The sequence below is a fragment of the Stenotrophomonas maltophilia genome (assembly GCF_900186865.1).
Classification (GTDB): Bacteria; Pseudomonadota; Gammaproteobacteria; order Xanthomonadales; family Xanthomonadaceae; genus Stenotrophomonas; species Stenotrophomonas maltophilia.
The window spans coordinates 3328080-3385012 of sequence record NZ_LT906480.1 but is presented as its reverse complement, the minus strand read 5'-3'; the positions used below and the strand labels follow the sequence as shown (position 1 = coordinate 3385012).

Sequence of the window (56933 nt, the reverse complement as noted above, 5' to 3'; positions counted from 1 at the left end):
GGGGCGTTGGGAGACTCGGGCACGGGGTCGAAGCCGCCGGGATGGAACGGGTGGCAGCGACCGAGCCGGCGTGCAGCCAGCCAGCTGCCGCGCAGCGGGCCGTGCCGCGAGATGGCTTCCATCGCGTATTCAGAACAGCTCGGCACGAAACGGCAGCGTGGCCCCAGCAAGGGGCTGATGAAGCGCTTGTAGAAGCGCAGCAGGGCAATGAGCAGGCGCGAGATCACCCAGTCATCTTATGCCAGTTGGCATGAAGGCCGCATTTGTGCAGGATGGGCCGTTGGTCGCATGTCGCCGATGGCCTGCGACCGGTACCAGCACCTGCGGGTGCTGGCCAGGTTCCGTACCGCGCAAGGCGGTCCGTGTTCGTCGGACTGCCTCCAAGGGCGCCTTGACTCCAGGACTGAATGGAGCAGGGTGCCGAGGTTGCTGCTGCGGGTCGGGTAGGCTATAAAGGCCCGCTTTCCCGGGCCCCGGGGAATCCAAGGAAGAGCGTTTCGTGGCTGCTAAAAAAACTGCAAAGAAGGCCGCAACGGCCGCCAAGAAAACCGCCAAGCCTGTTGTGAAGAAGTTGGCGGCAAAGCCCGTTGCCAGGAAACCGGCCAGCAAGCCGGCGACCAAGGCAGCGTCCTCGCAACCGGCGGCCAGGAAGGCCACCGCAAAGAAAACGCCGGTCAAGGCAACCAAGCCGGTGGCCAAGAAGGCTGCTGCGCCCGCCAAGGCCAAGCCTGCCGCTGCCAGCAAGAAGGCGCCGGTGGTGAAGAAGGCCGCCAGCAAGGCCGCGCCGGTGAAGAAGGCTGCCGCCAAGCCAGTGGCGAAGAAGGCAGCAACCAAGCCGGCGCCGAAGGCGGTGGTGAAGAAGGCTGCAGCCAAGCCGGTCGCCAAGCCCGCAGCAAAGAAGGTCGCTGCGGCCAAGCCGGTCGCCACGCCTGCCGCTGTAAAGAAGGTTGCCAAGAATGTTGCCGCGCCGGCCGTAAAGCCGACCCCGGCCCCAGTAGTGAAGTCCGCACCGAAGCCTGCTGCCAAGCCGGCTCCGGCCAAGCCTGTCCCGGCCAAGACCGTGGCAGTGGCAGCAGCCCAACCGGCCTCCAAGCCGGCCCCGGCCGCCGCTCCTGCCGCCTCGAAGGCCCCGCAATCCAAGAATCCCGTGCCCGTTTCGAAATCGCCTGCCAAAACCGCCGTGAAATCCGATTCCGCCCCGAAGACCGTGTCGCGCCCTGTCGGCAAGGTTGCCGTGGCCGTCGCCGCCCGCTCGGCGGCACCGGCCCCGCGCAGCAAGTACAAGGTGGTCGAGTACAAGACCGACGAGGCCACCGGCCGCCCGATCCTGCCGGCTGGCTACAAGCCGTCCTCGGAAGAGGAATACATGAGCCCGCTGCAGCAGGAGTACTTCCGCCAGCGCCTGCAGAACTGGCGCGCGGACCTGGTGGAAGAGTCCAAGCAGACCATCGAGAACCTGCGCGAGGAAGTGCGTGATATCGGCGACGAAGCCGAGCGTGCGACCCGCGAGACCGAGAACTCGCTGGAACTGCGTACCCGCGACCGCTATCGCAAGCTGATCGGCAAGATCGACAGCACCCTGAAGCGCCTGGAAGCGGGCGACTACGGTTACTGCGTCGACACCGGCGAGGAAATCGGCCTGGAGCGCCTGGAAGCGCGCCTCACCGCCGAACGCACCATCGACGCCCAGGAGCGTTGGGAGCACCTGCAGAAGCAGCAGGGCGACTGATTCCCGCTCGTTGTATGGTCATGCAGAAAACCCGGCTTCGGCTGGGTTTTTTGTTGGGGGATCGTTGGTAAGCGACCGTGGCTGGCACGGGCAGTTGTGGCCGTTGACTTGGGTCCGCCTTGTAGCGAGCCGAGCACCGCAGGGGAATCGGGGGCGAAGAGGCGCCGCTGTTTGAGCGCAGCGAGTTCGGCGCCGTCCCCTGATTCACCGAGGAGCGCAGGGCACTGGTGCGCAGCACCGGCTCGCGGATGGCGGCGCGTTTCTTTGGTTACTTTCTTTGCGCGCGCAAAGAAAGTGACAAACCCATTCATCGAGGGAAAGTGACGTGGCCAGTCAAACGCCCGGCGCCGCCGAACGCGCTCTCCGCAGGGTCACTGCAGATCACGCAAATTCAGTTTCCGCAGCGTCGGGTTCTTCCACGCGGTGATCCCGGCCACGCTCAGCACCGCAAACCCACCCAGCACCACTGCAGGCACCAGCCCCAGCAGACGGGCCATCGTGCCGGCATAGAACGCGCCCAGCTCGTTGGACGAACTGATGAAGATGCCGTTGATCGACGACACCCGTCCGCGCATTTCTTCCGGCGTGGCCAACTGCAGGATGGTCGAGCGGATCACCACCGAGACGCCATCGAAGGCCCCATAGAATAGCAGGATCAGCGCCGACAGCCAGAAGTGCTGCGACAGGCCGAAGCCGATCACGCACAGGCCGAACCCCGCCACCGCGAACAGCAACACGCGGCCGGCATTGCGGTGCAGCGGGTGGCGGGCCAGCCACAGGCCCACGCACACCGAACCGAGCGCCGGCATCGCGCGCAGGATGCCCAGGCCTTCCGGACCGTGGTGCAGGATTTCGTGCAGGAAGGCCGGCAGCATCGCCACCACGCCGCCCAGCAGCACCGAGAACATGTCCAGCGCCATCGCGCCGACCATGATCCGGTTGCCGACCACGAATCGCGCGCCTTCGGCGATGCTCTTGAAGATCGGCGCGGCCGGACCGGTGTGCACCGGCTCCTCCACTTTCAGCGTGGCCAGGCAGGCCATCGCCACCAGTGCAAAGGCCGTAGCCACCGCGTAGGACAGGCCCTTGCCGCCGAAGCCAACCAGCACGCCGCCCAGCGCCGGGCCGGCCACCATGCCGGCCTGGAACACCACCGCGCCGAGGCCGGCGCCGCGCGCGAACTGATCGCGGGCCAGCACGCGGGCGAACAGTGCGTTGTAGATGGGCGAAAGAAACGCACGGACCATGCCGGTCAGGGCGATGGCCGCGTAGATGGGCCACACGCCCTCGAACGGCAGCCAACCCGTCGCAACGCCGGTCAGCACCAGCGCCGTGGCGATCAGCCCGGAACAGGCGACCATGCCCAGCCGACGGCGCGGCAGGTGGTCGACCAGATAGCCGGCGAACGGCGCCACGCAGAAGAACGGCAGCACCTCGGCCAGGCCGACCAGGCCCAGCGAGAACGGATTGCGGGTGACTTCGTAGATGTGCCAGCCGACGGTGACCGCCACCACCTGCTAGGACAGCATCGCGAAGATGCGGTAGGCCAGCAGCTTGGCGAAACCGGGCCGGGACAGCAGGCCCAGCGCGGTGTCTTCGGCTGTGGCAGGCTCGCTCACGACGGGTCGCGCTGCAGCTGGGCCTGCGCGGTCTCGCGGATGAAGGCCAGCATCGCCGCCACGCCGTTGCTGCGGGTGGGGGAGAGGTGACGGGCCAGGCCGATGTCCTGGATGTAGCTGGGCTCGGTGTCCAGGATTTCCTGTGCCGAGCGCCCGGAGTACACGCGCAGGGCCAGGAAGATCAGGCCGGAAACGATGGCCGAATCACTGATGGCATGGAAGCGCAGCGACTGCGCGTTGCCTTCCGGCACGATCCAGACCATCGACTGGCAGCCGAGCAGGCGGTGCTCTTCGGTCTTCCATTCGTCCGGGAAGGCGGGCAGCTTGCGGCCGAGGTCGATCAGGTACTGGTAGCGCTCGGACCAGTCGCCGAAGAAGCCGAATTCCTCGGCGATGGCGGTCTGGGCCTCGGCGGCGGTAGGTTCAAGCGGGAACGGGGAGTCGGTCACAACAGTCTCTACAGTGGGGGCGTGGCCGGCGGGCCGGCCACGGGGCAGGGCAGGTCAGCCGCGCTTGCGCGACCAGCGCACGCCCTGCGGGGTGTCTTCCAGCACGATGCCTTCGGCGGCCAGCTGGTCGCGGATGGCATCGGAACGGGCGAAATCACGCGCCTTCTTGGCCGCAGCACGCTCGTCGATCAGGCCCTGGATGCGGGCATCGTCGCCGCCGTCGCCCGCAGCGGTACCGAACCACTGCGCCGGATCGGCCTGCAGCAGGCCCAGCGCCAGGCCGGCGCCGAGCAGCTCGCCCTTCAGCCGTGCCTGTTCGGCCGGGTCGGTGGCGCGGCGTGCATCGGCGGCGATGCGGGCCACTTCGGCCAGTGCCTGCGGGGTGTTCAGGTCGTCATCCAGGGTCGCCTCGACGCTGGCCGGGATCACCGCGCTGGCTTCGATCGACGCCAGCTCGCGCAGCGTGCCGTACAGGCGGTCCAGGGTGCGCACCGACTGCTCGATCAGGCCATCGGACCAGTCCAGCGGCTGCCGGTAATGGGCCGACAGCAGGGCCAGGCGCAGCGCTTCCGGCGGATGCTGGCGCACCAGGTCGTGTACGCGCTCGATGTTGCCCAGCGACTTGCTCATCTTGGCGCCGCCGAAGTTGAGCATGCCGTTGTGCAGCCAGTAGCGGGCAAAGATCCTGCCGCCATGCGCGCATTCGCTCTGCGCGATCTCGTTCTCGTGGTGCGGGAACTGCAGGTCGACACCGCCGGCATGGATGTCGATGGTCTCGCCCAGATGGGCGGCCGCCATCGCCGAGCATTCGATGTGCCAGCCCGGGCGGCCGCGGCCCCAGGGCGATTCCCAGCCGGGCAGGTCGTCGCTGGACGGCTTCCACAGCACGAAATCGCCCGGATCACGCTTGTAGGGTGCGACATCGACGCGGGCGCCGGCCAGCATCTCTTCCGGATCGCGTCGCGAGAGCTTGCCGTAGCCGTCGAAGCTGGCCACCGCGAACAGCACGTGGCCTTCGGCGGCATAGGCATGACCATTGGCGATCAGCTGCTCGATCATGGTGATGATCTGCGGCATGTGCGCAGTCACTTCCGGCTCGATGTCCGGCGGCACCACGCCCAGCGCGGCCATGTCTTCACGGTAGGCGGCGGCGAACCTGTCGGTGATGGTGCTGATCGGCACCCCCTGCTCGCGTGCAGCGGTGTTGATCTTGTCGTCCACGTCGGTGATGTTGCGCGCGTAGCGCAGGCCACCGAAACGCCGCCGCAGCAGATCGGCCAGCACCCCGAACACCACCGGGCCACGGGCGTTGCCGATGTGCACGTAGTTGTAGACCGTGGGGCCGCACACATACAGGGTCGGACAGGCCGGATCGAGCGGGGTGAACGGTTCGAGCTGGCGAGTCAGGTTGTTGTGCAGGCGCAGGGTCATGGGGCTGTGGCTGGGGTACAAGCCTGTGATTTTAGAACGTGTCGGCCCGCTTTGGGGCGCCGATTGCCACCGGTGGACGCCGGCTCTACCCAAGGTGGGGTGGGCAGGAGCGGCGTGGACGGGTAATGTTCAGCCCCTTGCGCTCGTCACTGCCTACACTATTGCCGTGTCCTTGCTCCCGTCGCCATTGAAATCCACCGCGTTGCTGACCCTGGCCTGCCTGTCGGCGACGGCCGCCGTGGCCCAGGCGCAGGAGGCCGAGCCGCGCAACCGGGTGGTGATCGTCGAGAACGTGAAGTTCGACTATGCGCAGGTGCTGAACGTCGAGCCGGTGTTCCAGACCCTGCGCGCGACCCGCACCGAGGAGCATTGCGAGCCGATCTCGACCCGCACCCTGGCCCCGGTCAACGTCACCGGTGAAGAGCCGGTCGAGGACAAGGGCCGGATCAGCCGCTTCTGGGACTCGGTGCGCTCGATGTTCAAGCGCAGCGATGAAGAGGTCTCCGAGGAGACCGCCGCCGAGACGCCTGCCCCGGCACCGGCCAACAACGGCCCGATGCTGACCCGCGACTGCCGCATCGTGCCGGTCGGGCGTGAATTCCGCCGGCCGATCGCCTATGACGTGGATTACGTCTACAAGGGCACCAAGTACCGGTCGCGCCTGCCGGAAGACCCCGGCAACCGGCTGAAGATCCGGGTTTCGATCACCCCCTGGGTCGGCCCCGAGCAGGGCGCCGCCGGTAATCCCTGATTCTGCGACCCCGGCCCCTTGCGTCGGCCCCGGCCGCATGCAAAGATTGGCGGCCATGAAGCTCACCGACTTCCAGCACGACAGCAGCGCAGCCCGGCAGGCGTCGGGCATGACCTCGCGTGCGCGTCGACCGGAACCCCACATCCTCGCTGGGTAACCGGAGCTTTCTGCTGTTCGTCCGAAAAAAACCCAGCCCGCCGGCTGGGTTTTTTCGTTTCCGCGCTTCAAAAATGCATGTGCTGAAAGCTGCAACTGCAACCTTTTCGATCCACCTTTGCTTCCTGCTTTTCCCTTCCACCGCGTCGAACCCGGCGCCGCCACGCAAGGAAAGATGATGTCCCCCAAGCACTTCCTGAACACCCAGGACTGGAGCCGCAGCGATCTTGACGCGCTGCTGACCCAGGCCGCGCTGTTCAAGCGCAACAAGCTCGGCGACCAGCTCAAGGGCAAGTCGATCGCGCTGGTGTTCTTCAACCCCTCCATGCGCACCCGCACCAGCTTCGAACTGGGCGCGTTCCAGCTCGGCGCCCACGCGGTGGTGCTGCAGCCGGGCAAGGATGCGTGGCCGATCGAGTTCAACCTCGGCACGGTGATGGACGGCGATACCGAAGAACACATTGCGGAAGTGGCCAAGGTGCTGGGGCGTTACTGCGACATCATCGCCGTGCGTGCGTTCCCCAAGTTCATCGACTGGGCCTACGACCGCCAGGACATCGTCCTCAATAGCTTCGCCAGGTATTCGCTGGTGCCGGTCATCAACATGGAGACCATCACCCACCCGTGCCAGGAGCTGGCCCACGTCATGGCCCTGCAGGAGCACTTCGGCACCCAGGACCTGCGTGGCAAGAAGTACGTGCTGACCTGGACCTACCACCCCAAGCCGCTGAACACCGCCGTGGCCAACTCGGCACTGACCATCGCCACCCGCATGGGCATGGACGTGACCCTGCTGTGCCCGACCGCCGACTACATCCTCGACGATCGCTACATGGGCTGGGCCGAGCAGAACGTGGCCGAGAGCGGCGGTTCGCTGAAGATCAGCCATGACATCGACAGCGCCTACGCCGGCGCCGACGTGGTCTACGCCAAGAGCTGGGGCGCGCTGCCGTTCTTCGGCAACTGGGAGCCGGAGAAGCCGATCCGCGACCAGTTCAAGCACTTCATCGTGGACGAGCGGAAGATGGCACTGACCAACAACGGTGTGTTCAGCCACTGCCTGCCGCTGCGCCGGAACGTGAAGGCCACCGACGCGGTGATGGATTCGCCGCAGTGCATCGCCATCAACGAAGCCGAGAACCGCCTGCACGTGCAGAAGGCGATCATGGCGGCGGTTGCCGGGCGCTAGATCGAACAAGGGGTAGAGCCGACCGTTGGTCGGCTGCTCCCGCAGCGGCGCATCCATCATTCCAGCCGACCAACGGTCGGCTCTACCGAATTCCCATCCCCCAAGTGGACCTGACTCCCATGAGCAACAAAGACGTCGTTCTCGCCTTCTCCGGCGGCCTGGATACCAGCTTCTGCGTGCCGTACCTGCAGGAGCGCGGCTACAACGTGCACACCGTGTTCGCCGACACCGGCGGCGTGGATGATGAAGAGCGCGATTTCATCGAAAAGCGCGCCGCCGAACTAGGCGTGGCCAGCCACGTCACCGTCAACGGTGGCCCGGCCATCTGGGAAGGCTTCGTCAAGCCGTTCGTGTGGGCCGGCGAAGGCTACCAGGGCCAGTACCCGCTGCTGGTCTCGGACCGCTACCTGATCGTCGATGCCGCGCTGAAGCGTGCCGCCGAACTGGGCACCAACATCATCGCCCACGGCTGCACCGGCATGGGCAACGATCAGGTCCGCTTCGACCTGGCCGTGAAGGCGCTGGGTGACTACCAGATCATCGCGCCGATCCGCGAGATCCAGAAGGAACACACCCAGACCCGCGCCTACGAGCAGAAGTACCTGGAAGAGCGCGGCTTCGGCGTGCGCGCCAAGCAGCAGGCCTACACCATCAACGAGAACCTGCTGGGCCTGACCATGTCCGGCGGCGAGATCGACCGTTGGGAAGCCCCGGGCGAGGGCGCCCGTGGCTGGTGCGCACCGCGCAGCGAGTGGCCGGAGCAGGCGCTGACCGTCACCCTGAAGTTCGTTGAAGGCGAAGCCGTTGAACTGAACGGCAAGGCGCTGCCGGGCGACCAGATCCTGGCCCAGCTCAACAAGCTGTTCGCCCCGTACGGTGTCGGTCGCGGCGTGTACACCGGCGACACCGTGATCGGCCTGAAGGGCCGCATCGTGTTCGAGGCCCCGGGCCTGGTTTCGCTGCTGGCCGCACACCGCGCGCTGGAAGATGCGGTGCTGACCAAGCAGCAGAACCGCTTCAAGCCAGACGTGGCGCGCAAGTGGGTGGAGCTGGTGTACGAAGGCTTCTACCACGATCCGCTGAAGACCGACATCGAAGCTTTCCTGAAGTCCTCGCAGGCCAAGGTCAACGGTGAAGTGGTGCTGGAAACCCGCGGTGGCCGCGTCGATGCAGTGGCGGTGAAGTCGCCGCACCTGCTCAACACCAAGGGTGCCACCTACGCGCAGTCGGCCGACTGGGGCGTGGAGGAGGCCGAAGGCTTCATCAAGCTGTTCGGGATGAGCTCCACTGTCTATGCGCAGGTCAATCGTGGTTGACCTGTGACGGGGGGCCGGCCGCTGGCCGGCGCCTCGCAACGTCGATGGAGGGTAGTGCCGGCCGCTGGCCGGCTCGTGGCACGGCTGGATCATTGCGGAGCCGGCCAGCGGCCGGCACTACCGATTTCGAACCCTACGGATATTCAGACACATGCTTGAACAGACGCTCGATCACCTGCAGGCCCTGGTGTCTTTCGACACCCGCAACCCGCCGCGTGCGATCACCACCGGTGGCATCTTCGATTACCTGCGCGCGAACCTGCCCGGCTTCAACGTCGAGGTGATCGACCATGGCGCGGGCGCGGTCAGCCTGTACGCCGTGCGTGGTACGCCGAAGTACCTGTTCAACGTGCACCTGGATACGGTGCCGGACTCGCCGCACTGGAGTGCCGACCCGCATGTGATGCGGCGCCTGGACGACCGCGTGGTCGGCCTGGGCGTGTGTGACATCAAGGGCGCGGCCGCTGCACTGGTGGCTGCGGCCAATGCCAGCGATGGTGATGCCGCGTTCCTGTTCTCCAGCGATGAAGAAGCCAACGATCCGCGCTGCATCGCCGCGTTCCTGGCCCGTGGCCTGCCGTACGAAGCGGTGCTGGTGGCCGAGCCGACCATGAGCGAAGCGGTGCTGGCGCATCGCGGCATCAGCTCGGTGCTGATGCAGTTCGCCGGTCGTGCAGGGCACGCCTCGGGCAAGCAGGATGCGGCTGCCAGCGCGCTGCACCAGGCGATGCGCTGGGGCAACCGCGCGCTGGACCATGTGGAATCGCTGGCATCGGCGCGCTTCGGTGGGCTGACGGGCCTGCGCTTCAACATCGGCCGCGTCGAAGGCGGGATCAAGGCCAACATGATCGCGCCCGCTGCCGAAGTGCGCTTCGGCTTCCGGCCGCTGCCGTCGATGAACATCGACGCGTTGCTGGCCACCTTCGCCGGTTTCGCCGAGCCGGAAGCGGCGGTATTCACCGAAACCTTCCGTGGCCCCAGCCTGCCGGCCGGCGACATCGCCGAAGCCGAGAACCGCCGCCTGCTGGCACGTGACGTGGCCGATGCGCTGGAACTGCCGATCGGCAACGCGGTGGACTTCTGGACCGAGGCCTCGCTGTTCTCGGCCGGTGGTTACACCACGCTGGTGTTCGGCCCGGGTGACATCGCCCAGGCCCACACCGCCGATGAGTTCGTGACGCTGGAGCAGTTGCAGCGCTACACCGACGCCGTGCACCGCATCATCGCCGCCGGCGCCTGATTCCTCCCTTTCCGACGAAACCGAAATGTCTCCTGCCCTCCAGCCCCATCGCCAGACCCGCCAGACCATCGTGCGCCTGCTTTCCAGCATGGCCAGCGCGAAGGAGATCAGCCAGTACCTCAAGCGCTTCTCGCAGCTGGATGCCAAGCGCTTCGCCGTGGTCAAGGTCGGCGGCGCGGTGCTGCGCGACGACCTCGACGCGCTGACCTCTTCGCTGTCGTTTCTGCAGGAAGTCGGGCTGACCCCGATCGTGCTGCACGGCGCCGGCCCGCAGCTGGATGCCGAACTGTCGGCCGCCGGCATCGAGAAGCAGACCGTGAACGGCCTGCGCGTGACCTCGCCGGAAGCGCTGGCGATCGTGCGCCGGGTGTTCCAGCAGTCCAACCTGCGGCTGGTCGAGGCGCTGCAGCAGAACGGCGCGCGCGCCACCTCGATCACCGGCGGCGTGTTCGAAGCCGAGTACCTGGATGTGGATACCTACGGCCTGGTCGGCGAGGTGAAGAAGGTCAACCTGGCACCGATCGAGGCCAGCCTGCGCGCTGGCTCGATCCCGGTCATCACCAGCCTGGGCGAGACCGCCGGCGGCCAGATCCTCAACGTCAACGCCGACTTCGCCGCCAACGAGCTGGTGCAGGAACTGCAGCCGTACAAGATCATCTTCCTGACCGGCACGGGCGGCCTGCTGGACGAGGCGGGCAACGTGATCGATTCGATCAATCTGTCCACCGAGTACGACCACCTGATCGCGCAGCCGTGGATCCACGGCGGCATGAAGGTGAAGATCGAACAGATCAAGGATCTGCTCGACCGCCTGCCGCTGGAATCGTCGGTGTCGATCACGCGCCCGGCCGACCTGGCCAAGGAACTGTTCACCCACAAGGGTTCGGGCACGCTGGTGCGCAAGGGTGAAAAGGTGCTGCGCGCCACCGCCTGGAACGAACTGGACCTGCCGCGCCTGAAGGGCCTGATCGAATCCAGCTTCGGCCGCGCGCTGGTGCCGGACTATTTCGAGAAGACCAAGCTGTTGCGTGCCTACGTCAGCGAGAACTACCGCACCGCGGTCATCCTCACCGACGAGGCAGAGGGCGTCTACCTGGACAAGTTCGCCGTGCTCGACGACGCGCAGGGCGAGGGTCTGGGCCGTGCGGTCTGGAACGTGATGCTGGAAGAGACGCCGCAGCTGTTCTGGCGCTCGCGCCATGGCAACCCGATCAATCACTTCTACTACGCCGAATCCGACGGCTGCTACAAGCAGGACCACTGGAAGGTATTCTGGTTCGGTGCCGATGGCATCGACCGGATCAAGACCTATGTCGATCATTGCGCGCAGCGCACCCCGAGCCTGCAGGGCTGAGCAATGAGCAACCTCGATGCCTGGAACACGGTTCCTACCCTGCGCGGCCAGCACGTAACCCTGCAGCCGCTGCAGATGGAACACGTGCCCGGCCTGCGCGATGCGCTTGAAGGCAGCGGCCTGGACCAGCTCTGGTACACCCAGGTGCCGTCGCCGGAACAGGCCGGGACCTATGTGCGGGCCGCGCTGCAGGCGCAGAGCGAAGGCAAGGTGCTGCCGTTCGTGATCCGTGATGCGGCTGGCGGAATCGTTGGCAGTACCCGTTTCTATGACATGGATGCCGGTGTGCCGAAACTCAGCCTCGGCTACACCTGGTATGCGCCGCGCGTGCAGCGTACCGGCGCCAACACCGAAGCCAAGCTGTTGCTGCTGCAGCACGCCTTCGAAACGCTGGACTGCATCAGCGTGGTGCTGGAAACCAGCTGGTTCAACGCCACCTCGCGCACTGCCATCGCCCGCCTCGGCGCCAAGCAGGATGGCGTGCTGCGCAACCACAAGCGGCATGCCGACGGCACGCCGCGCGACACCGTCATCTTCTCCATCATCGACGCGGAATGGCAGGGCGTGAAGCGCCACCTGCAGTACCGCCTGGACAGCCACGCATGAACGATTCGACCTTTACCCTTGGCATCGTCGGTGCCCGCGGCCATACCGGCGCCGAGCTGATCAAGCTGGTGGCCGCCCATCCGCGGCTGGAACTGGCTTTCGTCTCCTCGCGCGAGCGCGCCGGGCAGCGCCTGTCCGACCATCACCCGGAATTCCAGGGCGATCTGCAGTACGAGAACCTGGACGCCGACGCGGTGGCGGCCAAGGGTGTGGACGCAGTGATCCTGGCCCTGCCCAATGGCCTGGCCGCACCGTTCGTGGCTGCGCTGGAAGCGGCGAAGCCGGACACCGTCATCGTCGATCTCTCGGCCGACTATCGCTTCGACAACAGCTGGTACTACGGCCTGCCGGAGCTGACCCGCGGCCGCTACAACGGCCAGAAGCACATCAGCAACCCGGGCTGCTATGCCACGGCGATGCAGCTGGCGGTGCATCCGCTGCTGGACCTGCTGGCCGGTCCGCCGCAGTGCTTCGGTGTCTCCGGCTACTCCGGCGCCGGTACCACGCCGTCGGACAAGAACAACGTCGAACTGCTGGCCGACAACCTGATGCCCTACGCGCTGACCAACCACGTGCACGAGCGCGAGGTGTCGGTGCAGCTGGGTGTGGCTGTTGAATTCATGCCACATGTCGCGCCGCATTTCCGGGGCATCACGCTTACCGCCAACCTGTGGCTGAACCGCGTGCAGACCCGCGAACAGATCGTCGAGCGCTTCCAGCAGGCCTATGCCGGCGAACCCCTGATCGACGTGGTGGATGAAGCGCCGTGGGTCAGCCGTATCGCCGGCCGACACGGTGCCCAGGTCGGTGGCTTCACGCTCGCGCCGGGCGGCAAGCGGGTCGTCGTGGTGGCGACCCTGGACAACCTGCTCAAGGGCGCGGCCACCCAGGCCATGCAGAACCTCAACCTCGCGCTGGGCATCGATGAACTGATGTCCATCCCGCACTGAACACGCCTTCCGGAGCCCCCATGGCAGACCTTCTTTGGCAGAAGCCCGGCGTCGCTGTCGACGCCCAGATCCAGACCTTCCTCGCCGGCGACGACGTGATCCTCGACCGCGAGTTCTTCCTGCATGACATCGCCGCCAGCGCCGCACATGCACAAGGCCTGCAGCACATCGGCATCCTCAGTGCCGACGAGTTGGACGGCCTGCTGCGCGAACTGGAGGTGCTGGCGCAGGACTTCCGCGAAGGCCGCTTCGTGCTCGATACCCAGTATGAGGATGGCCACTCGGCGATCGAAGCGCGCCTGACCGGACGCCTCGGCGATGCCGGCCGCAAGATCCACACCGGCCGCAGCCGCAACGACCAGATCCTGGTCGCCACCCGCCTGTGGCTGAAGGAGAAGCTGCAGCGCGTGGCACAGCTCAGCGCCGAAGTGGCCAAGGTCGCGCTGGACCGCGCACAGGCCGAGAAGGACCTGCCGATTCCCGGCTACACCCACATCCAGCGCGCCGTAGTGTCCTCGGCCGGCATGTGGTGGGCGGGCTGGGCCGAGGCCTTCATCGACAATGCCATCCGCGCGCGTGACACCCATGCGCTGGTCGATGCCAATCCGCTCGGCACGGCTGCCGGCTACGGCGTGAACCTGCCGCTGGACCGCGAACACACCACGGCCGCGCTCGGTTTCGCGCGCATGCAGATCTCGCCGATCTACGCACAGCTGTCGCGCGGCAAGTTCGAGCTGGCCGCGCTGGAAGCGCTCGGTGGTGCCACGCTGGACCTGCGCCGCATCGCCTGGGACCTGTCGCTGTTCACCAGCGCCGAGTTCGGCTTCGTCGCGCTGCCGGCGCAGTACACCACCGGCAGTTCGATCATGCCCAACAAGCGCAACCCGGACGTGATCGAGCTGATGCGTGCGACCCACGCCAGCGTCGCCGCCGCGCGCACCGAGATCGAGCAGCTGCTGTCGCTGCCCTCGGGCTACCACCGCGACCTGCAGTCGTCCAAGGGTGCCATCTTCCACGGCTTCGGCCGTGGCCTGGCCGCGCTGGAGCTGCTGCCGGCGCTGCTGGCCAACCTGGAATGGCGTGACGACAAGCTGCGTGCGGCCATCGATTCGGGCATGTATGCCACCGACGTGGCGGTGGAAGCGGCCGTGGCCGGCGTGCCGTTCCGTGAGGCCTACAAGGCCGCTGCGGCCGGTGCCGACAGTGCAGGGCAGGGGCGTACCCCGGAAGGCAGCCTCGCCGCGCGCGTGTCGCCGGGTTCGGCCGCCGACCTGCGCCTGGACGAACTGCGCGCGCGCTGGCAGGCGCTGTCCTGATGACGGGCACTGTCTACCTGGTGATGGCGATGCGCCGGCCGGACTTCAACGATGCAGCGGTGCAGCCGCACCGCGATTTCCTCGATGCGTTGCAGGCGCAGGGCAAGCTGCAGCTGACTGGTGGTTTCGCCGACGGCAGTGGTGGCGCCTATGTGCTGTGCAACGTGGACAGCCTGGCGCAGGCGCAGGCCATCGTCGCCACCGATCCGCTGGTGACGATGCAGGCCTCCGAGCTGACCGTGCACGAATGGAACACCCGCTGAGACACTGACCGATGATCCAGCACGCTGCCAACGTCGCCTCGCCGTTCCCCGAACAAGCGCTGCCGCCATGGCGGCGTGCGGTGCTGAAGGTCGGCAGCAGCCTGCTGGCAGCCGATGGCGGCGGCCTGTCACCACGCCACGCGCTGGGCCTGGCGCAGTTCGTCTCGGCCAATGTCCTGGCCGGGCGCGAGGTGGTGATCGTGTCTTCCGGCGCGGTCGCTGCCGGGCGCGCGATCCTGCCGCGGGCCGATGAACCTGGCGCGGCGATGGCGGCGCGGCAGGCGCTGGCTGCGCTCGGCCAGGCCCAGCTGATCGGGCTCTGGCAGCGCTTCTTCGAGCGCCCGGTGGCGCAGGTGCTGCTGACCCATGACGACCTGCGCAACCGCCGCCGCTACCTCAACGCCCGCGCCACGCTCAACGAACTGCTGCGGCTGGGCGCGTTGCCGGTGGTCAACGAGAACGACACCGTGTCGGTGGACGAGCTCAAGCTTGGCGACAACGACAACCTGGCGGCGACGGTGGCGGCGCTGGTCGATGCCGATGCGCTGTTCATCGCCACCGATATCGATGGCCTGTACAGCGCCGACCCGCGCACCGTGGCCGACGCGCGGCCGCTGCACGACGTGCCGGAACTGAGTGACGAGGTGCTGGCGATGGCCGGCGGCGCCGGCTCGCGCGCCGGTACCGGCGGCATGCGGACCAAGCTGGAAGCGGCAGCGAAGGCGGGTCGTCTCGGCATCGAAACCTATCTGTTCAATGGCCGCAGCGGTGACGTGGTACGCGCGCTGGCCCAGGACCGCCTGTTCGGTACCCGTATCCACGCCGCGCGCAGCCGTGAGGCGGCCCGCAAGCACTGGCTGCGGCACGCGCCGCTGGTCGAGGGTGCGATCGTGATCGATGCCGGCGCTGCGCAGGCGATGCGCGAGAAGGGCGCCTCGCTGCTGCCCGGCGGCATCACCGGCGCGGAGGGCATGTTCCGCCGTGGCGACATGGTGCAGGTGTGCTGGAACGCGCCACAGGGCCGCGTCTGCGTGGCGCGCGGTGTCAGCCAGTACGCGGCCGATGATGTGCGCCGGATCGCCGGCCGCCATTCGCGCGACATCGAGGCCGTGCTGGGCTACAACTACGGTGGCAGTGTCGTCCATCGCGACGATCTGGTGCTGCCATGACCGGTTTGAAGGACTCCCCGATGAGCGAAATCGAAGCGCAGGCGCGTGCCTGCCGTGACGCGGCCCAGATCGTTGCCGGCCTCGACAGTGCGGCGCGCCGCACGCTGCTGCTGGCGATGGCCCAGGCGCTGGAAGTGAATGCCGGGCTGATCCTGGCCGGTAATGCGCGCGACCTTGCCGCTGCGCGCGAGAAAGGCATTGGCAGTGCCATGCTCGACCGCCTGGCGCTGGACCCGGCACGCCTGTTCGCGATGGCCGAAGCCGTGCGTGAGGTCGCCGCGCTGCCCGATCCCGTCGGCCAGATCACCCGCGACGATGTGCGTCCAAACGGCATCCGCGTGCAGAAGGTGCGCGTGCCGCTGGGCGTGATCGCGATGATCTACGAGGCGCGCCCGAACGTGACCGCCGAAGCGGCTGCGCTGTGCCTGAAGGCCGGCAATGGCGTGATCCTGCGCGGTGGTTCCGAAGCGGTCCACTCCAACACCGCCATCGCCCAGGCGCTGGCCGTCGCCCTGCAGGCCAATGGCGTACCGGCGGCGGCAGTGACCGTGCTGACCGACCTGCGCCGCGAAGCAATGCTGGAGCTGCTGCAGCTGCATGAACTGATCGATCTGGCGATTCCGCGCGGCGGCGAAGGCCTGATCCGCTTCGTTGCCGAGCATGCGCGGGTGCCGGTGATCAAGCACTACAAGGGTGTCTGCCACCTGTTCGTGGATGCCAGCGCCGACCTCGGCAAAGCCATCGACCTTCTGGTGGACGGCAAGTGCAGCCGTCCGTCGGCCTGCAACTCGCTGGAAACCCTGCTGGTGCATCGTGATGTGGCCGAAGCCTTCCTGCCGCGCGTGGCGCAGGCGCTCGGTGAGCGTGGCGTGGAGCTGCGCGCCGACACGAACGCGCAGCCGCTGCTGCCGGGCAGCACCGCCGCCAGCGAAGACGACTACGCTGCCGAGTTCCTCGACCTGGTGCTGGCCGTGCGCGTGGTTGATGACCTCGAGGCGGCCATCGCGCACATCCGTGCCTATACCTCCGACCATACCGAAGTGATCGCCACCGAAGACGCCGGCCATGCCGAGCGCTTCGTCAACGCACTGCGCTCGGCGGTGGTGATGGTCAATACCTCGTCGCGCTTCTCCGACGGTGGACAGCTGGGCCTGGGCAGCGAGATCGGCATTTCCACCACGCGCCTGCATGCGTACGGCCCAATGGGCCTGGAAGCACTCACCGTCGAACGATTCGTCGTGCGCGGTGAAGGGCAGACGCGCAAGTAGATCCACGCGATGCGCGGATGCTCTTCGCGGTAGACCCCGGTGCCGACCAAGGTCGGCGCCCACCAGGCCCAAGCGCCGACCAGGGTCGGCGACTACCGGGGCGTCACACCACCTCGCGGCGGATACCGATCGGCCGCGCGTGATCGTCCATGTGCAGCGTGGCGGCCTTGCAGCCCAGCAGGCGCTCGGCAAGGCCGGTGCTGGCACCCAGATCGGCCGCGACTTCATTGAGGCTGGCAAGCGGCCGCGGCAGGCGTCGCTCGTGGCCACGGAAGCGCGCGCGGTTGTACTCGGCCCAGCCGATCAGCAGCACGCTGGCACACAGCAGCATCAGCGGCAGTGCCACCAGCACATAGGGGTCGAACTGGCTTTGCCGTTCGTACAGCTGCTGCCAGGCCAGCTGGCCGCCGATCAGCCACGAGAACAGGGTCACCAGCGGTGCCCACAGGTAGAAGTAGAACCCCCAGAACGCGAGGGTGACGAAGCCCCAGGCGGTGCGCTGGAAGCGTGGTTGGCGATGCGGCTTGCGGATCATCCGCGAGTCGAAGCGGTTGGACGGGCGTTGTGCGTTCATCGGATCCCCCGATCGGGACTGGTCCAGGTGGCGCGCTTGCTGCGACGGCGCAGCAGGGTCTTCGGCAACGCCACCAGGGTGGTGGAAAGACTGATCAGCCAGTACGCCATCGGGTACCAGATGACCCAGAAGTAGTTGCGTCCAATCTGTGTTTCGTAACGACGGTCGATGATCAGGCTGCTGGCGAACTGCATCAGGCAGACCAGGGCCAGGATCACGCCATGCCATTGCGGCAGCAGGCTGGCGATGTACAGCTGCGGCGGTACGTCGATGAGCTTGCCCAGCACCCACAGCACCACGATGAACAACATGGTGTAGGCCCAGATCACGCTCAGCACGTACTCCAGCAGTACGCCCCACATGCGCCGTTCCTTCCAGTGCAGCAGTGAACGCGCATGCCGCAGCATCACTTCCACGCCACCCTGCGCCCAGCGCAGCCGTTGCCGCCACAGACCCTTCAGCGTTTCCGGCATCAGGATGAAGCACAGCGCGTTGGGTTCGTAGCGGATGTCCCAATGCGCATGCTGCAGGCGCCAGCTGATGTCGATGTCCTCGGTCACCATGTCGTCCGACCACCAGCCGACCTGGTGCAGGGCGGTGCGGCGAAAGCCGGCGATCACTCCGGAGATGGTGAAGATGCGCCCGTAAACGCGCTGCGCGCGCTTGATCATGCCGATGATCGAGGAGAATTCGGCCACCTGCAGGCGTCCAAGCAGGGTGGAACGGTTGCGGATGCGCGGGTTGCCGGTGACCGCACCGACGCGGTTGCCGCTGACCAGGTGCCAGACCATCCAGTGCAGGGCGTGTTCCTCCAGCATGGCATCGCCATCGATGCACACCAGGTACTCCGAGCGGGCCGCCAGCGCACCCATGCGCAGCGCGTTGGCCTTGCCGAGGTTGCGGTCCAGGTGCAGCACGCGCAGCCGCGGATGCTTCGCCGCCAGCACGTCGAGCCGGGCGCCGGTGTCATCACTGCTGCCATCGTCGATGGCGATCACCTCGTAGTCGGCCGGATAGCGCTGTGCCAGTGCCGCGCCGAGTGTGTCGTCGAGGTTCGCGGACTCGTTGTGGCAGGGAATCAACAGGCTCGCGAACGGTGGATCGACCATCAGCGGCGGGTCGTTGCGTGGGCGCGAATGGCGTTCGCGCCGGAAGTAGTAATACAGGCCGCCCGACATCCAGAAGAACGCCATCACCATCGGGTAGTAGAAGGCGAACTGGAACAGGACCTGCAGCAGCGGGTGCATGTCCATGTCACTTCTCCGGGTACGGGAAGTTGCCGGCGGACATCGCCGCGCGGGCATCATGGGTGGAAGGCTGGCCGGCGATGAAGTCATCCGGGTACCAGGCGAAGTGGTGCACGCCCTGCGCCTGCAGCTGGCGGATCTGCGCGCGCAGCCGCTCGGCGGGAATCGGTTGCCCGCTGCGCCAATCGACGGTCTGCAGTTCGAACAGGGTGTGCTGCAACTGGGGATCGTGCGCACGCACCGCGGCCAGCAGCTGGTCGAGCCAGCGTTCCGGATGCCTGCTGCCTTCCATCCACGGCATCGCCATCAGTGCGGTCTGGTCGTAGGCCTTGTTGAACAGGTCCAGGCGCTGCGCGAACCAGGCTTCGCTCTGCGGACGCAGTACCGGCTCCGCGTACAGGTTGCGCACCGTGGCCAGCTTCGGCCGCCAACGCTGCGCACTGCCGCGCAGGGCCAGGGTGAAGTCGATCAGCGCCCGGGTGCGAGCGCTGCCATCGTCGCCGGCCGCCAGCGTCGGGAGTTCTGTGTCGCGCAGGTAGCCATCATCATGGAAGAGCAGGCCTTCGAAGTACGAGTTGACGGCCAGATCCTCGTAGATGTCGAGCATGATCTGGCGTGCCTTCGGATTGGTGAAGTCCAGCCGGTACATGCCGTCGGCATCGCCGTTGTGGATCGCCAGTGCCTTGCGCTGCACGGGGTCGGGCAGCTCGAAGCCGAGCACCGGCAGCCATGCGTAGACCTTCACCCCCGCGCGCGACTTCAGCTGCCAGGCGACCCGGCTGAACAGGTCCGCGCGCATCGGCATGTGCCGGTTGGGGAAGTACAGTGCATCGGCGGTGTTGTTGCCGTCCGGATCGGCGAACGCCTGCAGGTAGACGTGGGTGGGCGAGATGCGCTTGACCCGCTCGATCAGCGCATCGAGGTTGCGCCCTTGCTGCGCCGGGTCCGGGTCGTACACATCATCCAGGTCGACCTGCAACGCGCGGATGCCGTCGAGCGCAACGTCGCGCCGCAGCTCGTAGGCGAGGCCCTCCACGGTCGGGTTGTCGCTGACCAGGAAGCGCGCCAGCCCATGCAGGTCGCTGGCCACTGGCGTGCTGCGGCCTTCCAGATCGAAGGACACCGGCATGCCCAGCTGTTCGGCGATGTCGTTGCTCAACTGGTTGTAGGCGGCGTACGGCCAGACGATGGCGCGCGGGCGCACGCCCAGGTGCTGCTGGATGCGCTGCACGCTGCGGCCGAGATCGGCGCGCAGGCGCTGCTCATACTGCGCCTCGCTCTCGTAGCTGCGCGTGGCCGGCCGGTAGATGCGGGTGACCACCGCTGGCGTCGAATTGCCCTGCGGATTGGCAAGCACTCCGTGGTGCAGGTCGTCGGTATGGCTGGCCACTTCGATCAGGCCGCTGTCGTGCATCTGCTTCAGCTGCGCCCAGGTAACGAAGTCATCGTGGCCGAACGGCCGGTAGCCATAGTCGATCGTGCGCCCGGGCGCCATGTCCACGTAATCGGTGATCACTGCCACCAGCGCCGGGTAGTGGTACGCCTGCAGCAGCGGGAACGCCTTGTCGTAGACGCTGCGCAGGCCATCATCGAAGGTCAGCAGTACCGGTTTCGGTGGCAGCGTGGCGCGTCCCTGGGAGGCGTCGATCACCTGCGACAGCGACACCGGGTGGTAGCCGTGTGCCCCCAGCCAATCCAGGTGCGCGGCGAAGTTCTGCGTGCTCACCGCGTAGGCATCGGCGTCGCCCTTGGCCGCGACCCGGTCGCGGATGTCGTGGTAGCTGAGGATCAGCAGGCCGTTGTCAGTGGCATCGAGATGCAGGGCCTGCTGCGCGAACGCCGGCGGCGTGGCGGCCAGCAGCAGGAGTACGATCAGTCGCAGGATGCGGGCCATGTCACTCTCCCCAGCGCAGTGCGGCTTCGAAGCCGATATGACGCTCGCGGTGGCCGTCGTAGACCGGCCGCGACCAGCGCACGCCGTACTCGAACACGCGGCCCTGGCCCAGCTGCCATTCGTGCATGTAGGACACCGAAGGGACCAGAGCGCTGCCGAAGCCGTCCTGCCAGTAGTCACCCAGCGAGACCGTCAGGCGGTGCCGGAAGTGGCGCTCGTAGTGCCGCCACAGCTGCTGGTCGATGCGCAGCCCGATCTCGACCATGCGGTCGCGCTTCGGGTTGAAGTAGGGCGCGTCGTCGCGGCTGCCCCGGCTGGTGTAGGCACTGGCCAGGCCGTCGATCAACCAGCGCGGGCGGGTCAGCAGGCGCTGTTCGATGCTGGTGCTGAACAGCTCGCGGTGGTTGCCGTCCTCGTAGCGGAAGCGGCTGGCGCCGAACATCCAGTGGGTCAGCTCGCTGCGCCGGTAGTCGACCTGCGCGCTCACGCTGTCAGCGGTGATGCCCGCCACGCGCGCCTGCATCGAGGCTTCCGGGTCATTGCGTGCGGCCACCAGCCCGGCATGCCAGTAATCGTTGAACTGCCAACCCACGCCGATGCGCAGGCCGGTATCGCCAATGTGGTCGTTGGCGCGCAGTACCGCCGCTTCCGCGTCCAGCTGGCCAAAGCGGTAGCGTACGCCCGCGCCCAGCCACAGCGGGTCGATGCGCTGGTCCTGGAAGTCGACCGAGCGCCTGTCGGCGAAGGCGAACAACCGCCAGCGGTCGTCGAGCACCGGTGTCTGCACTTCCATGCCGTAGTGACGGTCGTTGTTGCCCAGCGGCGAGGTGCCGCCACCGCCGGAGCTGCGACCAATGTCGGTCCATGCCTTCAGCTGCCAACCGCGATGCGCGCGCCAGGCCTGGTCCATGCGTTCGACGGCGGGCTGGGTGGGGTAGCGTGCGAGCAGATCGTCGTGCAGCGGTCGCGCCAGGTCATCGCGCTGCAGGGCGACGTAGGCTTCCTGCATGCCCAGCCGTGGCTCGATGTCGCGCGGGTCCAGCGCATGCGCCATCTGCTGCCGTTGCAGCGCCCTGCGTGGCCAGCCGCGCATCATGTAGACGCTGCCCAGCGCGCTCTGCAGGCCGCCGTTGCCCGGTGCGATGTCGACCATCGATTCCAGATCGCGCTGCGCGGTGGGCAGGTCACCGCTGTAGGCGCGCACCATCGCCAGGTTGAGGTCGGCCTCGTAGCGCGACCAGTTTGGATACGGCGACTTCCCGTTGCTCCAGCGCCAGGCAGGTTCCTTGTCGCGCCACGCCTGCAGCAGGTCGACGGCTTTTTCCTGCTGCTCGCTTTCCAGGTAGGCGTAAGCCAGTTCCGAGTGCGAGGCGTCGCGCGTTGGATCGCCGGCGACGGCCGCCTGCAGCACCGGAATGGCTTCTTCCGGATGCAGGGTGCCCATCAGCGAATCGCCGACCGCAGGCAGCACATAGTCGGGCAGGGCATGGCCTTCGGCCTGCAGTGCGCGGGCTTCCTGGCGCACCTGCGCATGGCGGCCCAGCCGGTTGAGCAGGATCAGCCGGTCCATGCGGATGCGCAGTGGCGCCTGCGCCGGTGGGGTGCCTTCGCTGCCCAGGTAGCGCTGCATGCGCGCCAGGGTCGATTCGGCTTCTTCCAGGCGACTGTCTTCGCTGCTGCTGTAGGCCAGGCTCCAGACCACCAGCTTGGCCAGGTAGTCGCCTTCGATGCGTTGCTTCTGTGCTGCGTCGAACAGCTGCGGGCGCTGCTGGTACAGCTCCCAGGCGCGCCAGGCATTGCCGATGTCGCCCAGGGTCAGTACGCGCAGCTTGAACAGCAGGTCGTCGTTGGGCTGCTGCTGGCTGGCGCGCTCGATCGCGCCGAGGGCATCCAGCCAGCGGGCCTGGTCGCGGTAGCGGCCGATCTCGGCCAGGGCCGCCTCGCGGTCGGGCGGGGCAGCGCTGCTGGCCCAGGCCAGGGCGGTACAGGCAAGGCCGACGCAGAGCGCCAGCCGGCGGTGGACAACCATTGGGGACCCCCTTGGCTTCCGAACCAGACAACCTGAAAAATGTGACGCACATCACATGCCAGATTTTGGGATGGCCGTGGCCTGCGTCACTCCCCTCGCGAACTCCCATCCAACAGGGATGGGCGGAACCAGGACAGCGACCTGCAATGTCTTGTCTGAAACGAGAGTCCCCCGCACACCGAGTGGTGGCCTGGGCGGCGCTGCCGCCCCCATGCCCGATGCCGGCACGCGGCAAGGATGGGCATTCGTGGGCACTATCCGCCCGGAATTGTCAGCCCGGCGTCAAAATGCGCAGACGGGCTGACGAGCGGTAGGTGGGGCCGGTTGCGAGGCCCCACGTGGCTTACCAGAGGTCTTCCAGCTTGCGCGGCTTGCAGGCCACCCATGAGGCGCACAGCATCAGCGTGGCGCAGCCGAACAGGAAGCTGAATGGGATCGTCCAGCCGTCGCTGACGGTGTGCAGCCAGCCAACCAGGAACGGCCCCAGGCAGCTGAAGCTGTAGCCCACGCCCTGCATGAACCCGGACAGCGCCGCCGAGCCGGTGGGGGTGCGCGTGCGCAGGTTGATCAGGGTCAGTGCCAGCGGGAAGGTGGACGGACCGACGCCGAGCAGGCAGGCCCACAGCAGCGGCGCCTTCATGGGGGCCAGCAGCAGGCCGGTGAAGGCGATCACGAACGAGAAGAAGCCGATCAGCACGAGCGGGAACGGGTTCTGCAGGCGCACCGCCATCGACGGAATGACCAACGACGGCAGCAGGCCCAGTGCCGAGAACACGGCCACCATCACACCGCCGAACGCGGGCGTGCCACCGGCCTCGACCACGATGCGTGGCAGCCAGGTGAACATCGAATAGGTCATCAGCGAAGTCATGCCGAACATCAGCGTCATGCTCCAGCCCAGTGAGGTGCGCCAGACTTTCCCATGCGGCTGTGCGGCCGGGTCGGTGGCATCTGCCTGCGGCTTCGGTGCGCGCCTGGCCAGAACCAGCCACGGCAGTGCGGCAGCCAGTGCCAGCAGTGCCCACATGCCCAGCGACACGCGCCAGCCAGCGGCGTTGGCCATCGGTACCGCGAGCAATGCGGGCAGCATGGTGCCCAGCTGCAGCACGCTGATGTAGAGCGTGCTCATGGTACCGACCTTGTTGGCGAAATAGCGCTTCACCAGCGGCGGCACCACCACGTTGCCGATGCCCATGCCGGCCAGTGCCACCACCGAACCCAACAGCAGCGTGCCGACGTTGCCGGCGCTGGAACGCAGCAGCAGGCCGGCCATCGCCATCACCATCGCCAGCAGCGTGGTGCGCTCCAGCCCGAGGCGCCGTGCCAGCGCCGGCGTGGCCACGCCGAACAGTGCGAACGACGCGGTCGGCAGCATGCCCAGCACGCCGGTCATGGTGGTACCGAAACCGAACTGCTGGCCGAGCACGTCCAGCAGCGGGGTGATCGAGGTGACCGCGGTGCGCAGGTTGATCGCTGCCAGCAGGATCGCGGCGAATGCGAGGACGCGGCCGTGCAGCAGCGACGGCGAATCGGAAGTGGAGGAACTCATCGGTGGTCCTTGCAGGTGTCGCACGCCGGGGCAATGGCATGCAGCGCCGGCATCGGTCTACGCCGAAGCGGCAGGTGGGGGCGGGGCTGCTGGCGGGCCGGCAGCGCGGCCATTGTACGTGCGGGCTCCGGCAAGGTCCCGTCATGCGGGCGGCCAGGTGCCCTGATACAAAAAAACCCGGAGGACAGTGATGTCTTCCAGGCTTCTTGGTGACCACCGAAGTGGTCGGGGAGACAGGATTCGAACCTGCGACCTCTACGTCCCGAACGTAGCGCTCTACCAGACTGAGCTACACCCCGAAGGGAGCCGCCTATTCTAGCGATTCACCCCGATGGCGGCAAGGGGTGAATGCTGTTTTCTTCACACTGCCGAAGCAGTGCCACTTCAGGGAACAAAAAAGCCTGGACGACTTCACCAGGCTTCAATGCGACCACGTGAGTGGTCGGGGAGACAGGATTCGAACCTGCGACCTCTACGTCCCGAACGTAGCGCTCTACCAGACTGAGCTACACCCCGAAGGAGCCGCCTAAGATACCGTGTGAAGGCCAAGGCGGCAAGGTTTTTTTACAGCTCAGCGACGATTTTCCTTCTCGATGCGGTTCTGCTCGCGGGCTTCGAACCACATGCCGTTGAGGATGGCCACCGTCGAGGCGAGGCCGGCACCGAGAATCCAGGCGAAATACCACATGATCAGTCTCCTTCATTCCGGGTAGGTGCCGACCGTTGGTCGGCACACGTGCAAGCAATCAGTACGCGTTCGGGTTGTTGCCCATCTCTTCGGTGGTGGTCTTGCCCTTCAGCACGCGGTACACCCAGGTGGTGTAGGCGAGGATGATCGGCAGGAATACCGCCGTGGCCAGCAGCATGATCCACAGGGTCAGGTGGCTGGACGAGGCGTCCCACACGGTCAGGCTGGAGGTGGGCTGGCTCGAGGACGGCAGCAGGAACGGGAAGATCGCAAAGCCGACGGTCAGGATGATGCCGGCGATGGCTGCCCCGGAGGCGATGAAGGCCAGGCCGCCGCGACGGGCCCGCAGCAGTACCGCACTGGCCAGCAGGCCGGCCAGGCCCAGCAGCGGCGCCAGGATCGTGGCCGGCATGGCGCTGTAGTTGCGCATCCAGCCACCGGCGGCGCCGAGTTCGGCGGTCTTCAGCAGCGGATTGGTGGCGCCGTCGGTGACCACCTGCGAGGTGATCTGGTAACCCGGCAGGCCGAAGGCCACCCAGGCACCGCCCACCGCGAACAGCACGAAGGCGATGATCGCGGCGATGCTGCCGAAACGGGCCGCACGTTCGGCCACCGGGCCGTCGGTCTTCAGCACCAGCATGGCGGCACCGTGGGCGACCAGCATCGACACGCTGAGCAGGCCGGCCAGCAGCGCGAAGGGCATCAGCAGGCCGAAGAACGAGCCGGTGTAGAAGATGCGCATGCTGTCATCGAAGTGGAACGGCACGCCCAGCACCACGTTGCCCACCGCCACGCCCATGATCAGCGCCGGGATGAAGCCACCGATGAACAGCGCCCAGTCCCAGGTGTTGCGCCAGCGCTCGCTGGGCATCTTGCTGCGGAACTTGAAGCCGACCGGTCGCAGGATCAGCGCGAACAGGATCACGAACATCGCCAGGTAGAACCCGGAGAAGCTGACCGCGTAGAGCGGCGGCCATGCGGCGAAGATCGCGCCGCCGCCCAGGATCAGCCACACCTGGTTGCCTTCCCATACCGGACCGATGGTATTGATCACCAGCCGGCGCTCAGCGTCGTTGCGGGCGACGAAGGGCAGCAGGGTGCCCACGCCCAGGTCGAAACCATCCATCACGGCGAAACCGATCAGCAGGATGCCGAGCAGCAGCCACCAGATCACGCGCAGCGTGGTGTAGTCCAGAAGAATGAAATCCATCTTGGTTCTCCTGCCTCAGGCCTGGCCGGCGGCCGGCGCCGAGGCATTGTGGGAAGCATGCGGCTGGGGCGACTGCAGTGACGGCAGCACCTCGTCCGGACCCTTGCGGATCGCCTTGAGCATCAGCTTGATCTCGACCACGATCAGCGCGGTGTAGATGGCAGTGAAGCCGGCCAGGGTCAGCACGATTTCATGCAGGGCCAGCCCCGATGCTGCATAGAAGGTCGGCAGCACGCCATCGACCGCCCACGGCTGGCGACCATACTCGGCCACGAACCAGCCGCACTCGATCGCGATCCACGGCGCCGGCAGCGTCCACAGGGCCAGCTTGAGGAACCAGCGCTTGTCCTGGAAATTGTTGCGGCAGGAGTAGTAGAAGGCCAGGGCGAAGAAAGCGATGAGGTAGAAGCCGAGGCCGGCCATCACGCGGAAGGTCCAGAACAACGGCATCACGCGCGGCACCGTGTCCATCGCCGCCTGCGAGATTTCCTGCGGGGTGGCGTTGAGGATGTCATCGCGATAGCGCTTGAGCAGCAGGCCGTGGCCCAGGTCCTGCCAGTGACGGTCGAACATCTCGCGCGCTTCAACGTCGTTCTTGTTGGCGCGCAGGCGTTCCAATGCACCGTAGGCCAGCTGGCCGCCACGCACGCGGTGTTCGGCGCGCTCGACCAGTTCCAGGATGCCGGGAATCGGCTGGTTCAACGAGCGGGTGGCGATCAGGCCCATCAGGTAGGGGATCTTCACCGCGTAGTTGTTCTGGTGGGTCTCCTGGTTGGGGATGCCGAAGGCGGTGAAGTCGGCCGGCGCACGCTCGGTCTCCCACATCGCTTCGATCGCGGCCAGCTTCATCTTCTGGTGTTCGCTGGCGGCGTAACCGCTCTCGTCACCCAGCACGACCACCGACAGCGATGACAGCAGGCCGAACGCCGCGGCCACCGCAAACGAACGGCGGGCCAGGTCCTTGTGCTTGTTGCGCAGCAGGAACAACGCGCTGATCGCCATCACGAACACCGCACCGGTCACGTAGCCGGCGCTGACGGTGTGCACGAACTTGGCCTGCGCCACCGGGTTGAACACCACCGCCATGAAGTCGACCACTTCCATGCGCATGGTTTCCGGGTTGAACACCGCACCGGTCGGGTTCTGCATCCAGCCATTGGCCACCAGGATCCAGATCGCCGACAGGTTGGTCCCCAGCGCCATCAGCCAGGTCACCATCAGGTGCTTGACCTTGCTCAGGCGGTTCCAGCCGAAGAAGAACAGGCCGACGAAGGTGGCTTCCAGGAAGAACGCCATCAGGCCTTCGATGGCCAGTGGCGCACCGAAGATGTCACCCACGTAGTGGCTGTAGTAGGACCAGTTCATGCCGAACTGGAATTCCATGACGATGCCGGTGGCAACGCCCATGGCGAAGTTGATGCCGAACAGGACGCCCCAGAACAGGGTCATCCTGCGCCAGATCTCCTTGCCGGTCATCACATACACGCTCTCCATGATGGCCACCATGAAGGACAGGCCGAGGGTGAGCGGTACGAATAGGAAGTGGTACATCGCGGTCAGCGCGAATTGCAGCCGCGACAGTTCTACGACTGTCTGATCAATCATGGCCTGGCTACCTCGTTGGATAGTGCCGTTGCAGGTGGCGGGAAGGGTGGTCTACGACGTGAATGATGTGACCGACTACTTCAAACAGCCTTGATCCAGATCAATGTATGAACAGGTGCCCCGGTTGATCGTATGCCAACCTGATGAAGACTGCGACCGCCGGCCGCAGGGGCGGGCTATTGCCTGCGCCTACAATGCCGTGTCTCCCTCGTTGCCCGTGAAGACCTCTTGAGCGCTGCCGAAACGACCCCTGACGGCCTGTCCCCGGAAGCTGAAACCGCCCGCCAGCGGCGTGTGCGCACGGCCTGGCTGGCCGACCTGGCACGGTCCGCCCGGGGCCGCCAGCGCCTGGCCGCGCTGTGCATCAGCCTGTCCGGCGCACTGTTGATCGGCCAGGCTGCCGCCATCGCCTGGCTGGTGCAGCGGGTGCTGGTGGAGCGCGTGCCGCTGGCCTCTGGCCTGCCGGTGCTGGCGGGATTGGCGGTGATCCTGGTGCTGCGCACCCTGCTGGGCAGCGCCACCCAGGCCGCCGCCGGTGACGTGGCCGACGCCGCACGCCTGGCATTGCGCGAACGCGTGTTCGCACGCCTGCTGGGCCACGGCCCACTGTGGCTGCGGCAGCGCCGCACCGGCGAACTGGGCGAACTGATGCTGCATCACGGTGATGCGATCGAGAGCTATTACAGCGGCTTCCTGCCGGTGCGCACTGAAGTGGTGGTGGTGCCGCTGCTGATCCTGGCCGCGGTGGCCTGGGTGGACTGGGTGGTGGCGCTGATCCTGCTGTTCACCGCGCCACTGGTGCCGTTCTTCATGATGCTGGTGGGCTGGGGCGCCGAAGCGGCCGGCCGTGCGCAGCTGGGTGAGCTGGCACGCATGAGCGGCCATTTCGCCGACCGGATCAAGGGCCTGGGCCTGCTACGCCTGTATGGCCGCGGTGACGCCGAGCTGGAGGGTATCGAGGCCGCCGCTGAAGGCGTGCGCGTGCGCACGCTGAAGGTGCTGCGGATTGCCTTCCTGTCGTCCACGGTGCTGGAATTCTTCGCCTCCGTGAGCGTGGCGATGGTGGCGCTGTACCTGGGCCTGAGCTATCTGGGCATGATGTCGCTGCATGCAGCGGTGCCGACGCTGGGTGCGGGGCTGTTCTGCCTGCTGCTGGCACCGGAATTCTATGCGCCGCTGCGACGGCTGGCCGCGCACTACCATGATCGCGCCAATGCACTGGCCGCCGCCGCCGAAGTGGAGCGCCTGCTGCAGTCGCTGCCCGATGAGCAGGGCCTGGTCGAGAACGAGGTTGCACCGCTGGCGGTGGAGCCGGCCGAGGCCGCGTTGCCGCCGCTGCAGGCACAAGGGCTGGTGCTGCGCCCGCTGGGCGCGCCGCAGGATGTGCTGCAGGATCTGGACCTGCGGCTGGAGCCGGGCCAGCGCCTGGCCCTGGTTGGTCCCAGCGGTTCCGGTAAAAGCACCCTGCTGGAAGCGCTGGCCGGCTGGCTGCCGCCGCGCGCCGGCAAGCTGCAGCTGCGTCCCGGTGTGCAGGTGGCCTATGCCAGCCAGCGCCCCTACCTGTTCCACGGCAGCATCGCCGACAACCTGCGCCTGGCTGATCCCGGTGCCAGCGATGCGCGTCTTCGTGCGGTGGCCGAGGCCGCGCAGGTGCTGCAGTTCGCACAGCGGCTGCCGCAGGGCCTGGACACGGTGATCGGCGAACGTGGCTTCGGCCTGTCCGGCGGCGAAGCCCGTCGTATCGGCCTGGCCCGGTTGTTGCTGCGCGACCCGCAGGTCCTGTTGCTGGACGAACCCACCGCGTTTCTCGACGCCGATACCGAGGCCGCACTGCTGCGCAGCCTGGCTGCCTATGCGCGGGGTCGCAGTGTGGTGGTCGCCACCCACAGCCCGGCGGTGATCGCCTGGGCCGACCGCTGCCTGCTGCTGCCGGAAGGGCGCCTGGTCGAACCGGCACAGGCGGTGCGCGCATGAGCCGTTCGCCTGATTCGCTGCGCGCGGTGTTCCTGCGCCATCGGCCGCGCCTGCTGCTGACCGTGCTGCTGCTGTGGACCACCATGCTGGCCGGCACCGCCTTGCTTGGCCTGTCCGGTGGCTTCCTCACCGCCGCCGCGTTGGCTGGTGCGGCCGGCCTCGGCCAAGGCTTCAACTTCTTCTCACCGTCCGCAGGTATACGCGGGCTGACGATGGCGCGCATCGTGTCGCGCTATTTCGAGAAGCTGGTCGGCCACGACGCCACGCTGCGCATCGCCCGCGACCTGCGCGTGTGGTTCTTCCGCCGCGCGTTGCCGCTGGCACCCGCACGGTTGGGGGCTACGCGCACCGGCGACCTTCTGGCGCGCCTGCTCGGCGACATCGGTGAAGTGGACGGCCTGCTGGTGCGTGCGATCGGGCCGCTGGTGGCGTTGGGCGGATTGTCGCTGGTCGCGATCGTTTCGGCGGCACTGATCCTGCCGTCGGCTGCGGTGCTGCTGGCGGTGCTGGCGCTGCTGATCGCCTTCGGCGTGCCGTGGCTGGGCGTGCGTGGCCATGACGACGAAGAGGCCGACCGTGCCGCGCATCGTGCCGCATTGCGTACCGCTGCATTCGAAGGGCTGGAAGGTGCGGGTGACCTGGCCGCGCTGCACGCCGATGCGGCCTGGCAGCTGAAGGTACGCGTAGCTGCCAAGCAGCTGGCCTCGCGTGACCGCCGCCGCCGCTGGCGCCTGATCGCGGCCTCGACCCTGCACGGCCTGGTGGCGGGGCTGGGCCTGGTGGCGATGCTGGCGTTGGCCCTGCACGCGGCCGAGCAGCAGCGCATCGCACCGGAAATGGCCGCAGGTTTGGTGTTCCTCACCGTGGCGTTGATCGAGCTGTGGGCCGGCATGGGCCTGGCCTGGCAGTCGCTGCAGTCCGGGCGCATTGCCGCCGATCGCCTGCAGGCGATCGTCGAGCAACCGCCGACGGTGGACGATCCGCAGGCGCCACAGGTGGTGCCGCCGGCTGCGCGCGTGCATTGGGATGACGTGCATTTCCAGTGGCCAAGCGGCGCGCGGCCGGTGTTGTCCGGCCTGCAGCTGACCCTGGCGCCAGGCGAACGCATCGCGATTCGCGGCGACAGCGGCAGCGGCAAGACCACGCTGTCGAGCCTGCTGCTGCGGTTGTGGGATCCGCAGCAGGGACGGCTGACCTACGGTGGCCGCGACCTGCGTGATTTCGCCCAGGCCGACTGGCACCGGCAACTGGCGTGGCTGCCGCAGAACGCGCCGGTGTTCGCCGGCAGCGTGGCCGAGAACCTGCGATTGGGTGATCCCGATGCCAGCGACGCCGCCTTGTGGGCGGTGCTGCGCCGCGTGCGCCTGGGCGAATGGGCCGAGCGCAACGGCGGCCTGCAGGCCTGGGTCGGCGAGAACGGTGCGACGATGTCGGCGGGCCAGGCACGACGCCTGGCGCTGGCGCGCGCGCTGCTGCGCAATGCGCCGATCCTGCTGCTCGACGAACCCACCGAAGGGCTGGACGTGGATACCGCACGTGCGCTGTTGCAGGACCTTTCCGGATTGCTGGACGGGCGCAGCCTGCTGATGATCACCCACGACGACCTGCCCGAAGGCGTGGTCGATGCGCAGTACCGGTTGCGCGACGGGACTCTGGTCCGCGAAGCGTGAACCGGTAGTGCCGGCCGCTGGCCGGCAACCTCATGGCGCCTGATACGGACACGGAATTGCCGGCCAGCGGCCGGCATTACCCATTCGAACGGTTACCGCGAGAACTCGCGCAGCATCACCGCGATCGAGGCCACGTTGGCCAGCACGCACAACCAGAACACCCACTGGAATGCGGCCTTGCGGTGCTTGTGTCGGAACAGCGCCTGGCCCAGCAGCGCGCCCGGCCAGCCACCGGCAAAGGCCAGCAGTTGCAGGGTGCGTTCGGGAATGCGCCATTGCTTTCGCTGCGCCGCGCGCTTGTCCTGGCCGTACAGCGCGAACGACACCGCGCTGGCCAGCATGCACCAGCCACCCAGCCACAGCGGCAGCACACCGCTGACCATCAGCGCGATCAACGCGCCGAACGCGGCCAACGCGAGGTTACGCCGCCACGCCACTTACAGCGCGTCGAGGAAGCCGCGCACGGCGGGGCAGAAACGCTCGAAATCGACGAGGAAGGCATCATGGCCCTGTGGCGATTCCAGGCCGATGAAGCGCGCATCGGCACCGCCGGCACGCAGGCCATCGGCGACCTGCTGCTGCTGCTGCACCGGGAACAGGATGTCGGTGTTGGCGCCGATCGCCAGCGCCTTCTCCACCCGGATCTTCGCCAGCCCGGCCAGCACATCGCCATCGGCGTACTCGGCCAGGTCGAACCAGTCCATCGAGCGGCTCAGGTACAGATAGCAGTTGGGGTCGAAGAAACGCACGAAGCGCCGTGCGTGGCCTTCCAGGTAACTTTCCACCTGGAATTCGAGGCCGAACGGATCGTCGTCGGTCTGGTCCGAATCCAGCCGCACGCGGCCAAAGCGCCCATCCCATTCCAGTGCCGAACGGTAGGTGATCACGCCCAGCTTGCGCGCCATGCGCATGCCGGACTCGGGATACGCGTCGTCGTCGTAGTGGCCACCATTCCAGCGTGGATCAAGGCGGATCGCTTCGCGCTGCAGCGAGCGGATCGCGATGGAGAACGGCAGTGCCTGCGCGCTGCCGGAAATGTTGACGTGGCTGCGCGCAATGCCCGGGTGCAGCATCAGCACGGCCAGCGCGGTCATGCCGCCCATCGAATTGCCGACCACGCAGGCCAGCTGTTCGATGCCCTGGGCGCGCACGACTTCGATCGCGGCGCGCGCGCCGTCTTCGATCGACAGCTCGGGGAAGTCGAGACGATACGGTTGGCCGGTGGCCGGGTTGAGCGAGGCCGGACCGGTCGAGCCCCTGCAGCTGCCCAGCGAGTTCACGCAGACCACGAACCAGCGGTCGGTATCGATCGCCTTGCCGGGTCCGACCATGCCTTCCCACCAGCCCGCTGCCGGGTTGGCGTCGTTGGCTGCCGCATGTGCATCCGGCGAGAGGCCGGTCACGATCAGGATCGCGTTGCTGGCGTCGGCCGCCAGTGTTCCCCAGGTCTCATAGGCGACGCGCGCGCCGTGCAGGGCGCCGCCGCGCTTGAACGGGAAGGGCGAGGGCAGGGCGTGGAAGCGGGTGCCGGGCGGGATGAATTCGGTCATGCAGGCATTCTAGCGGGGCCGCATGTGGAGCTGGCGACACGCTGGTTTCCATCGGCGATGCAGGTAGTGCCGGCCGCTGGCCGGCAACCTCATGAATCGTGATGCGGCTGTGGGGTTGCCGGCCAGCGGCCGGCACTACCGCGGCGCGTTACGGGAAGCGCAGCTCCACAACACCGTCGTGGGGCAGGCTCACCTTCACCGGTACGCTCTGCAGGTCATCCTCGCTGCGGTTGGCGCTGCCGGTGCGCGAGATGCGTGCCAGCACTTCCACTTCGCGATGGGCCGACAGCGGTGCGGTTGGCATCGGGCTGTCAGCGTCACCCAGCCCGACCGTGGCCGGGAATCCTGCCAAGGGCAGCTTGCGTGCGGCCACCGGCATCGGCGGTCCACCCACGGCGCGGGCCAGCACGAATACCTGGGTGCTGGCCGGCCACTCGGTGCCCTTCAACGCAGGCAACTGCACGCGCACCTGCAACAGCGCCGGTGGCGCCGCAACGGCTGCATCGGACGGCTGACCGGCGGCTTCACGGGCGATGGCGATCTGCGCCTGCAGCGCCTGCGCGGCGCCGGGCTCAAGCCGTGGCAGCAGGCCGCTCCACACATCTGCGGCCTCGGCATTCTTTCCGCGCTGGCGCAGGGCGATACCCAGCAGCCAGCTGGCACGCTCGGCATCGGGCGCCAGCGCACGCGCCTGCTGCAGCCAGGCCATCGCCGTGTCATCGAACTGCTTGCCGGCATCGGCCTGCGCACGTGCCTGCGCCGCCTCCACCAGCACGCCGGGGTCTTCCGGGGCGAGAGTGGCGGCCCGCGCGAACGCGTCCGCCGCGGCCGCGGCGTTGCCCAGTTCGGCTTGCGACCGGCCAAGCAGCGCCCAGCCATCGGCCCGCTGTGGGTCACGCTTCAGTGCATCCTGCAGGGCCTGCACGCCATCGCGCAGGGTGGCTACCGAAGGCGTCGGTTGCATCTGTGCGGCACGTGGATCACCGACCAGCAGGTACAGGCAGGCACCGGCCACGCCCAGTGCGAATACGCCGACCACGAAACCGCGGCGGCCAGAGTGGCGCAGCGGCCACAGCACCAGCGCTGCCATCAACGCAGCAACCAGACCGGCCAGCATCGGCAGCCAATGGCTCACCATCCGTCTCCTTCATCGGCCTTGCCGGCCGCTGCGGCGCCAACCGTACGGCCACGGCGGCGGACGATGCCCAGCACCACCAGAGCACCCGCACCGAGCATCAGCAGGGGACCGCCCCACAGCAGCCAGGTGCCCGGCTGCAACGGTGGCTGATAGAGCACGAACTCACCGTAGCGGGCGACCAGGAACTGCTTGATCTGCGCGTCGTCGTGGCCCTGCTGCATCAGCTGCAGCACCTCGCGGCGCAGGTCCTGCGCGATCTGCGCGTTGGAATCGGCCAGCGACTGGTTCTGGCACTGCACGCAGCGCAGCTGCGCGGCCAGGTCGTGGAAGCGGCGTTCTTCGGCGCCATCGCGGAACTGCAGCGGCTGCGGATCATGCAGCGGCTGCTGTGCCAGCGCGGCCAGCGGCAGCATCAGGAGCAGCAGCGCCAGCAGCCAGCGCATGGGCTCAGGGCGCCGTGTGCAACGTGCTGCCGGCATTGCCCTGGGCCTTCTCGATCTTCTCCAGCGCCGGGATCAGCTTCTCGTCGACCACGCGTTGGGTCATCGCACCGCTGTACTTCCAGCGCACGATGCCGCTGCCGTCGACAAGGAAGGTTTCCGGTGCAGCGGTCACGCCCCAGTCGATCGCGGTGCGGCCTTCCACGTCGCTGAGCACGACCATGAACGGGTTGCCCAGCTGTTCCAGCCAATGCAGGGCATCGGTCGGTTCATCCTTCCAGTTGTAGCCGATCACGCGCACGCGCTTGCTCTCGGCGAAACGGGTCAGCACCGGGTGTTCCTCGCGGCAGGCCGCGCACCAGCTGCCCCACACGTTCAACAGGTACGGCGCGCCACGCAGTTCGTCGCTGTGCACGATCATTTCCGGGTCGTGCAGCACCGGCAGCGCGAACGCTGGCGCCGGCTTGTCGATCAGCGCCGACGGCAGCACGTCGCGCTGCGGATCACCCGATTTCATAACCCCGTAGATCATCAGCCCGAGCAGGCCGAAGAAGAACAGCACGCCGATCACGATGGCTACCGGCGGCAGCGGGCGGGAGGGGCGCGGGGCGGGGGACTCGGACATGGAAACTCCTACGGACGACGGAAACGGCGGTCGGCGGCGGCGATGAATCCGCCCAGGGCCATCAACAGCGCGCCCAGCCAGATCCAGCGCACGAACGGCTTGATATGCACCCGTACCGCCCATGCATTGTTGCCCAGCGGCTCGCCCAATGCCACGTAGACATCGCCGTCGAAGCGTGCATCGATGCCGGCCTCGGTCATCACCTGGCCGCCGCTGGCGTACTGGCGCTTCTCCGGGTGCAGCAGGGCCAGTTCGCGGCCGTCGCGGAATACCCGCAGGTGACCGCGGTCGGCGATGAAATTGGGGCCTTCGCGGTGGTCCACGCCCTCGAAGCGCACTTCGTAGCGACCGACCACCAGCTGCTGACCCGGGGCCAGCGCCACTTCGCGCTGCACGTTCAAGGCTTCCACCAGCAGCGCGCCGGCCAGGAACACGGCGATGCCGGCGTGGGCAACGATCATGCCGAGCATTTCGGCGGTGAAGCGGCCGTTGCCGCGCAGTCGCTGCCAGACGAAGCGTGCGGTACCGAGTGCGACCCAGGCCGCAGCGGCCACGCCGATGCCGGCCTTCCAGCCGTTCTGCGGCGCCTGCCACCAGGCCAGCGCGCCCAGCAGCAGCGCCAGGCCCAGCCACGGTGCCAGCAGCGCGAAGGCGCGCGAGGGCTGGTCACGCTGCCATTTCACCAGCGGGCCGAACGGCAGCAGCAGGATCATTGGCGCCATCAGCAGCAGGAACAGGCTGCCGAAGTAGGGCGGGCCGACCGAGATCTTGCCCAGCGACAGCGCATCGGCCAGCAACGGATACAGCGTGCCGAGCAGCACCATCGCGCAGGCCGTGGCCAGCAGCAGGTTGTTGGCCAGCAGCAGGGTCTCGCGCGAGGTGGCAGTGAAGCCACGGCGCGGGTCGTCGGCGTCCACGCTCAGCTGGCTGGCGCGCAGCGCGTACAGCAGCAGGCTGCCACCGACCAGCACCGACAGGAACACCAGGATGAACAGGCCACGCGAGGGATCGGCGGCGAACGAATGCACGCTGGTCAGCACACCGGAGCGCACCAGGAAGGTGCCCAGCAGCGACAGCGCGAAGGCCGCGATCGCCAGCAGCAGGGTCCAACTGCCGAACGTGCCGCGCTTTTCAGTGACGGCCTGCGAATGGATCAGTGCCGCACCGACCAGCCATGGCATGAAGCTGGCGTTCTCCACCGGGTCCCAGAACCACCAGCCACCCCAGCCCAGCTCGTAGTAGGCCCACCAGCTGCCCAGGGCGATGCCCAGGGTCAGGAAGCCCCACGCAACGTTCGTCCACGGCCGCGTCCAGCGCAGCCAGCGCGCATCCACGCGACCTTCCAGCAGCGCCGCCACCGCGAATGCGAACGGAACGGCGAAACCCACGTAACCGATGTACAGCATCGGTGGATGGATGATCAGCCCCGGGTCCTGCAGCAGTGGGTTGAGATCGCGTCCTTCCAGCGGCGCCGGGTTCAGGCGCAGGAACGGGTTGGAAGTGAAGATCAGGAAGGCGAGGAAGCCGACGCTGACGATGCCCATCACCGCCAGTACACGCGCCTGCACCGGTGCCGGCAGGTGCCGGGAGAACAGCGCCACCGCGCCGGTCCACAATGCCAGCACCAGCGCCCACATCAGCAGTGAGCCTTCGTGCGCGCCCCAGACCGCCGAATAGCGGTAGATCATCGGCAGCAGCGAATTGGAGTTCTCGGCCACGTAGCGCACTGAGAAATCCTGCTGCACGAATGCGGCGGTCAGCACCGCGAACGCGCCGGCGAGCAGCAGCAGCTGCGCGAACGCGGCTGGCCGTGCGACCGCCATCCATGCCGTGTTGTTGCGATGTGCGCCGACCAGCGGCAGGCCGGCCTGCAGCAGCGAGGCCAGCAATGCGCACATCAGCAGGATCTGACCCAGTTCGGGCAGCACTCAGCGCACCTCGGGGGCCGTCACCGGCACATCGTGCTTGCGGTGGGCATCGCCCATCTTGTCGGCCACTTCCTTCGGCACGTACTTCTCATCGTGCTTGGCCAGCACTTCGTCGGCGACGAAGGTGCCGCCCTGCAGGCGGCCGCTGGCGACCACCGCCGTGCCTTCGGCGAACATGTCCGGCAGGATCCGCGAGGTGGTCACTGCCAGCTGCGCGTCGCCGTCGGTCACTTCGAAACGTGCTTCCAGCGAGCCGACCGGCCGATTGAAAGAGCCCTTCACCACCATGCCGCCCAAGCGGAAGCGCGACTGCGCATCGACATCACCGCGCAGCACTTCCGAAGGCGTGTACAGGTAGGCAATGTTGCGCTCCAGTGCCATCGCCACCAGCGCAGTGGCCAGGCCGGAGGCGAGCAGGGCCAGCAGCACCCATGCCAAGCGGCGACGCTGTACCGGGGTCATCGTTCCAGCTCCGTCGACAGCGGCACAGCTGCGTCCTGCCTGCCGGCGCGGGTCTGCTGACGCTGCTGGCGGGCCAGTGCCAGCCGGCGTGCCACGCGCAGGCGCAGCCACGAACCGATGGCGTCGGCGCCGAGCACCAGCACGAACACGGCGTAGGCGCCGATCACATAGGGAAGGTGGGTCATGGCTGGGCCTCCCGGACCGGGCGTTCGGCACCGACGCGTCCACCGACCCAGGCCTTGCCGGCCTCGCGGTCGAGATTGTCGGCGCGCGCCTTGGCCAGCACCGAACCGGCGAACCAGAACTTGGTGCCGATCACCATCCACCACAGCGGCGCGATCATCGCGCTGCTGATCGCCGATTCACCGAACACGTTGATCGACTGGCGCTGATGCAGGCCGCCCCACCAGTCCACCGAATAGCGGATCACCGGCAGCAGGCTGACGCCGACGATGGCCAGCAGTCCCGCCGCACGTGCGGCGCTGCGGCGGTCCTCGATGGCGTGGTAGAGGCCGATCACGCCCAGGTACAGGAACAGCAGCACCAGCTCGCTGGTCATGCGCGGGTCCCAGTCCCACCAGGTGCCCCAGGTGCCCTTGCCCCAGATGCTGCCGGTCAGCAGGGTGATCAGGGTGAAACCGGCGCCCATCGGTGCACAGGCCATGGCCAGGATCTCGCAGACCTTGATCCGCCAGATCAGCGCGATGGCGGCATACAGCGCCATCAGCGCGAATACGAACAGGCTCATCCAGGCACTGGGCACGTGGATGTAAAGGATGCGGAAGCTGTCCAGCTGCTTGGCTTCCGGCGGCACCACCAGCAGCGCCTGCCACATGCCGACCAGCAGCACCGGCACAGCCGCGAGGTAGAGCACCCGCGACCAGCGGGCAGCGAAACGGTCGAACGTGGGAGGCGAACCGAGTTGGTGGAACCAGCGGACAATCGGATTCATGCGTGGCGGCTATCCAGCAGGGGTGGATTGGCTCTCAGCTCGGTCAACTCAGAGAAATACGTATTGCAGCGGCAGTGGCCAGCGGAGCCAGCACCAGCGCGAGCAGCAGGCCAGCGCCCAGCATCAGCAGCGCACCGACCGGATCCTGCCCGCGTCCGGCTGCCGCCAGGCTGCCGGCGCCGAACACAAGCACCGGCACGTACAGCGGCAGCGACAGCAGCGCCACGAGAATACCAGAGCGTCGGATGCCAACGGTCAGTGCGGCGACCACGCCACCGATCAGGCTCAGCAACGGCGTTCCCAGCAGCAACGATGCCAGCAACATCGGCAGCTGGTCATGCGGCAGATGGAGCATTTCGGCCAACAGCGGGCTGACCACGATCAGCGGCAGCGCAGTGGTCGCCCAGTGCAGCAGCACGCGCACCAGCACCAGCCAGGCCAGCGGCACCGGCGCCAGCAGCCACTGTTCCAGCGAGCCATCTTCGGCGTCGGAACGGAACAGTGAATCCAGCGACAGCTGTCCCGCCAGCAGCACGGCCAGCCACAGCACCGCGCCCGCGGTGGCGGCCAGCAGCTGTGGTTCGCGGCCTTGGGCCAGCGCGAACAGCACCACTACCAGCACCGCGAACAGCAGGGGTTGCAGCGCATCGCCGCGGCGGCGCCAGAGCAGGCGCAGGTCGCGCTTGAGCAGGGCGCCTGCGGTCTGCCACAGGCCTGGCTCGGTACCCGGCGCGATCATGCGGCACCGCCGAGGTCGAGCTGGCGGGTACGCACCGGCGGTGCGGCATAGGCGCCATGGGTGGTGACCAGCGCAGCGCCGCCGGCACGCAGGTGCGCCGAGATCATCCGGTTGACCAGGGTGATGCCCTCCAGGTCGAGGTTGGCATAGGGCTCGTCCAGCAGCCACAGCGGCGCCGGCGACAGCCAGATGCGTGCCAGTGCCAGCCGCCGCTTCTGCCCGGCGGACAGATGCCGAACGAGGGTGTCCTCATAACCGGCCAGGCCCACGATGGCCAGCGCGTTGCCGGGCATCTGCCGCGCACGCCGTCCATGCAGGCCGCACAGGAAGTGCAGGTTCTCCAGCGTGTCCAGGTCTGGCTTCAGGGCCGGCAGATGGCTGAGGTAGGCCACGTAGCGTGCACGTTCGGCATTGCTCGCCGGCTTGCCGTCGATCCGCACCTGGCCGGCGCCGGGCCGGGCCAGGCCGGCCAGCACGCGCAGCAGGGTGGTCTTGCCGGCGCCATTGCCGCCCTGCACCAGCAGGGCTTCGCCGGCGTCCACATGGAAGTCCAGCGGGCCGAACACCGGCTCGTCATTGCGGGAGAAGCTCAGGCCGCTGGCGGCCAGCAATGCAGGGGTGTTCAAGGGGCAGGGGTCTTCATGCCGGAGTGCGATGGCAATTGTAGCGGTGAATGCCGATGGTAGTGCCGGCCGCTGGCCGGCAGATGCGACCCGGCGCCGCAGATCGTCCCAGGGGTGCCGGCCAGCGGCCGGCACTACCGACGCGCGGATTGCGTAAACTCGCAGGCCTGTTCCCCCACAGCCCAGGCCGATGCAACCGAACACCAAGCTGCCCAAGGTCGGTACCACGATCTTCACCGTGATGTCCCAGCTCGCCGCCGAACACGGCGCAGTCAACCTGGGCCAGGGTTTCCCGGACTTTTCGGCGCCGCAGCGCCTGATCGACGAGACCGCCAGGGCGATGGCCGCCGGGCTGAACCAGTACCCGCCGATGACCGGCGTGGCGCCGCTGCGCCAGGCCATCGCGCAGAAGGCACTGGACTGCTACGGCGCGCAGGTCGATGCGGACAGCGAGATCACCGTCACCAGTGGCGGTACCGAGGCCATCTTCAACGCCATCCACGCCGTGGTGCGTGCCGGCGAGGAAGTGATCGTGCTCGACCCGGCGTATGACTGCTATGAACCGGCGATCGACCTGGCCGGTGCCAAGGCCGTGCATGTGTCGCTGGATCCGCAGACCTTCGCGGTCGACTGGGACCGCGTGCGTGCGGCGATCACCCCGCGCACCCGCATGCTGATCGTCAACACCCCGCACAACCCGTCCGGCGCGGTGCTGTCGGCGCAGGACATGCAGGCACTGGTCGAGCTGCTGCGTGGCACGCAGATCTACCTGATCTCCGATGAGGTGTACGAACACATCATCTACGACGGCCGCCGCCATGAATCGGCGCTGCGCTACCCGGAACTGCGCGAGCGCGCGTTCGTGATCTCCAGCTTCGGCAAGACCTATCACTGCACTGGCTGGAAGATCGGCTATGCGATCGCACCGCCGGCACTGACCGCCGAGTTCCGCAAGGTGCACCAGTACAACACCTTCACCAGCTTCGGCCCGGCGCAGTACGGCTTCGCCGCGATGATCCGCGACGAACCCGAACACCACCTGGAGCTGGGCGCGTTCTACCAGGCCAAGCGCGACCGTTTCCGCGAGCAGCTGGCCGGCACCCGCCTGAAGGCGCTGCCGGTCCCCGGCGGCTACTTCCAGCTGGTCGACTACTCGGCCATCAGCGATCTGCCGGACCATGAGTTCGTCAAGTGGCTGACCATCGAGAAGGGCGTAACCGCGATCCCGCTGTCGCCGTTCTACGAAAACCCGCCGGCCGGCCAGCGCCTGGTGCGCCTGTGCTTTGCCAAGAATGAAGCAACGATGGACGCGGCGATCGAACGCCTGCGCCTGCTCTGAGCGGAGGCGTGAACATGCAGGACCTGCGCATTTCCCTCGTCCAGGGCGACACCCGCTGGCACGATCCGGCCGGCAACCGCGCCTACTACGGCGCGCTGCTGGCACCGCTGGCCGGCACTACCGACCTGGTGATCCTGCCGGAGACCTTCACCAGTGGTTTCTCCAACGACGCCATTGCCCAGGCCGAAGGCATGGACGGCCCGACCGTGGCCTGGGTGCGCGAACAGGCCAGGACCTTGAACGCGGCGGTGATCGGCAGCGTGCAGCTGCGCGACGGCGAGGGCGTCTACAACCGCCTGCTGTTCGCCACGCCCGATGGCGACCTGCAGTACTACGACAAGCGCCACCTGTTCCGTTTCGGCGGCGAGCACGAGCGCTATGCCGCCGGTCGCGACCGCCTGAGCGTGGAATGGAAGGGCTGGCGGATCAATCCGCAGGTCTGTTACGACCTGCGTTTCCCGGTGTTCTGCCGCAACCGCTACAACGTGGAGCGTCCGCAGCAGCTGGATTTCGACCTGCAGATCTTCGTCGCCAACTGGCCGTCGGCACGCGCCTATGCGTGGAAGACCCTGCTGCGTGCACGTGCGATTGAAAACCTGTGCTTCGTGGCGGCGGTGAACCGCGTCGGCGTCGATGGCAACCAGCTGCACTACGCAGGCGACAGCGCGGTGCTGGATTTTCTCGGCCAGCCGCAGGTGGAGATCCGCGAACGCGAACAGGTGGTCACCACCACCATCTCGGCCGAGTCGCTGGCCGCACACCGCGCGCGTTTCCCGGCGATGCTCGATGCCGATGCCTTCCACCTGGACGAACAGGCCTGAGCACCGGCCTGAACACTGCTGCACCAGCGCGTGCGCCTGCATCCAACGTGCACGCGCGCGCTGCTAGATTCGCCGGCAGTCCGACCGAACTGGAAGTCCTGCCATGAACAAGCCCTTCGCCCTGCTGCTTGCCCTGTCTGCCGCATCGCTGGCCCCGGCCGCGCACGCCGCTGGCAACCTCGACTGCGAGCTGCGCTACAACCTCTCTGGCTGGTCGCTGATCTACAAGACTGCATCCGGCAATGGCACGCTCACCTGCAGCAATGGCGCCAGCATGCCGGTGCGCATCCAGATGAAGGGCGGCGGCCTGACCGTGGGCAAGTCGAAGATCACCAACGGACGTGGCAGCTTCACCGGCGCAGTCAGCGTCAACGAGCTGCTGGGTACTTACGCCTCGGTGGGCGCGCATGCCGGTGCGGTGAAGTCCAGCAACGCGCAGGTGATGACCAAGGGCGACATCTCGCTGGCCCTGTCCGGTACCGGCAAGGGCTGGGATCTGGGCGTGGACGGCACCGCGTTCACCCTCAGCCGGCGCTGAGGCGCGACGGCGCGGCAGTTCCCCAGCTGATGCGGATGTAGTGCTGTTCGGAATCGCTCAACAACCGTTCGACACCGAAACCATTCTTCAGCAGCTGTGCGACCACGTCTTCGACGCGCTTGCCATCACCTGGCTGAAGCCGAACACGATGTAGCGGCGGCCATTTTCCGAGCCGATCTGGATGGCGTTGTCGAGGTCGCGGTAGAACAGTTCGATCGGGCGCTTGGCGGCATCGACGTTGGCGCGGGCCTGTTCGGCGGTGATGGTGATCATGAGCATCTGCCTTGTGTGGGAGCGCGCGCACGATAGCCGGGGAATCAAAGCCGTTCCCGGAAGGCCAGCACAGTGCGCTGCTTTTGCAGCAATTCCTAGGCTGCAGCGGGACGCCGCCGTTGCAGCCACAAGGCCAGCAGGCCACACGCGATAACGGTCGGTGCCAGCATCTGCACTGCACCGACCAGCGCCATTGCCGCACCGATCAACAGGTAGTAGAGCAGGCCGAACAGCGCGCCTGCGCTGCCGAGACAGTGTGGATAGCCGCGCAGGGCCTGGCCGAGCACATTGGGAATGGCAAGGCCGAAGCCCGTCACCACCGGCACCATCGCCGCGATCAGGGCAGGGTGATCATGCAGCAGCGCGGCCAGCAGGCCTCCCGTCAGGACCAGTCCTGCGGCGATGCGGATGCGCGTGGTTGCGGCAACGCCTGCACGCAGCAGGCGGCCATTGCCCCACGCGCCCAGTGCCGAGCCCAGTGCCAGCACCGCGCCGCTGGCGCCGAACCAGGTGACTGGCCAGTGCAGGCGCGCAAACACGAAGGGGCCGAGCACATACCAGCTGTACATCGCCACGTTGAAGGCCATCACCAGCAACGCGTGTGACCAGATCCAGCGATCGCGCAGCAGTTCCCGCAGCAGCGGCAGCATGGGCACGTGCGGGATCTGTGCAGGGCGGCTTTCGCGCAGGCCCGTCAGGCATGCGACTGCCAGCAGGGCAGCGATCAGCAGCAGGCCGGACTGTACGCCGACATAGCCATGGGCGGCGACCAGCAGCGTGCCCAGTGCAAGGCCGATGGCCGGGCTCAGGGCCAGGGCCATGCCGATCCAGGAGAACGCCTGCGCCAACGCGGGTCCCTGCAGGCGGTCGCGCAGTACGGTCTGGGTTACCACCGAGGCCGCCGCCGCACCCAGTGCGGCCAGTGCCTGTGCCAGCAGGACCTGGCCGAAGGTACTGGCCAGCAGGCCGCCGCAGGCGGCCAGTGCGAACACGGCCAGGCCGCATAGCAGGGCAGGGCGACGACCGATACGATCGGCCAGGCGCCCCCACAGCAGCACGCCTGCGGCGAAGCCGAACAGGTACAGGCTCATGGCCTGGCTGGCGGCACTCGGCGGCAGGGCGAAGCGTTCGGCCAGATCGGCCAGGGCCGGGCTGTAAAGGGTCTGTGCCAACTGCGGGAACATCAGCAGTGCAATGGCGAGCAACAACAGGCGGCGCGACATGCGGGCGCTCCAGGAACAGGGCCGCGCATTGTGGTCGCGTCCGCAATGGCGCACTCTGTCTATCCTGTCATCGAATGTATGAAATAAGACATGGCCTGGTTGCAGCCGCACGCGCACTTCGACGCCGATGCCTGGAGTGCTCCGGTGCTGGGGATTGCAGCCTCACTGGCGGATCACGACTCGGGTTGGCACCAGCATGCACGCGCGCAGCTGCTGTACACCCGGCAGGGCTGCACGCGCCTGACCTACGGTGATCGCATCAGCCTGCTGCCGCCCGCGCGTGCCGCGTGGATTCCGGGCGGGCTGCGCCATCGCGCGCAGATGCGCCAGGCGGTCGACTACCGTTCGTTGTACTTCGACGCCGCGCTGTCGGCTCAGCTGCCCCGGCAGCCTGCGATCATCGGCGTGGGGCCGCTGCTGCAGGCCTTGCTGGAGCCGATCGCGCAGGCGCCGTTCGACCATGACTGGCAGTCGCCGCGCGCGCACCACCAACTGGCGTTGTGCGTGCTGGAAATCGCTGCTGCACCGGTGGCGCCGATGGACCTGCCTCTGCCTCGTGATCCGCGGATCGCACGGTGCCTCCCGGTGGCCGAACAGCTGCCGCCCGAACTGGGGGAGCTGGCCGCGCGCACGGGCCTGAGCGCGCGTACTGTCGGCCGGTTGATGCAGCGTGATACCGGCATGAGCTACCAGGCCTGGCGCCAGCAATGGCGCCTGATGCGGGCCATGGAGTTGCTGCTGCTGGGCCAACGCGTGGCGCACGTGGCGCAGGACACCGGCTTCTCCGCCGAGAGCCCGTTCATCGCCTTCTTCCGCGGCATGACCGGCACCACACCCGCCGCGTTCCAGCGCCACGCAAAAGGGGACGGAGGGGATTAAGTCGCTCTCGCCCCTTTGACACAGGCCGTGACAAAAACGACTTAATCCCCTCCGTCCCCTTTTCAACGAAAAACCCCGGCCTGCGCCGGGGTTTTTCATTTCAGGCGTGCCGGTGATCAGCCGCCGCGCGGGCCGCTGCGGCGCGGGCCGCCTGGACCGCGGTTGCCGCCGGGGCCACCCGGGCCACGGTTGCCACCCGGACCGCCGGGGCCGCGGTTACCGCCCGGGCCACGGTTGTTGCCACCGCCCGGACCGCGACCGCCCGGACGGGCGCCGTGTGCCGGCTTGGGGCTGCCATACGGGTTGAAGCCCGGCGTGGCGTGGTCGGACGGGAAGCTCGGGGCATTGCCCGGATGACCATACGGGTGCTTGTTGCCCTGGCCCTGCGAGCGGTTGCCGGCACCGGCCGGACGACCCTGGCCGCCTGCGCCGCCACGGCCTTCACCGCCGAAACCGCCACGGCCCTGTCCGCCACCGGCGCCCGGCCCCTTCGGCTTGCCGTACGGACGGCCCTGGCCGCCTGCGCCCGGACCACGGGCACCCGGGCCGCGCGCGCCCGGACCGGCATTGCGATGGCCGCTCGGGCCCGTGCTCACGCCATCCGGCACGTACCAGGTGCGGAACGCGGCCGGGTTGCCTTCCGGCAGCGAACGGTCGTTCTTCTGGGTGCGCTGCTTGAACGGCTTCTGCGACTGCTTGGCTGCTGCTTCACCGCTGACCGTCAGGCCACCCTTGAACCCGCCGCCCTTGCCGCCGCGGCCACGGCCGCGGTCTTCGCGGACGTTGTCGAAGCGACGCAGCTCGCGGCCTTCGTCGGCGGTGTTATGGCCGTTGACGTAGGCATTGCCACGGCCACCTTCGCGCACGCGCACGGTGGTCTTGGCGGCGCGGCGCTGGCCGATCACCGGCTGCAGGGTCAGAGCCGACGGCGCGCCTTCTTCCAGCTTCAGCTGCGCACGCAGGGCTTCAACCTGGGCGGTGCCCAGTTCCACCGAATGGCCACGGGCCAGTTCGCGCGGCAGGCTCACCTTGCCGTAGCGGGTGCGCTTCAGGCGGCTGACCTGGCAGCCCTGTGACTCCCACAGGCGGCGCACTTCGCGGTTGCGGCCTTCCTTCACCACGACGCGGAACCAGTCGTGCGAGTCGGTGCCGCCGATGCGTTCGATCTCGTCGAACTTGGCAGGGCCGTCTTCCAGTGCCACGCCGCGTGCGAGGCGGTCGACGATGGCGTCGGAGGCCTTCTCCTCGCCTTCCGGGGCGCGCACGCGCACCACGTACTCGCGCTCGACCTCGAACGACGGGTGCATCATGGCGTTGGCCAGTTCACCGTCGGTGGTGGCCAGCAGCAGGCCGGTGGTGTTGATGTCCAGGCGGCCGATGGCGATCCAGCGCGCGCCCTTCAGCGGCGGCAGCGATTCGAACACGGTCGGGCGGCCTTCGGGGTCTTCGCGGGTGGTCACTTCGCCTTCCGGCTTGTTGTAGACCAGCACGCGCGACGGTTCGGCCAGGGCGGTGGCGACGAAGCCGCGGCCATCCAGCTCGATCTTGTCGCCGCTCTTGACCGACATGCCGGTCTGCGCGACTTCACCGTTGACCTTGACCAGGCCTTCGGCGATGCGCTGTTCCAGCGCGCGGCGCGAACCCAGGCCGGCCTGGGCCAGCACCTTGTGCAGGCGCTCTTCCAGCTTGAACTGTTCGGAGGTGGCTTCGCGCTTGAGCGAGAGCTTGTTACGGGGGGTGTCACTCATCAGTTTTGCTCCGGCCGACGGTTTCGGGGTCGGCCTCTGGTTCGGAATCGGCTTGGTCAACAGCCACGGTCGTCATCGCGACGGCGTTGTCTTCGCGTTCGTTCAGGGGCACCGCGCGCTCGCCCGGCGCGGAATCGGGGTGCCCATCATCAAGGGGCGAAGGTGCTTGCTCATCGGAAGCCGACGCAGACGCTGCGTCGGCGGAATCGGGGGTGTCGCTGCCGGCCAGGCCGGCGTCATCGTTGGCAGCAGCGCCATCGGCGCCAGCCGAAATGTCCGGACCCTCGGCACTGGCGGCGGCCGGTGCGTCGCGGTCCAGGGCCAGCTGGGGTTCCAGCTCGCCCAGGTCCTTCAGTTCCGACAGCGGCGGCAACTCGTCCAGGCGCTTCAGGCCGAAGTAGTCCAGGAAGCCCTTGGTGGTGCCGAACAGGGCAGGCTTGCCGGGCACGTCGCGGTGGCCGACCACGCGGATCCACTCGCGTTCCTCCAGCGCCTGGATGATGTTGCTGCTGACCGCCACGCCGCGCACCTGCTCGATCTCGCCACGAGTGATCGGCTGCCGGTAGGCGATCAGCGCCAGGGTTTCCAGGGTGGCACGGGTATAGCGGGTCTTGCGTTCGGTCCACAGCCGGCTGATCCAGCCATGCACTTCGCCGGTCACCTGGTAGCGGAAGCCGGAGGCGACCTCGACCAGTTCCACGCCACGGCCTTCGCAGGCTTCGCGCAGGCGCTCAAGCGCACGTTCGATGCTGCCCGGCGGTGCCGGCTCCTCTTCCGGGAACAGGTCTTTCAGCTGGGCCAGGGTGAGCGGCTGGCTGGAGGCCAGCAGGGCACCCTCGACAATGCGGTTGATCAGCGTTTGGTCCATCGGCAGTCAGCGCTCACTCGTTCTCGTTGGCGGCGTCGTTGTCGTCGAACTCGCTGCTGAACTGCAGCGGGGCATTGGTGTTGCCGGCGGCCAGGGACTTCACGTAGATCGGCGCCAGCGGCTCTTCCTGGACGATGTCCAGCAGCTGTTCCTTGGCCAGTTCCAGCACCGCCAGGAACGTGACCAGCACGCCCAGCTTGCCTTCTTCTGCGGTGAACAGCCCTTCAAAACGGTAGAACTTGCCATCTTCAAGCCGGCCCAGCACTTCGCCCATGCGTTGCCGCACGCTCAGCGCCTCGCGCTTGATGGCGTGGCCACTGAACAGCTCGGCGCGCTTGAGCACGTCGTGCAGGGCCAGCAGCATTTCCTTCAGGTCCACCGGCGGCGGCAGCTTCACCGCAGCACGTTCGGGCATGAAGGCGTGTGCCACCGTGGTGTCGCGGTCCTGGCGGGGCAGGGCGTCGATGTCCTCGGCGGCCTGCTTGAAGCGTTCGTACTCCTGCAGGCGGCGCACCAGTTCGGCGCGCGGGTCGGCCTCGTCGCCTTCCTCGCTGACCGGGCGCGGCAGCAGCATGCGCGACTTCACCTCGGCCAGGATCGCGGCCATGACCAGGTACTCGGCGGCCAGCTCGAAGCGCAGCTCGCGCATCACGGTGATGTATTCCACGTACTGCCGGGTGATCTCGGCCACGGGAATGTCCAGTACGTCCAGGTTCTGGCGGCGGATCAGGTACAACAGCAGGTCCAGCGGGCCTTCGAAGGCATCCAGGATGACTTCCAGCGCGTCCGGCGGGATGTACAGGTCCTGCGGAATCTGCAGGACCGGTTGCCCATGCACCACGGCCAGCGGCATTTCCTGCTGCTGGGGGGCGGGCGGCCGGGTTGGCGGGTTCGCGTCGAGCGCGAGTTCGGAAGTCATCTAATGGACATCAGGATTGCATCGGACCAGTCGCGGCAGCGGGTTCACCGGGCCAACGCCACGGCGCCCCACGGCACCAGACACGCCGGGATCGGCGCGATTCCACACATATCAAACAGCAGGACGCGCCGCAGTAAACGGCAGCGACGGAACTACGGGGAGGTCGTCTACGTGGCCCGGCCAGGTGGTCCGGTTCGAAGCAGCGGGACGGTCGTCGGGGGCTGCGTTGGCCACAGACGACGGGCTGCTGCATCCAGCCACGTGCAATGGTGTCTAGGGTAAGCCTTTGTCGCGCCAGTGTCCAGCCGGGCTGGGGCGAGGGCGGCATTGGCTAGAATCTGCGCACCCGACAACGCAAGCGAGGAAATGCCGTGTGGTATGTGATTGAAGGCTATGACGGCCAGGACGTGCTGGCACAGCGACTGCAGGCACGTCCGGAACACCTGGCGCGCCTGCACGCGCTGCGCGACGAAGGCCGCCTGCTGCTGGCCGGACCGTGCCCGGCAGTAGACAGCGAGGACCCGGGCCCGGCCGGCTTCAGTGGTTCGGTGGTGATCGCGCAGTTCGAGTCGCTCGTGCAGGCCCAGGCCTGGGCTGATGCCGACCCTTACGTAGCCGCGGGCGTCTACACCCATGTACAGGTGCGTCCGTTCCGCAAGGTCCTGCCGTGAACGCGGAGCGGATCGAGCGGATGCGTGACGCACTGCAGCAGGCGCTGGCCCCGAGCGTGCTGGAAATCGAAGACGACAGTCATCGTCATGCCGGCCACGCCGGTGCACGCGATGGTCGCGGCCATTTCAACGTGCATGTGGTCAGTGAACGCTTCGCCGGACTGGGTCCACTGGCCCGGCATCGCGCGGTCTATGCCGCGCTGGGCGCGATGATGGAGACCGACATCCACGCGCTGTCCATTCGCGCATTGACCCCGTCAGAACAGGGCTGAGCCCTTGTCCCACACTGTCCTGGCGGGTCCGTCAGCGGGCCCGCCACAGACAGATTTCCATGTCCATTTCAGGACATTCGCCTAACGGACTGTTTACAAGCCCAGATGGAAACGCTTACATTCCGCGCCAATGCTGGTAGGTCCAAGCCGTGGAGGGCGGCTTCGTGAACAAGGCAGCTATCACAATCAAAGACGTCGCTCGCGAAGCCCGGGTCTCCGTGGCCACGGTTTCCCGCGCGCTCAACGGGCATGAAAATGTCGCCGAACCGGTCCGCCAGCTTGTGCTGGAGGTGGCCGCACGGCTGCGTTACACCCCGCACGCCGCCGCCCGCAGCCTCAGCAGCCGTCGCACCAATACGGTGGGCGTGGTACTGCCTGACCTGTACGGCGAATTCTTCTCCGAGCTGATGCGCGGCATCGACAACGTCGCCCGCAACCGCCGCCAGCACCTGCTGGTGTCCAGTTACCACGGTGACCAGGAGCAGCAGGGCGCGGCCCTGCGCGCCATGCGCGGCCGCGTCGACGGCCTGCTGGTGCTCTCGCCCTACGCCGAGAGCCCGGGCTTCCTGACCGACAACCTGCCGCAGTCGTTGCCAACGGTGCTGATCAACACCTATCTGCCCGGGCAGGACCACCCGGTGCTGAGCATCGATGACCATGCCGGTGCGATGGCGATGACCCGCCATCTGCTTGACGCGGGTCACCGCCGTATCGCTTTCATTTCTGGCCCGGACCTCAACTTCGACGCACGCGAGCGCCTGCGTGGCTTCCGTGACGCGTTGGCGGCTTTCGGCAGTGACGCCGAAGGCATCGAGCTGCCCGGTGATTTCGACGAAGCTTCCGGCCATCGCGCCGGTCAGGAGTTGTTGGCAGCCGGAGCGCTGCCTGATGCCGTGTTCGCCGCCAACGACATGATGGCGCTGGGTTGCCTGTATGCGTTCACGCAGGCAGGTGTCCACGTTCCGTCCGACGTCGCCCTGGCCGGTTTCGATGACATTCCACTGGCGCGTTTCGTCCACCCGTCGCTGACCACCATGCAGGTCAGCATCGCCGAACTCGGCGATCGGGCCATGACGCGCCTGATGCAGTTGATGGACGGCACCTCCACGGATGGGACAGGGGACAAGCAGACCCTGGTTCCCCGCTTGATAGTTCGCGATTCCACCACTCCGCCATCCGGCCGTTGAAGCCGGAGGCGTTCCTTCTTTTTTGATTGATCGCAGGGACCGCGCAAGCGGTTACCGCCACCCGGAGATTGAGTTGATGATGCACACCACCTTCCGCACGCCGGCACGCCGGCTGCTGAGCACCGCACTGGTCAGCTGCCTGATGCTGGCTGCTGCTCCGAACGTCATGGCGCAGTCGGCCAATGCCAGCCTGCGCGGCCAGGTTTCCGGCGCGCAGGCCGGCGCCGAGGTGACCGCCACCAACGTGGCCACCGGCACCGTCCGTCGCGGTACCGTCCGTGCTGATGGAAGCTACTCGCTGATGGGCCTGGACCCGGGCACCTATGATGTGGTCGCCAACGGCCAGTCGCAGAAGGTCACCGTCACCGTGGCCTCGACCGCTACCCTGAACTTTGCCGGCGCTGCCAGCAGCACCCCGGGTACAACCGCAGCCACCAACCTGGACACTGTCAACGTCGTCGCGCCGACCCTGCTGCAGGAAGTGCGCACGTCCGAAGTCGGCAAGACCGTCAGCCTGCAGCAGATCCAGACCACCCCGCAGGTCTCGCGCAACTTCCTGGAGTTCGCCGACGCGGTGCCGGGCATGATCTTCACCCGCGACGCCAAGGGCAACACCTCGCTGCGCGGCGGCGCGACCAACGCTGACGGCACCAATGTCTACATCGACGGCGTGGGCCAGAAGAGCTACGTCAAGGGCGGCGGCGTGGCCGGCCAGTCCGGCAGTGCCGGTAACCCGTTCCCGCAGCTGGCCATCGGCGAGTACAAGGTCATCACCGGCAACTACAAGGCCGAGTACGGCCAGGTGTCCAGCGCCGCGATCACCGCCGCGACCAAGTCGGGTACAAACGAGTTCAAGGGCGAGACCTTCTATCGTTACACCAACGACAATATGCGTGCGATGACCCCGGCCGAACGCCAGCCGGGAAAGAGCAAGGAAGAATCGGCGGAGAAGGAATACGGCTTCGCGCTGGGCGGCCCGATCATCAAGGACAAGGCCCACTTCTTCGTGACCTACGAAGCCAAGCGTTTCGATCTGCCAGTGACCATTGCCCCGAATGGCGCGGTCACCAGCGCTGCCTCGCAGCTGCCGGCGGCGGCCGCCGCCGGCCTGGGCCCGGCCAGCCAGCCGTTCAAGCAGGACCTGATCTTCGCCAAGATCGACGTCGAGCCGACCGACAACGACCGCATCGAGTTCACAGTCCAGGATCGTGACGAGAACCAGCAGCAGTTCAGTGACCAGACCTCCAAGGAACATGGCAAGGTCACTGACAACACAGACCGTCGTTTCGCGCTGCGCTGGAATCACAGCGGTGAGCGCTTCTACAACGAGCTGATGGTCACCCACGAGAAGTCGTTCAACAACCCGCTGCCGCTGACTCTGGGCAACGGCTACGTGTACACCGCGCCGGACGGCCGTGACATCGACGGCAACACTCCGCAGGAACGCACCATTGTGGAAATCGGTGGTGCCAGCGCCTTCGCCTCGCAGGTGAAGGGCCAGAAGGGCTGGTCGATCGAAGACAACCTGACCCTGGACGGCTTGGAGTGGGCTGGCGACCACACCATCAAGATGGGCGCCAAGTACAAGAAGATCAATCTGTACGCCTCCGACGCGCAGCAGATCAACCCGCAGTTCTACTACACCGTGGGCAACCCGGAATTCGGCATTGATACGCCGTACAAGGCGCAATTCACCAAGCCGATTACTGGGGTCAGTGGCGTGTTGCCGGAAGTACGCTCGAAGACCACGCAGATCGGCTTGTTCATTCAGGACGACTGGCAGGTCAACGACCACCTGCAGTTGAACCTGGGCCTGCGTTGGGACTACGAGAAGAACCCGACCTACCTGGACTTCGTGACTCCGCCGGAAGTGGTCAGCGCGCTCAATGCGCAGGATCCGCATGGCCCGGCCGGGCAGAGCTACGCGCAGACGCTCGCGTTGAGCGGCCTGAACATCAACGACTACATCAGTAACGGCCACAACCGCAAGGCATTCAAGGATGCCTGGCAGCCGCGGCTGGGCTTCTCGTATGACATCAATGCCGACGAGCAGCATGTGATCCATGGTGGCGCCGGTCGTTCCTACGACCGTGATCTTTTCGATTACCTGGCGTTGGAAACCACCAAGCTGGCCCTGCCGCAGCCGACCGTGTACTTCCGCGACCCGCGCAGCGGAGCCTGCCTGTACGGGCAGAACCCGTGCTTCGACTGGAACCCGAACCTGCTTAATGGCATCGGCAACGTGCAGGCCCTGCTGGGCAGTACCAGCAACGAAGGCCTGGAAGTGGACCTGCTCAACAACAACTTGAAGGTGCCCTACGCGGACCAGTTCAGTCTGGGCATGAGCAACCAGATCGGGGAGTGGCTGACCGACGCCACCATCTCGCGCACGCTGACCTATGATGGCTTCGCCTACACTTTGGGCAATCGCTTCCGCAACGGCAACTTCTTCGACAACCAGATGCTGTGTGGTGCCGAAAAGCCAACCTACGGCCAACCGTGGGGTTGCAACATCCCCGGCTTCGGCAGCCTGATCATTGGCCAGCAGGGCATCAAGACCCGCGCTACCCAGATCCTGCTGTCGGCGCAGAAGCCGTACACCAAGGAAAGCGGCTGGGGTACCTCGATTGCCTATACCTGGACCACTGCGCGCCACAACCGCAACATTGACGAGCACTACTCGTTCGATCGCGGCACCATCGGCGAATACCCATACATCAAGTCCAACGGCGCGCCGCGCCACCGTCTGGTGGTCACGGGCTCCTACGATGGCTTCTGGGGCATCACCTTCGGTGGCAAGCTGACCTTGGCCACCCCGGTGGCGGGCAACGACTGGTCCTGCGTGGCACAGGCCGGCAACCCGAACTGCCTGCCGACCCCGGCCGCCGGCTACCCGGGGGGCAATGGCCGCTTCCTGCTCGGCGGCAAGATCTTCGGCTACCGGTCGCTTGACCTGCAGGCGACCAAGACCTTCAAGCTGGCCGGCGATACCGAGTTGTATGCGCGTATCGACATCATCAACGTGCTCAACTTTGACAACTTCTCCAACCTGAACTACGTGAAGAGCGACGGCAAGCTGCTGGTGAGCTACAACGAGACCGGCGACATCGTCGGTACGCCGCGCCAGGTCAAGGCCGAAGTGGGCTTCCGCTTCTAAGCCCGGATGGATGCATGACCCCGATGCCGCCGCTCCGCCGGCGGCATCGGGCGCGTGAAAACGGCAATGGCCGGCCCTGCGCCGGTCCATTGCCCATGCCGCTGCCGGTCAGGGGGCATCGGCATGGGCAATGATCGCGGTGTCAAACCACGTTTTTCGTGGTTTTTTAAGAACGCACCTTGTAAACGATTTCAGATCATTGGACGGTATGCTTTCCCATCGATCAGACCACCGGAGAAATCGCGCCATGCAGGCACGTCATCTGTTGTCCGCCGCAGCGTTGAGCCTGGCCGTGGCCGCCTGCCAGCCGGCCCAGCAGGAGCCTGCCAAGCCGCGGCCGCCGGTGATCCTGATCGAGGCCGATGCACCGCCGCGGCCGATGAAACCTGAGCTGCCGCCGCTGTTCGATGACATCGAGCGCCGCACCTTCCAGTTCTTCTGGGATACCACCAACGAGATCAATGGCCTGACCCCGGACCGCTATCCGTCGCGGCCGTTCGCCAGCATCGCCTCGGTCGGCTTCGCACTGACCGCGTATCCGATCGGCATCGAGAACGGCTGGGTCAGCCGCAACCAGGCGATCGACCGCACCCTGACTACCCTGAAATTCTTCCGCGATGTGCCGATGGGCCCGCAGCGTACCGGCAAGGCGGGTTACAAGGGCTTCTATTACCACTTCCTGGACATGCAGGAAGGCCGTCGCTACGACAGCTGGGTCGAACTGTCCTCGGTGGATACCGCGCTGCTGATGATGGGGGTGCTGTTCGCGCAGTCGTACTACGACGGTGACGATCCGCGTGAGAAGGAAATCCGCCAGATCGCCGACACGTTGTACAAGAAGGTCGACTGGCCCTGGCTGCAGCAGCGTGCGCCGCTGATCTCGATGGGCTGGTTCCCCGAGAGCGGTTTCATCGACCACGACTGGATGGGCTACAACGAGGCGATGATGGTCTACATCCTTGCCCTGGGTTCGCCGACGCACCCGGTCAGCCCGGATGCGTGGACGGTGTGGACGCGCACCTATGACAACGACTGGGGGGTCTACCAGGGCCAGGAATACCTGTCCTTCGGCCCGCTGTTCGGCCACCAGTACAGCCACGTCTGGATCGACTTCCGCGACATCCAGGACGCCTACATGCGCGAGCGCGGCAGCACCTACTTCCTCAACAGCCGCTCGGCCGCACTGGCCCAGCGTGAGTACGCCATCGCCAACCCGATGCAGTGGAAGGATTACGGTGAGAACGTCTGGGGCCTGACCGCCAGCGATGGCCCGCAGAACACCACGCAGGAATATCGTGGCGAGCAGCGCCAGTTCCGCCATTACTCTTCGCGCGGCGCTGGCCTGCGCGAGAACTTCGATGACGGCACCATCGCTCCGACCGCCGCGATCGCGTCGGTGGTGTTCGCGCCGGAACAGGTGATCCCGGCCACGCTGGAGATGCACAAGCGCTACGGCGATTACATCTATTCCAGCTACGGCTTCCTGGATTCGTTCAATCCCAGCTTCAACTACGACATCCCGATCAAGACCGGCCGCGTGGTGCCGGATCGTGGCTGGGTCGCCAGCGACTACATCGCCATCGACCAGGGGCCGATCCTGACCATGATCGCCAACTATCGCAATGATTTCGTCTGGGAAGTGATGAAGAAGAACCCGTACATCCGCAAGGGCCTGGAGCGGGCGGGGTTCAGTGGTGGCTGGCTGGCGCCGGAAGGTTCGTTCCAGCCGCTGGAACTGCAGAAAGACGAAAAGGCCGCGGCGGCACGCGCGGTGGGTATCGCCGAATCACGCGCGGCTGCCGCGCAGGAACAGAAGAACAATGCCAACCGCAACACAGGCCAGGGCAAGTAACCCGATGCCGAACTGGATCGACCGTCTGCGCCGCTGGACACTGCCAGCCCTGGCCGCACTGGCCGTGGCCGGCTGCGCCCGCACCGAACCGGACACGACCACTGTGCGCTTCTGGGCAATGGGCCGGGAAGCCGAGGTGGTCAGCGAACTGATCCATGAGTTCGAAGCCGAGAACCCGGGCATCAACGTGGACGTGCAGAACATCCCGTGGACCGCTGCGCACGAAAAGCTGCTGACCGCGTTCGCCGCCGACGGCCTGCCGGACGTGTGCCAGCTCGGCAACACCTGGGTGCCGGAGTTCGCCGAGCTCGATGCGCTGACCCCGTTGCAGCCGTTCGTCGATCGCTCTGCCGTGGTCGATGAGAAGGATTATTTCCAGGGCATCTGGGACACCAACGTGATCCACGGCAAGCTGGTCGGCGTGCCGTGGTATGTCGATACGCGCCTGATCTACTACCGCAAGGACCTGCTGGCCAAGGCCGGCTACGACCACCCGCCGCGCACGTGGCAGGAGTGGGATGAGCAGATGGCAGCGATCAAGCGCATGCAGGGCCCGAACCGCTATGCGGTGCTGATGCCGATCAACGAGTTCGAGCAGCAGCTGTCGCTGGCACTGCAGCAGCCCGATCCGCTGCTGCGCGATGATGACACCCGCGGCAACTTCAGCAGCCCCGGCTTCCGCCGCACGCTGGCGTTCTACGCCAACATGTTCGAGCAGGGCTGGGCGCCGAAGATGTCCGAGACGCAGATCTCAAACGTCTGGGATGAGTTCTTCCGCGGCTTCAACGTCTTCTACATTTCCGGCCCATGGAACATCCGCGAGTTCAAGAAGCTGCAGCCGAAGGAACTGGAAGGGCAGTGGGGCACCGCAGCGCTGCCGGGGCCGGAAGGTCCGGGCGCGGGCATCGCCGGTGGCACCAGCCTGGTGATCTTCCGCAAGTCGCAGCAGAAGGAGGCGTCGTGGAAGCTGATCGAGTTCCTGTCGCGCCCGCAGATCCAGGCACGTTTCCATTCGATCATCGGCGACCTGCCGCCACGCCGCAGCACGTGGAGTGCGCCGTCGCTGGCCAACGATCCGCTGGCCGCAGCGTTCCGTGACCAGCTGGAGCGGGTCAAGCCGACGCCGAAGGTGCTCGAATGGGAGCGCATCGTGCAGGAAATGCGCATCGTCACCGAGAAGGTGGTGCGCGGTGGCCTGCCGCAGGGCAAGGCCGTCGAAGAACTCGACCAGCGCGTGGACAAGGTGCTGGCAAAGCGCCGCTGGATGCATGAACAACAACGCCTGCAGCAGCGCGTTCCGTCGCCGCAATCGAGCAGTGCCGTGGCCGCCGGGAGCGCGCAATGAAACGTACTTCGCTTGCCGGCTGGATTTTCGCCGGACCCTCGCTGATCGTGCTGGGCGTGTTCTTCGGCCTGCCGGTGGCTTCGGCGCTGGCGCTGAGCGTGACCGACTTCGACCTGTATGCCCTGGCTGACAGCAGCA

At 67.0% G+C, this 56933-nt stretch carries 52 protein-coding genes, 2 tRNA genes and 1 pseudogene (2 of these 55 cut by a window edge); 25 read left to right on the top strand and 30 right to left on the bottom strand.

Annotation, left to right across the window (positions count from 1 at the left end):
* A protein-coding gene (yidD, locus tag CKW06_RS16115) for a membrane protein insertion efficiency factor YidD (protein WP_005414016.1) crosses the window boundary here: on the bottom strand, positions 1 to 227 show its 5' portion. The gene continues 28 nt to the left of window position 1, outside the view; only the first 227 of its 255 coding nucleotides appear in the window; the start codon lies at positions 225 to 227; the stop codon falls past the left edge of the window.
* Between the two features lie 272 nt (positions 228 to 499).
* Between yidD and dksA the strand changes: the two genes are divergently transcribed.
* Positions 500 to 1729: an RNA polymerase-binding protein DksA gene (gene dksA / locus CKW06_RS16110; protein ID WP_005410374.1), complete on the top strand. Its 1230-nt coding sequence runs from the start codon at positions 500 to 502 to the stop codon at positions 1727 to 1729.
* 371 nt (positions 1730 to 2100) lie between these two features.
* On the opposite strand, the pseudogene CKW06_RS16105 reads toward dksA, so the two are convergent.
* The 3 genes and pseudogenes from CKW06_RS16105 to cysS form a co-directional block, all read right to left on the bottom strand.
* Positions 2101 to 3348: pseudogene (locus CKW06_RS16105) on the bottom strand (MFS transporter).
* On the bottom strand, positions 3345 to 3797 hold the full coding sequence (locus CKW06_RS16100) for a SufE family protein (protein ID WP_005410372.1): 453 nt from the start codon (positions 3795 to 3797) through the stop codon (positions 3345 to 3347). The pseudogene CKW06_RS16105 and the gene CKW06_RS16100 overlap by 4 nt, the downstream one beginning before the upstream one ends.
* 54 nt (positions 3798 to 3851) lie before the next feature.
* On the bottom strand, positions 3852 to 5228 hold the full coding sequence (gene cysS, locus CKW06_RS16095) for a cysteine--tRNA ligase (protein WP_005414013.1): 1377 nt from the start codon (positions 5226 to 5228) through the stop codon (positions 3852 to 3854).
* Positions 5229 to 5415: 187 nt separating this feature from the next.
* Between cysS and CKW06_RS16090 the strand changes: the two genes are divergently transcribed.
* The 11 genes from CKW06_RS16090 to CKW06_RS16040 all read left to right on the top strand — a co-directional run bounded on the left by CKW06_RS16090 (position 5416) and on the right by CKW06_RS16040 (position 16806).
* Positions 5416 to 5979: a glycine zipper 2TM domain-containing protein gene (locus CKW06_RS16090; protein WP_024958440.1), complete on the top strand. Its 564-nt coding sequence runs from the start codon at positions 5416 to 5418 to the stop codon at positions 5977 to 5979.
* A gap of 334 nt (positions 5980 to 6313) precedes the next feature.
* A complete protein-coding gene (locus tag CKW06_RS16085; RefSeq protein WP_024958439.1) occupies positions 6314 to 7324 on the top strand; it encodes an N-acetylornithine carbamoyltransferase in 1011 nt (336 codons plus the stop codon).
* Positions 7325 to 7443: 119 nt separating this feature from the next.
* A complete protein-coding gene (locus tag CKW06_RS16080; protein ID WP_005414009.1) occupies positions 7444 to 8640 on the top strand; it encodes an argininosuccinate synthase in 1197 nt (398 codons plus the stop codon).
* A gap of 151 nt (positions 8641 to 8791) precedes the next feature.
* On the top strand, positions 8792 to 9880 hold the full coding sequence (locus CKW06_RS16075) for an acetylornithine deacetylase (RefSeq protein WP_024958389.1): 1089 nt from the start codon (positions 8792 to 8794) through the stop codon (positions 9878 to 9880).
* A gap of 25 nt (positions 9881 to 9905) precedes the next feature.
* Positions 9906 to 11234, top strand: a complete 1329-nt coding sequence (locus tag CKW06_RS16070) for an acetylglutamate kinase (protein ID WP_005410366.1) — start codon at positions 9906 to 9908, stop codon at positions 11232 to 11234.
* A gap of 3 nt (positions 11235 to 11237) precedes the next feature.
* A complete protein-coding gene (locus CKW06_RS16065; RefSeq protein WP_024958390.1) occupies positions 11238 to 11840 on the top strand; it encodes a GNAT family N-acetyltransferase in 603 nt (200 codons plus the stop codon).
* Positions 11837 to 12790 (top strand): N-acetyl-gamma-glutamyl-phosphate reductase, encoded by a 954-nt coding sequence (argC, locus tag CKW06_RS16060; RefSeq protein ID WP_005414005.1) that lies wholly within the window; start codon positions 11837 to 11839, stop codon positions 12788 to 12790. The genes CKW06_RS16065 and argC overlap by 4 nt, the downstream gene beginning before the upstream one ends.
* 20 nt (positions 12791 to 12810) lie before the next feature.
* Positions 12811 to 14106 (top strand): argininosuccinate lyase, encoded by a 1296-nt coding sequence (gene argH, locus CKW06_RS16055; protein ID WP_024958391.1) that lies wholly within the window; start codon positions 12811 to 12813, stop codon positions 14104 to 14106.
* Entirely contained in the window at positions 14106 to 14369 is a 264-nt protein-coding gene (locus tag CKW06_RS16050; protein ID WP_024958392.1) for a YciI family protein, read from the top strand. Before argH ends, CKW06_RS16050 begins: the two co-directional genes overlap by 1 nt.
* Positions 14370 to 14380: 11 nt before the next feature.
* Positions 14381 to 15538: a glutamate 5-kinase gene (gene proB, locus CKW06_RS16045; RefSeq protein WP_024958393.1), complete on the top strand. Its 1158-nt coding sequence runs from the start codon at positions 14381 to 14383 to the stop codon at positions 15536 to 15538.
* Positions 15535 to 16806, top strand: a complete 1272-nt coding sequence (locus CKW06_RS16040) for a glutamate-5-semialdehyde dehydrogenase (protein ID WP_024958394.1) — start codon at positions 15535 to 15537, stop codon at positions 16804 to 16806. Before proB ends, CKW06_RS16040 begins: the two co-directional genes overlap by 4 nt.
* 103 nt (positions 16807 to 16909) lie before the next feature.
* Here the strand turns inward: CKW06_RS16040 and pgaD are convergent, their stop codons facing one another.
* The 10 genes from pgaD to CKW06_RS15990 form a co-directional block, all read right to left on the bottom strand.
* Positions 16910 to 17380 (bottom strand): poly-beta-1,6-N-acetyl-D-glucosamine biosynthesis protein PgaD, encoded by a 471-nt coding sequence (gene pgaD / locus CKW06_RS16035; protein ID WP_005410359.1) that lies wholly within the window; start codon positions 17378 to 17380, stop codon positions 16910 to 16912.
* Positions 17377 to 18633 carry a poly-beta-1,6-N-acetyl-D-glucosamine synthase gene (gene pgaC / locus CKW06_RS16030; RefSeq protein ID WP_024958395.1) on the bottom strand — a complete coding sequence of 419 codons (1257 nt, stop codon included), beginning with the start codon at positions 18631 to 18633 and terminating at the stop codon, positions 17377 to 17379. The genes pgaD and pgaC overlap by 4 nt, the downstream gene beginning before the upstream one ends.
* A gap of 1 nt (position 18634) precedes the next feature.
* The gene (gene pgaB, locus CKW06_RS16025; RefSeq protein ID WP_024958396.1) at positions 18635 to 20521 is read right to left on the bottom strand and encodes a poly-beta-1,6-N-acetyl-D-glucosamine N-deacetylase PgaB; all 1887 of its coding nucleotides are present in this window, start codon (positions 20519 to 20521) and stop codon (positions 18635 to 18637) included.
* Between the two features lies 1 nt (position 20522).
* Positions 20523 to 22550: a poly-beta-1,6 N-acetyl-D-glucosamine export porin PgaA gene (pgaA, locus tag CKW06_RS16020; RefSeq protein ID WP_024958397.1), complete on the bottom strand. Its 2028-nt coding sequence runs from the start codon at positions 22548 to 22550 to the stop codon at positions 20523 to 20525.
* 343 nt (positions 22551 to 22893) lie between these two features.
* Positions 22894 to 24099, bottom strand: a complete 1206-nt coding sequence (locus tag CKW06_RS16015; RefSeq protein WP_024958398.1) for a CynX/NimT family MFS transporter — start codon at positions 24097 to 24099, stop codon at positions 22894 to 22896.
* Between the two features lie 222 nt (positions 24100 to 24321).
* Positions 24322 to 24398 (bottom strand) — tRNA-Pro (locus CKW06_RS16010).
* 140 nt (positions 24399 to 24538) lie between these two features.
* Positions 24539 to 24615, bottom strand: a tRNA-Pro gene (locus CKW06_RS16005).
* 55 nt (positions 24616 to 24670) lie between these two features.
* Positions 24671 to 24787 (bottom strand): cytochrome bd-I oxidase subunit CydX, encoded by a 117-nt coding sequence (cydX, locus tag CKW06_RS16000; protein WP_005410354.1) that lies wholly within the window; start codon positions 24785 to 24787, stop codon positions 24671 to 24673.
* A 58-nt stretch (positions 24788 to 24845) separates the two neighbouring features.
* Positions 24846 to 25997, bottom strand: coding sequence for a cytochrome d ubiquinol oxidase subunit II (gene cydB / locus CKW06_RS15995; protein ID WP_005410353.1), 1152 nt, complete (start codon positions 25995 to 25997; stop codon positions 24846 to 24848).
* Positions 25998 to 26012: 15 nt separating this feature from the next.
* Positions 26013 to 27602 (bottom strand): cytochrome ubiquinol oxidase subunit I, encoded by a 1590-nt coding sequence (locus CKW06_RS15990; RefSeq protein ID WP_024958399.1) that lies wholly within the window; start codon positions 27600 to 27602, stop codon positions 26013 to 26015.
* 228 nt (positions 27603 to 27830) lie between these two features.
* Between CKW06_RS15990 and cydD the strand changes: the two genes are divergently transcribed.
* Together cydD and cydC are read left to right on the top strand one after the other, a co-directional pair.
* Positions 27831 to 29576 (top strand): thiol reductant ABC exporter subunit CydD, encoded by a 1746-nt coding sequence (gene cydD, locus CKW06_RS15985; RefSeq protein ID WP_024958400.1) that lies wholly within the window; start codon positions 27831 to 27833, stop codon positions 29574 to 29576.
* The gene (gene cydC / locus CKW06_RS15980; RefSeq protein WP_024958401.1) at positions 29573 to 31246 is read left to right on the top strand and encodes a thiol reductant ABC exporter subunit CydC; all 1674 of its coding nucleotides are present in this window, start codon (positions 29573 to 29575) and stop codon (positions 31244 to 31246) included. Before cydD ends, cydC begins: the two co-directional genes overlap by 4 nt.
* 92 nt (positions 31247 to 31338) lie before the next feature.
* Here cydC and CKW06_RS15975 read toward each other — a convergent pair whose 3' ends face one another.
* The 11 genes from CKW06_RS15975 to ccmA form a co-directional block, all read right to left on the bottom strand.
* A complete protein-coding gene (locus CKW06_RS15975) occupies positions 31339 to 31683 on the bottom strand; it encodes a DUF1294 domain-containing protein (protein WP_005413994.1) in 345 nt (114 codons plus the stop codon).
* Positions 31684 to 32796, bottom strand: coding sequence for a homoserine O-acetyltransferase MetX (metX, locus tag CKW06_RS15970; protein WP_024958402.1), 1113 nt, complete (start codon positions 32794 to 32796; stop codon positions 31684 to 31686).
* Between the two features lie 148 nt (positions 32797 to 32944).
* Positions 32945 to 33934 (bottom strand): tetratricopeptide repeat protein, encoded by a 990-nt coding sequence (locus CKW06_RS15965; protein WP_024958403.1) that lies wholly within the window; start codon positions 33932 to 33934, stop codon positions 32945 to 32947.
* A complete protein-coding gene (locus CKW06_RS15960; RefSeq protein ID WP_005413991.1) occupies positions 33928 to 34377 on the bottom strand; it encodes a cytochrome c-type biogenesis protein in 450 nt (149 codons plus the stop codon). The genes CKW06_RS15965 and CKW06_RS15960 overlap by 7 nt, the downstream gene beginning before the upstream one ends.
* 4 nt (positions 34378 to 34381) lie before the next feature.
* Positions 34382 to 34999 carry a DsbE family thiol:disulfide interchange protein gene (locus tag CKW06_RS15955; protein WP_005410345.1) on the bottom strand — a complete coding sequence of 206 codons (618 nt, stop codon included), beginning with the start codon at positions 34997 to 34999 and terminating at the stop codon, positions 34382 to 34384.
* An 8-nt stretch (positions 35000 to 35007) separates the two neighbouring features.
* Entirely contained in the window at positions 35008 to 36927 is a 1920-nt protein-coding gene (locus CKW06_RS15950; protein ID WP_038645444.1) for a heme lyase CcmF/NrfE family subunit, read from the bottom strand.
* Positions 36928 to 37389: a cytochrome c maturation protein CcmE gene (ccmE, locus tag CKW06_RS15945; RefSeq protein WP_005413989.1), complete on the bottom strand. Its 462-nt coding sequence runs from the start codon at positions 37387 to 37389 to the stop codon at positions 36928 to 36930. It abuts the gene before it with no gap.
* Positions 37386 to 37574 carry a heme exporter protein CcmD gene (gene ccmD, locus CKW06_RS15940; RefSeq protein WP_005413988.1) on the bottom strand — a complete coding sequence of 63 codons (189 nt, stop codon included), beginning with the start codon at positions 37572 to 37574 and terminating at the stop codon, positions 37386 to 37388. Before ccmD ends, ccmE begins: the two co-directional genes overlap by 4 nt.
* Entirely contained in the window at positions 37571 to 38341 is a 771-nt protein-coding gene (gene ccmC, locus CKW06_RS15935) for a heme ABC transporter permease CcmC (RefSeq protein WP_024956621.1), read from the bottom strand. Before ccmC ends, ccmD begins: the two co-directional genes overlap by 4 nt.
* Before the next feature lie 43 nt (positions 38342 to 38384).
* On the bottom strand, positions 38385 to 39080 hold the full coding sequence (ccmB, locus tag CKW06_RS15930) for a heme exporter protein CcmB (protein ID WP_005410340.1): 696 nt from the start codon (positions 39078 to 39080) through the stop codon (positions 38385 to 38387).
* On the bottom strand, positions 39077 to 39646 hold the full coding sequence (gene ccmA / locus CKW06_RS15925; protein ID WP_407070841.1) for a heme ABC exporter ATP-binding protein CcmA: 570 nt from the start codon (positions 39644 to 39646) through the stop codon (positions 39077 to 39079). Before ccmA ends, ccmB begins: the two co-directional genes overlap by 4 nt.
* A gap of 247 nt (positions 39647 to 39893) precedes the next feature.
* Between ccmA and CKW06_RS15920 the strand changes: the two genes are divergently transcribed.
* From CKW06_RS15920 to CKW06_RS15910, 3 genes are all read left to right on the top strand, one after another.
* Positions 39894 to 41042 carry a pyridoxal phosphate-dependent aminotransferase gene (locus tag CKW06_RS15920; protein ID WP_024956622.1) on the top strand — a complete coding sequence of 383 codons (1149 nt, stop codon included), beginning with the start codon at positions 39894 to 39896 and terminating at the stop codon, positions 41040 to 41042.
* A 14-nt stretch (positions 41043 to 41056) separates the two neighbouring features.
* A complete protein-coding gene (locus CKW06_RS15915; RefSeq protein WP_024956623.1) occupies positions 41057 to 41863 on the top strand; it encodes an amidohydrolase in 807 nt (268 codons plus the stop codon).
* A gap of 103 nt (positions 41864 to 41966) precedes the next feature.
* Complete coding sequence (locus CKW06_RS15910; protein ID WP_024956624.1) at positions 41967 to 42401, top strand: hypothetical protein; 435 nt, start codon at positions 41967 to 41969, stop codon at positions 42399 to 42401.
* An 87-nt stretch (positions 42402 to 42488) separates the two neighbouring features.
* Here the strand turns inward: CKW06_RS15910 and CKW06_RS23995 are convergent, their stop codons facing one another.
* Positions 42489 to 42674, bottom strand: coding sequence for a hypothetical protein (locus tag CKW06_RS23995; RefSeq protein WP_231910792.1), 186 nt, complete (start codon positions 42672 to 42674; stop codon positions 42489 to 42491).
* A gap of 95 nt (positions 42675 to 42769) precedes the next feature.
* Positions 42770 to 43897 carry an MFS transporter gene (locus CKW06_RS15900; protein WP_024956625.1) on the bottom strand — a complete coding sequence of 376 codons (1128 nt, stop codon included), beginning with the start codon at positions 43895 to 43897 and terminating at the stop codon, positions 42770 to 42772.
* A 90-nt stretch (positions 43898 to 43987) separates the two neighbouring features.
* On the opposite strand from CKW06_RS15900, the gene CKW06_RS15895 reads away from it, so the two are divergent.
* Entirely contained in the window at positions 43988 to 44776 is a 789-nt protein-coding gene (locus CKW06_RS15895) for an AraC family transcriptional regulator (RefSeq protein ID WP_024956626.1), read from the top strand.
* Positions 44777 to 44892: 116 nt separating this feature from the next.
* Here the strand turns inward: CKW06_RS15895 and CKW06_RS15890 are convergent, their stop codons facing one another.
* Genes CKW06_RS15890 through CKW06_RS15880 form a run of 3 tightly spaced genes read right to left on the bottom strand, consistent with a single transcriptional unit; the run spans position 44893 to position 48311 of the window.
* Positions 44893 to 46524, bottom strand: coding sequence for a pseudouridine synthase (locus tag CKW06_RS15890; protein ID WP_024956627.1), 1632 nt, complete (start codon positions 46522 to 46524; stop codon positions 44893 to 44895).
* Positions 46517 to 47392, bottom strand: coding sequence for an SMC-Scp complex subunit ScpB (gene scpB, locus CKW06_RS15885; RefSeq protein WP_005410331.1), 876 nt, complete (start codon positions 47390 to 47392; stop codon positions 46517 to 46519). Before scpB ends, CKW06_RS15890 begins: the two co-directional genes overlap by 8 nt.
* 13 nt (positions 47393 to 47405) lie before the next feature.
* Positions 47406 to 48311 (bottom strand): segregation and condensation protein A, encoded by a 906-nt coding sequence (locus tag CKW06_RS15880; protein ID WP_005410330.1) that lies wholly within the window; start codon positions 48309 to 48311, stop codon positions 47406 to 47408.
* Between the two features lie 371 nt (positions 48312 to 48682).
* Between CKW06_RS15880 and CKW06_RS15875 the strand changes: the two genes are divergently transcribed.
* From CKW06_RS15875 to CKW06_RS15845, 7 genes are all read left to right on the top strand, one after another.
* Positions 48683 to 48982, top strand: coding sequence for a YciI family protein (locus CKW06_RS15875; RefSeq protein WP_005410329.1), 300 nt, complete (start codon positions 48683 to 48685; stop codon positions 48980 to 48982).
* Between the two features lie 20 nt (positions 48983 to 49002).
* Positions 49003 to 49254 (top strand): BolA family protein, encoded by a 252-nt coding sequence (locus tag CKW06_RS15870; RefSeq protein ID WP_032963317.1) that lies wholly within the window; start codon positions 49003 to 49005, stop codon positions 49252 to 49254.
* A 149-nt stretch (positions 49255 to 49403) separates the two neighbouring features.
* A complete protein-coding gene (locus CKW06_RS15865) occupies positions 49404 to 50441 on the top strand; it encodes a LacI family DNA-binding transcriptional regulator (RefSeq protein ID WP_012480808.1) in 1038 nt (345 codons plus the stop codon).
* A 76-nt stretch (positions 50442 to 50517) separates the two neighbouring features.
* Complete coding sequence (locus CKW06_RS15860) at positions 50518 to 53598, top strand: TonB-dependent receptor (protein ID WP_024956628.1); 3081 nt, start codon at positions 50518 to 50520, stop codon at positions 53596 to 53598.
* A 247-nt stretch (positions 53599 to 53845) separates the two neighbouring features.
* Positions 53846 to 55450 (top strand): glucoamylase family protein, encoded by a 1605-nt coding sequence (locus CKW06_RS15855; RefSeq protein ID WP_024956629.1) that lies wholly within the window; start codon positions 53846 to 53848, stop codon positions 55448 to 55450.
* 4 nt (positions 55451 to 55454) lie between these two features.
* Positions 55455 to 56795, top strand: a complete 1341-nt coding sequence (locus CKW06_RS15850; RefSeq protein WP_024956630.1) for a sugar ABC transporter substrate-binding protein — start codon at positions 55455 to 55457, stop codon at positions 56793 to 56795.
* Positions 56792 to 56933 carry the 5' end (the start) of a carbohydrate ABC transporter permease gene (locus tag CKW06_RS15845; protein WP_005410323.1) on the top strand. Its footprint extends 740 nt past the window's final position, so only the first 142 of its 882 coding nucleotides appear in the window; it begins with the start codon at positions 56792 to 56794; the stop codon falls past the right edge of the window. The genes CKW06_RS15850 and CKW06_RS15845 overlap by 4 nt, the downstream gene beginning before the upstream one ends.

Coding starts and splice junctions, on each gene's coding strand:
- cysS (WP_005414013.1), bottom strand. CDS start 5,228: ATGACCCTGCGCCTGCACAACAACCTGACTCGCCAGCTCGAACCGTTC.
- CKW06_RS16085 (WP_024958439.1), top strand. CDS start 6,314: ATGTCCCCCAAGCACTTCCTGAACACCCAGGACTGGAGCCGCAGCGAT.
- CKW06_RS16080 (WP_005414009.1), top strand. CDS start 7,444: ATGAGCAACAAAGACGTCGTTCTCGCCTTCTCCGGCGGCCTGGATACC.
- CKW06_RS16075 (WP_024958389.1), top strand. CDS start 8,792: ATGCTTGAACAGACGCTCGATCACCTGCAGGCCCTGGTGTCTTTCGAC.
- CKW06_RS16070 (WP_005410366.1), top strand. CDS start 9,906: ATGTCTCCTGCCCTCCAGCCCCATCGCCAGACCCGCCAGACCATCGTG.
- CKW06_RS16065 (WP_024958390.1), top strand. CDS start 11,238: ATGAGCAACCTCGATGCCTGGAACACGGTTCCTACCCTGCGCGGCCAG.
- argC (WP_005414005.1), top strand. CDS start 11,837: ATGAACGATTCGACCTTTACCCTTGGCATCGTCGGTGCCCGCGGCCAT.
- argH (WP_024958391.1), top strand. CDS start 12,811: ATGGCAGACCTTCTTTGGCAGAAGCCCGGCGTCGCTGTCGACGCCCAG.
- CKW06_RS16050 (WP_024958392.1), top strand. CDS start 14,106: ATGACGGGCACTGTCTACCTGGTGATGGCGATGCGCCGGCCGGACTTC.
- proB (WP_024958393.1), top strand. CDS start 14,381: ATGATCCAGCACGCTGCCAACGTCGCCTCGCCGTTCCCCGAACAAGCG.
- CKW06_RS16040 (WP_024958394.1), top strand. CDS start 15,535: ATGACCGGTTTGAAGGACTCCCCGATGAGCGAAATCGAAGCGCAGGCG.
- pgaD (WP_005410359.1), bottom strand. CDS start 17,380: ATGAACGCACAACGCCCGTCCAACCGCTTCGACTCGCGGATGATCCGC.
- pgaC (WP_024958395.1), bottom strand. CDS start 18,633: ATGGACATGCACCCGCTGCTGCAGGTCCTGTTCCAGTTCGCCTTCTAC.
- pgaB (WP_024958396.1), bottom strand. CDS start 20,521: ATGGCCCGCATCCTGCGACTGATCGTACTCCTGCTGCTGGCCGCCACG.
- pgaA (WP_024958397.1), bottom strand. CDS start 22,550: ATGGTTGTCCACCGCCGGCTGGCGCTCTGCGTCGGCCTTGCCTGTACC.
- CKW06_RS16015 (WP_024958398.1), bottom strand. CDS start 24,099: ATGAGTTCCTCCACTTCCGATTCGCCGTCGCTGCTGCACGGCCGCGTC.
- cydX (WP_005410354.1), bottom strand. CDS start 24,787: ATGTGGTATTTCGCCTGGATTCTCGGTGCCGGCCTCGCCTCGACGGTG.
- cydB (WP_005410353.1), bottom strand. CDS start 25,997: ATGGATTTCATTCTTCTGGACTACACCACGCTGCGCGTGATCTGGTGG.
- CKW06_RS15990 (WP_024958399.1), bottom strand. CDS start 27,602: ATGATTGATCAGACAGTCGTAGAACTGTCGCGGCTGCAATTCGCGCTG.
- cydC (WP_024958401.1), top strand. CDS start 29,573: ATGAGCCGTTCGCCTGATTCGCTGCGCGCGGTGTTCCTGCGCCATCGG.
- metX (WP_024958402.1), bottom strand. CDS start 32,796: ATGACCGAATTCATCCCGCCCGGCACCCGCTTCCACGCCCTGCCCTCG.
- CKW06_RS15965 (WP_024958403.1), bottom strand. CDS start 33,934: ATGGTGAGCCATTGGCTGCCGATGCTGGCCGGTCTGGTTGCTGCGTTG.
- CKW06_RS15960 (WP_005413991.1), bottom strand. CDS start 34,377: ATGCGCTGGCTGCTGGCGCTGCTGCTCCTGATGCTGCCGCTGGCCGCG.
- CKW06_RS15955 (WP_005410345.1), bottom strand. CDS start 34,999: ATGTCCGAGTCCCCCGCCCCGCGCCCCTCCCGCCCGCTGCCGCCGGTA.
- ccmE (WP_005413989.1), bottom strand. CDS start 37,389: ATGACCCCGGTACAGCGTCGCCGCTTGGCATGGGTGCTGCTGGCCCTG.
- ccmD (WP_005413988.1), bottom strand. CDS start 37,574: ATGACCCACCTTCCCTATGTGATCGGCGCCTACGCCGTGTTCGTGCTG.
- ccmC (WP_024956621.1), bottom strand. CDS start 38,341: ATGAATCCGATTGTCCGCTGGTTCCACCAACTCGGTTCGCCTCCCACG.
- ccmB (WP_005410340.1), bottom strand. CDS start 39,080: ATGATCGCGCCGGGTACCGAGCCAGGCCTGTGGCAGACCGCAGGCGCC.
- CKW06_RS15920 (WP_024956622.1), top strand. CDS start 39,894: ATGCAACCGAACACCAAGCTGCCCAAGGTCGGTACCACGATCTTCACC.
- CKW06_RS15915 (WP_024956623.1), top strand. CDS start 41,057: ATGCAGGACCTGCGCATTTCCCTCGTCCAGGGCGACACCCGCTGGCAC.
- CKW06_RS15910 (WP_024956624.1), top strand. CDS start 41,967: ATGAACAAGCCCTTCGCCCTGCTGCTTGCCCTGTCTGCCGCATCGCTG.
- CKW06_RS23995 (WP_231910792.1), bottom strand. CDS start 42,674: ATGATCACCATCACCGCCGAACAGGCCCGCGCCAACGTCGATGCCGCC.
- CKW06_RS15900 (WP_024956625.1), bottom strand. CDS start 43,897: ATGTCGCGCCGCCTGTTGTTGCTCGCCATTGCACTGCTGATGTTCCCG.
- CKW06_RS15895 (WP_024956626.1), top strand. CDS start 43,988: ATGGCCTGGTTGCAGCCGCACGCGCACTTCGACGCCGATGCCTGGAGT.
- CKW06_RS15890 (WP_024956627.1), bottom strand. CDS start 46,524: ATGAGTGACACCCCCCGTAACAAGCTCTCGCTCAAGCGCGAAGCCACC.
- scpB (WP_005410331.1), bottom strand. CDS start 47,392: ATGGACCAAACGCTGATCAACCGCATTGTCGAGGGTGCCCTGCTGGCC.
- CKW06_RS15880 (WP_005410330.1), bottom strand. CDS start 48,311: ATGACTTCCGAACTCGCGCTCGACGCGAACCCGCCAACCCGGCCGCCC.
- CKW06_RS15870 (WP_032963317.1), top strand. CDS start 49,003: ATGCGTGACGCACTGCAGCAGGCGCTGGCCCCGAGCGTGCTGGAAATC.
- CKW06_RS15860 (WP_024956628.1), top strand. CDS start 50,518: ATGATGCACACCACCTTCCGCACGCCGGCACGCCGGCTGCTGAGCACC.
- CKW06_RS15855 (WP_024956629.1), top strand. CDS start 53,846: ATGCAGGCACGTCATCTGTTGTCCGCCGCAGCGTTGAGCCTGGCCGTG.
- CKW06_RS15850 (WP_024956630.1), top strand. CDS start 55,455: ATGCCGAACTGGATCGACCGTCTGCGCCGCTGGACACTGCCAGCCCTG.